Origin of the sequence: Roseburia sp. OM04-10BH (assembly GCF_003462605.1) — a bacterium.
GTDB lineage: Bacteria > Bacillota > Clostridia > Lachnospirales > Lachnospiraceae > Roseburia_C > Roseburia_C amylophila.
In genome coordinates this window covers 1-57671 of sequence record NZ_QTZI01000005.1, presented here as the reverse complement: position 1 = coordinate 57671, position 57671 = coordinate 1, and the positions used below count along the sequence as shown (strand labels likewise).

At 42.1% G+C, this 57671-nt stretch carries 50 protein-coding genes and 5 tRNA genes (1 of these 55 running past the window's edge); 50 read left to right on the top strand and 5 right to left on the bottom strand.

The genetic code is table 11. The annotated features are described in order from the left end of the window. From DXB43_RS06725 to DXB43_RS06680, 10 genes are all read left to right on the top strand, one after another. Nucleotides 1-1128 carry the 3' portion of a SpoIIE family protein phosphatase gene (locus DXB43_RS06725; RefSeq protein WP_243006648.1) on the top strand. The gene continues 708 nt to the left of window position 1, outside the view, so the window shows 1128 of its 1836 coding nt (coding positions 709-1836); the start codon falls outside the window, past its left edge; it ends in the stop codon at nucleotides 1126-1128. Between the two features lies 1 nt (nucleotide 1129). Further along, complete coding sequence (tilS, locus tag DXB43_RS06720; RefSeq protein ID WP_117947137.1) at nucleotides 1130-2590, top strand: tRNA lysidine(34) synthetase TilS; 1461 nt, start codon at nucleotides 1130-1132, stop codon at nucleotides 2588-2590. Continuing rightward, nucleotides 2583-3107 (top strand): hypoxanthine phosphoribosyltransferase, encoded by a 525-nt coding sequence (gene hpt, locus DXB43_RS06715; protein ID WP_022242336.1) that lies wholly within the window; start codon nucleotides 2583-2585, stop codon nucleotides 3105-3107. Before tilS ends, hpt begins: the two co-directional genes overlap by 8 nt. A 12-nt stretch (nucleotides 3108-3119) precedes the next feature. Next, nucleotides 3120-4970 carry an ATP-dependent zinc metalloprotease FtsH gene (gene ftsH, locus DXB43_RS06710; protein WP_022242335.1) on the top strand — a complete coding sequence of 617 codons (1851 nt, stop codon included), beginning with the start codon at nucleotides 3120-3122 and terminating at the stop codon, nucleotides 4968-4970. Nucleotides 4971-5691: 721 nt separating this feature from the next. Next, a complete protein-coding gene (locus tag DXB43_RS06705; RefSeq protein ID WP_117947136.1) occupies nucleotides 5692-6426 on the top strand; it encodes a LytR/AlgR family response regulator transcription factor in 735 nt (244 codons plus the stop codon). Next, on the top strand, nucleotides 6423-7733 hold the full coding sequence (locus DXB43_RS06700; RefSeq protein ID WP_117947135.1) for a sensor histidine kinase: 1311 nt from the start codon (nucleotides 6423-6425) through the stop codon (nucleotides 7731-7733). The genes DXB43_RS06705 and DXB43_RS06700 overlap by 4 nt, the downstream gene beginning before the upstream one ends. A gap of 85 nt (nucleotides 7734-7818) precedes the next feature. Then, complete coding sequence (locus DXB43_RS06695) at nucleotides 7819-8148, top strand: LptM family lipoprotein (RefSeq protein ID WP_117697705.1); 330 nt, start codon at nucleotides 7819-7821, stop codon at nucleotides 8146-8148. Nucleotides 8149-8289: 141 nt separating this feature from the next. After that, complete coding sequence (locus DXB43_RS06690; RefSeq protein ID WP_117947238.1) at nucleotides 8290-10401, top strand: alpha-glycosidase; 2112 nt, start codon at nucleotides 8290-8292, stop codon at nucleotides 10399-10401. A gap of 105 nt (nucleotides 10402-10506) precedes the next feature. After that, nucleotides 10507-10588 (top strand) — tRNA-Tyr (locus tag DXB43_RS06685). A gap of 55 nt (nucleotides 10589-10643) precedes the next feature. Continuing rightward, nucleotides 10644-10727 (top strand) — tRNA-Leu (locus DXB43_RS06680). A gap of 90 nt (nucleotides 10728-10817) precedes the next feature. On the opposite strand, the gene DXB43_RS06675 is transcribed toward DXB43_RS06680, so the two are convergent. After that, nucleotides 10818-11837, bottom strand: a complete 1020-nt coding sequence (locus DXB43_RS06675; protein WP_117947134.1) for a LacI family DNA-binding transcriptional regulator — start codon at nucleotides 11835-11837, stop codon at nucleotides 10818-10820. Between the two features lie 336 nt (nucleotides 11838-12173). On the opposite strand from DXB43_RS06675, the gene malQ reads away from it, so the two are divergent. From malQ to DXB43_RS06630, 9 genes are all read left to right on the top strand, one after another. After that, nucleotides 12174-13625, top strand: a complete 1452-nt coding sequence (gene malQ / locus DXB43_RS06670) for a 4-alpha-glucanotransferase (RefSeq protein ID WP_199535083.1) — start codon at nucleotides 12174-12176, stop codon at nucleotides 13623-13625. A 75-nt stretch (nucleotides 13626-13700) separates the two neighbouring features. Next, complete coding sequence (locus tag DXB43_RS06665) at nucleotides 13701-14984, top strand: extracellular solute-binding protein (RefSeq protein ID WP_117947133.1); 1284 nt, start codon at nucleotides 13701-13703, stop codon at nucleotides 14982-14984. A gap of 130 nt (nucleotides 14985-15114) precedes the next feature. Then, entirely contained in the window at nucleotides 15115-16497 is a 1383-nt protein-coding gene (locus tag DXB43_RS06660; RefSeq protein ID WP_117947132.1) for a carbohydrate ABC transporter permease, read from the top strand. Continuing rightward, entirely contained in the window at nucleotides 16497-17375 is an 879-nt protein-coding gene (locus DXB43_RS06655; protein ID WP_117947131.1) for a sugar ABC transporter permease, read from the top strand. The genes DXB43_RS06660 and DXB43_RS06655 overlap by 1 nt, the downstream gene beginning before the upstream one ends. 606 nt (nucleotides 17376-17981) lie before the next feature. Further along, a complete protein-coding gene (locus DXB43_RS06650; protein WP_117947130.1) occupies nucleotides 17982-19694 on the top strand; it encodes an alpha-amylase family glycosyl hydrolase in 1713 nt (570 codons plus the stop codon). A 132-nt stretch (nucleotides 19695-19826) separates the two neighbouring features. After that, a tRNA-Phe gene (locus DXB43_RS06645) sits at nucleotides 19827-19899 on the top strand. Between the two features lie 20 nt (nucleotides 19900-19919). Then, a tRNA-Gly gene (locus tag DXB43_RS06640) sits at nucleotides 19920-19990 on the top strand. A gap of 21 nt (nucleotides 19991-20011) precedes the next feature. Beyond that, nucleotides 20012-20084, top strand: a tRNA-Gly gene (locus tag DXB43_RS06635). Nucleotides 20085-20313: 229 nt separating this feature from the next. Further along, nucleotides 20314-21546, top strand: coding sequence for a DUF4317 domain-containing protein (locus DXB43_RS06630; protein WP_117947129.1), 1233 nt, complete (start codon nucleotides 20314-20316; stop codon nucleotides 21544-21546). Between the two features lie 95 nt (nucleotides 21547-21641). On the opposite strand, the gene DXB43_RS06625 is transcribed toward DXB43_RS06630, so the two are convergent. Beyond that, on the bottom strand, nucleotides 21642-22061 hold the full coding sequence (locus DXB43_RS06625) for a restriction endonuclease (protein WP_158567200.1): 420 nt from the start codon (nucleotides 22059-22061) through the stop codon (nucleotides 21642-21644). A gap of 194 nt (nucleotides 22062-22255) precedes the next feature. Between DXB43_RS06625 and DXB43_RS06620 the strand changes: the two genes are divergently transcribed. Further along, nucleotides 22256-24043, top strand: a complete 1788-nt coding sequence (locus DXB43_RS06620) for an aminopeptidase P family protein (RefSeq protein WP_334294238.1) — start codon at nucleotides 22256-22258, stop codon at nucleotides 24041-24043. An 83-nt stretch (nucleotides 24044-24126) separates the two neighbouring features. Here DXB43_RS06620 and DXB43_RS06615 read toward each other — a convergent pair whose 3' ends face one another. Further along, nucleotides 24127-26127: an amylo-alpha-1,6-glucosidase gene (locus tag DXB43_RS06615; RefSeq protein ID WP_243006647.1), complete on the bottom strand. Its 2001-nt coding sequence runs from the start codon at nucleotides 26125-26127 to the stop codon at nucleotides 24127-24129. 714 nt (nucleotides 26128-26841) lie between these two features. Between DXB43_RS06615 and DXB43_RS06610 the strand changes: the two genes are divergently transcribed. Continuing rightward, nucleotides 26842-27345: a hypothetical protein gene (locus DXB43_RS06610; RefSeq protein ID WP_117697691.1), complete on the top strand. Its 504-nt coding sequence runs from the start codon at nucleotides 26842-26844 to the stop codon at nucleotides 27343-27345. 13 nt (nucleotides 27346-27358) lie between these two features. Further along, complete coding sequence (locus tag DXB43_RS06605; protein ID WP_117697689.1) at nucleotides 27359-27541, top strand: DUF6472 family protein; 183 nt, start codon at nucleotides 27359-27361, stop codon at nucleotides 27539-27541. A gap of 2 nt (nucleotides 27542-27543) precedes the next feature. On the opposite strand, the gene DXB43_RS06600 is transcribed toward DXB43_RS06605, so the two are convergent. Further along, complete coding sequence (locus DXB43_RS06600) at nucleotides 27544-27828, bottom strand: hypothetical protein (RefSeq protein ID WP_117947127.1); 285 nt, start codon at nucleotides 27826-27828, stop codon at nucleotides 27544-27546. Between the two features lie 195 nt (nucleotides 27829-28023). Between DXB43_RS06600 and DXB43_RS06595 the strand changes: the two genes are divergently transcribed. From DXB43_RS06595 to DXB43_RS06515, 17 genes are all read left to right on the top strand, one after another. After that, nucleotides 28024-28248, top strand: coding sequence for a hypothetical protein (locus DXB43_RS06595; RefSeq protein ID WP_117947126.1), 225 nt, complete (start codon nucleotides 28024-28026; stop codon nucleotides 28246-28248). An 87-nt stretch (nucleotides 28249-28335) separates the two neighbouring features. Beyond that, nucleotides 28336-29112, top strand: a complete 777-nt coding sequence (gene murI, locus DXB43_RS06590; protein ID WP_117841634.1) for a glutamate racemase — start codon at nucleotides 28336-28338, stop codon at nucleotides 29110-29112. Between the two features lie 418 nt (nucleotides 29113-29530). Next, complete coding sequence (locus tag DXB43_RS06585) at nucleotides 29531-30727, top strand: cation:proton antiporter (RefSeq protein WP_117947125.1); 1197 nt, start codon at nucleotides 29531-29533, stop codon at nucleotides 30725-30727. A gap of 425 nt (nucleotides 30728-31152) precedes the next feature. Further along, nucleotides 31153-32478: an MATE family efflux transporter gene (locus tag DXB43_RS06580; protein ID WP_117947124.1), complete on the top strand. Its 1326-nt coding sequence runs from the start codon at nucleotides 31153-31155 to the stop codon at nucleotides 32476-32478. A gap of 39 nt (nucleotides 32479-32517) precedes the next feature. Further along, a complete protein-coding gene (locus DXB43_RS06575) occupies nucleotides 32518-33678 on the top strand; it encodes an ATP-binding protein (protein WP_117947123.1) in 1161 nt (386 codons plus the stop codon). An 86-nt stretch (nucleotides 33679-33764) separates the two neighbouring features. Continuing rightward, nucleotides 33765-34244, top strand: coding sequence for a Cys-tRNA(Pro) deacylase (ybaK, locus tag DXB43_RS06570; protein WP_117841638.1), 480 nt, complete (start codon nucleotides 33765-33767; stop codon nucleotides 34242-34244). A 46-nt stretch (nucleotides 34245-34290) separates the two neighbouring features. Next, nucleotides 34291-34887, top strand: a complete 597-nt coding sequence (locus DXB43_RS06565) for an HdeD family acid-resistance protein (RefSeq protein ID WP_117841639.1) — start codon at nucleotides 34291-34293, stop codon at nucleotides 34885-34887. Nucleotides 34888-34918: 31 nt separating this feature from the next. Next, nucleotides 34919-35149, top strand: coding sequence for a hypothetical protein (locus tag DXB43_RS06560; protein WP_022242978.1), 231 nt, complete (start codon nucleotides 34919-34921; stop codon nucleotides 35147-35149). A 74-nt stretch (nucleotides 35150-35223) separates the two neighbouring features. Continuing rightward, nucleotides 35224-36276, top strand: a complete 1053-nt coding sequence (locus DXB43_RS06555) for an HD-GYP domain-containing protein (RefSeq protein ID WP_117947122.1) — start codon at nucleotides 35224-35226, stop codon at nucleotides 36274-36276. A gap of 32 nt (nucleotides 36277-36308) precedes the next feature. Further along, nucleotides 36309-36875 (top strand): TetR/AcrR family transcriptional regulator C-terminal domain-containing protein, encoded by a 567-nt coding sequence (locus DXB43_RS06550; protein ID WP_022242980.1) that lies wholly within the window; start codon nucleotides 36309-36311, stop codon nucleotides 36873-36875. Between the two features lie 155 nt (nucleotides 36876-37030). Further along, the gene (locus DXB43_RS06545; protein WP_117947235.1) at nucleotides 37031-39115 is read left to right on the top strand and encodes an efflux RND transporter permease subunit; all 2085 of its coding nucleotides are present in this window, start codon (nucleotides 37031-37033) and stop codon (nucleotides 39113-39115) included. A gap of 21 nt (nucleotides 39116-39136) precedes the next feature. Beyond that, the gene (locus DXB43_RS06540) at nucleotides 39137-41347 is read left to right on the top strand and encodes a hypothetical protein (RefSeq protein WP_117947121.1); all 2211 of its coding nucleotides are present in this window, start codon (nucleotides 39137-39139) and stop codon (nucleotides 41345-41347) included. A gap of 33 nt (nucleotides 41348-41380) precedes the next feature. Further along, entirely contained in the window at nucleotides 41381-41956 is a 576-nt protein-coding gene (locus tag DXB43_RS06535) for a manganese efflux pump MntP (RefSeq protein WP_117947120.1), read from the top strand. Nucleotides 41957-42416: 460 nt separating this feature from the next. Then, a complete protein-coding gene (locus DXB43_RS06530) occupies nucleotides 42417-43904 on the top strand; it encodes an ASKHA domain-containing protein (protein WP_117841642.1) in 1488 nt (495 codons plus the stop codon). A gap of 20 nt (nucleotides 43905-43924) precedes the next feature. Then, a complete protein-coding gene (locus DXB43_RS06525; protein ID WP_117947118.1) occupies nucleotides 43925-45619 on the top strand; it encodes a B12-binding domain-containing radical SAM protein in 1695 nt (564 codons plus the stop codon). After that, complete coding sequence (gene nth, locus DXB43_RS06520; protein WP_117841644.1) at nucleotides 45616-46248, top strand: endonuclease III; 633 nt, start codon at nucleotides 45616-45618, stop codon at nucleotides 46246-46248. Before DXB43_RS06525 ends, nth begins: the two co-directional genes overlap by 4 nt. After that, complete coding sequence (locus DXB43_RS06515; RefSeq protein WP_117947117.1) at nucleotides 46245-46964, top strand: 3'-5' exonuclease; 720 nt, start codon at nucleotides 46245-46247, stop codon at nucleotides 46962-46964. Before nth ends, DXB43_RS06515 begins: the two co-directional genes overlap by 4 nt. Here DXB43_RS06515 and DXB43_RS06510 read toward each other — a convergent pair. Next, entirely contained in the window at nucleotides 46961-47554 is a 594-nt protein-coding gene (locus DXB43_RS06510) for a hypothetical protein (RefSeq protein WP_117947116.1), read from the bottom strand. The two genes, DXB43_RS06515 and DXB43_RS06510, sit on opposite strands and share 4 nt — an antisense overlap. Before the next feature lie 352 nt (nucleotides 47555-47906). Here DXB43_RS06510 and DXB43_RS06505 point away from each other — a divergent pair, with 352 nt between their 5' ends. The 11 genes from DXB43_RS06505 to rpsI all read left to right on the top strand — a co-directional run bounded on the left by DXB43_RS06505 (nucleotide 47907) and on the right by rpsI (nucleotide 57276). After that, complete coding sequence (locus DXB43_RS06505; RefSeq protein ID WP_117947115.1) at nucleotides 47907-49541, top strand: VanW family protein; 1635 nt, start codon at nucleotides 47907-47909, stop codon at nucleotides 49539-49541. 117 nt (nucleotides 49542-49658) lie between these two features. Next, a complete protein-coding gene (locus DXB43_RS06500; protein ID WP_117947114.1) occupies nucleotides 49659-50645 on the top strand; it encodes an AIR synthase family protein in 987 nt (328 codons plus the stop codon). A 31-nt stretch (nucleotides 50646-50676) separates the two neighbouring features. Then, nucleotides 50677-51159, top strand: a complete 483-nt coding sequence (locus DXB43_RS06495; RefSeq protein ID WP_117841648.1) for an Lrp/AsnC family transcriptional regulator — start codon at nucleotides 50677-50679, stop codon at nucleotides 51157-51159. Beyond that, nucleotides 51156-52337 (top strand): aminotransferase class I/II-fold pyridoxal phosphate-dependent enzyme, encoded by a 1182-nt coding sequence (locus DXB43_RS06490; RefSeq protein WP_117947113.1) that lies wholly within the window; start codon nucleotides 51156-51158, stop codon nucleotides 52335-52337. Before DXB43_RS06495 ends, DXB43_RS06490 begins: the two co-directional genes overlap by 4 nt. Further along, nucleotides 52324-52821, top strand: coding sequence for a tRNA (cytidine(34)-2'-O)-methyltransferase (locus tag DXB43_RS06485; protein ID WP_117947112.1), 498 nt, complete (start codon nucleotides 52324-52326; stop codon nucleotides 52819-52821). Before DXB43_RS06490 ends, DXB43_RS06485 begins: the two co-directional genes overlap by 14 nt. 11 nt (nucleotides 52822-52832) lie before the next feature. Further along, nucleotides 52833-53690 carry an energy-coupling factor transporter ATPase gene (locus DXB43_RS06480; protein WP_117947111.1) on the top strand — a complete coding sequence of 286 codons (858 nt, stop codon included), beginning with the start codon at nucleotides 52833-52835 and terminating at the stop codon, nucleotides 53688-53690. Further along, nucleotides 53678-54547 carry an energy-coupling factor transporter ATPase gene (locus tag DXB43_RS06475; protein WP_117947110.1) on the top strand — a complete coding sequence of 290 codons (870 nt, stop codon included), beginning with the start codon at nucleotides 53678-53680 and terminating at the stop codon, nucleotides 54545-54547. Before DXB43_RS06480 ends, DXB43_RS06475 begins: the two co-directional genes overlap by 13 nt. Beyond that, nucleotides 54541-55395 (top strand): energy-coupling factor transporter transmembrane component T family protein, encoded by an 855-nt coding sequence (locus DXB43_RS06470; protein ID WP_117947109.1) that lies wholly within the window; start codon nucleotides 54541-54543, stop codon nucleotides 55393-55395. The genes DXB43_RS06475 and DXB43_RS06470 overlap by 7 nt, the downstream gene beginning before the upstream one ends. A gap of 71 nt (nucleotides 55396-55466) precedes the next feature. After that, nucleotides 55467-56204: a tRNA pseudouridine(38-40) synthase TruA gene (gene truA / locus DXB43_RS06465; RefSeq protein WP_117947234.1), complete on the top strand. Its 738-nt coding sequence runs from the start codon at nucleotides 55467-55469 to the stop codon at nucleotides 56202-56204. Between the two features lie 234 nt (nucleotides 56205-56438). Continuing rightward, entirely contained in the window at nucleotides 56439-56867 is a 429-nt protein-coding gene (gene rplM, locus DXB43_RS06460; protein WP_117947108.1) for a 50S ribosomal protein L13, read from the top strand. A gap of 16 nt (nucleotides 56868-56883) precedes the next feature. Further along, entirely contained in the window at nucleotides 56884-57276 is a 393-nt protein-coding gene (rpsI, locus tag DXB43_RS06455) for a 30S ribosomal protein S9 (RefSeq protein WP_022242745.1), read from the top strand. The last annotated feature ends 395 nt before the right edge of the window (nucleotides 57277-57671 follow it).

The window sequence follows — 57671 nt, the reverse complement described above, 5'->3', positions numbered from 1 at the left end:
GGAAAGACAAACCGCGATATTGAAAAGAAAATGGAAGAATATTGCCCCTATATGCAGGAAATGACGGCGGAGGCTCTTCGGATATTTGAAAAAGCTTCTTTAAATATGGCGTGGTACAACCGGCTGGTAGAAAACCGTGAGGTCATAGCCGAGCAGCTGGATGCCATGGCATATATCATGGAGGATTGTGCAAAGAAGCAGAAAAATATTACAGAAGAGTGCCGGTCAAATCTGCAGGACATAGCTTACCGGGCAAGGGAGCGGGGCATAAAAGTGATTGATGAACAGCTCTGGGAAAAGGAAAACGGCCGCTGGCAGCTTGTGATGAAAGTCATGGTAAAAGATGGCTGTGTCACTACGAGAGAACTGACAAAGGCAGTAGCCGGAGCACTGAACCGGCGCATGATTCCGGAGAAGGATACCAAGACGCTGATTGGAAAAGGCGTCAACCTCTATACCTATGAAGAAGAGCCGCGGTTTCAGGCAATTTATGGCGTAGCCCGGATGGTAAAGGATGGAGCAGCAGTTTCCGGGGATAACTTTTCCTTTTTGGAGCCGGAAAGTGGAAAAATGGTCATGTGCTTATCGGATGGCATGGGTTCTGGAAGTCTTGCCTGCAAGGAAAGTGAAATGGTTATTGAACTGGTGGAAAAATTCCTAGAGGCGGGATTTGATGTGGAAACGGCAGTCCGCATGATGAATTCTGCCATGGTGATGAAAGGGCAGGAGGATTTATTTTCCACGGTGGATATCAGTGAACTGGATTTATATGACGGAACCTGCCGTTTTTATAAAATCGGAGCGGCGGCAACCTTTATCCGGAGAAATGGCATAGTGGAATGTCTTATTTCCACCAGTCTTCCGGTGGGCGTGTCTTATAAACTGGATATGGAAAAAAGCGAAAAGGACTTATATAACGGAGATTTCCTTGTCATGGTATCAGATGGTGTGCTAGAATATTTACATGTGCCGAATCCGGAAGAAACCATGCAGGAAATCATAGAAAGCATTGAGACCAATAATGCAACAATTCTTGCAAAACGCATTTTGGAGCGGGTGTTACTTTTTACCGGAGGAAAGGCAGCAGACGATATGACGGTGCTTGCTACCGCAATTTGGGAGAAATAATATGATTCCTGGTGTAGAATCTTTTCTGGAACAATATCATATGATTGAGCAGTCGGATGTAGTGGTTGCCGGAGTGTCCGGTGGTGCAGATTCCGTATGCCTGCTGCTGCATCTGCTTGAATTGAAAGAAAAACTTTCCTTTACGCTGGCAGCAGTCCATGTGCAGCATGGCATCCGGGGCGAAGAAAGCCTTCAGGATGCAGCGTTTGTAGAGGAACTTTGCAGGCGGTATCAGGTGCAGCTATTCCGCTATGATTATGATGTGCCGGAATATGCAAAGCAGCATGGATATTCGGAAGAAGAGGCGGGAAGAAATTTACGATACGAAAGTTTTCATAAAGCGTTAGAAGAATTGGGTGCGCCGGAGGGGAAAATTGCAGTTGCCCATAACCGTAATGATCTGGCAGAGACCATGCTCTGGAATATGATCCGGGGCAGCGGCATGCGTGGCATGGCTGGAATTCCGCCGGTGAGAGATGGCATCATCCGTCCGCTTCTTCATACGGCAAGGGTGGAAATCGAAAATTATTTAAAAGAAAAAGGTGAAAGCTACTGTACGGATGCTACCAATGCATCTTTGGATTATACCAGAAACCGGATCCGTAATCAGGTGCTTCCGGTGTTGGAGAAACTGAATGCCGGAGTTTATGCCCATATGGAACAGCTTGGGGATGACATCCGGAAGACGCAGGAATATCTGTCTGCTGTAATAGAAGAAAAAAAGGCACAATATGTAGAAAGAGATTTCCGAAAGACGCAGGCTTTCCTGATATCGGAGGAGCTTTTAAAAGAACCGGAAATCCTGTATACAAGCATTATAAAGGAGTGTATCTGTGAGACGGCCGCAAGCAGTAAAGATATTACAAGAACCCATGTAGAACTGGTACAGAAACTTTTTGCCATGCAGACGGGAAGAAGCGTGAACCTGCCTTATCAGGTGGTGGCAGAGCGGACTTATGGCGGTGTGCGTCTGCAAAAGTGTGAAAAACAACCGGAGCATAAAATTATAGAACCGGTAGGAATGCTATCCAGTCAGTCTTCCAGTCAGCCGGTCGGACGACAAAGCGGTCAGCCATCCGGTTGTTGTGGGATGTTAATAGAAGAACATCCGGATTTTACCTGCCGGATTTATAAACGGGAAGAGTTACTGGAAGGAATTTCTAAAAAAAAGTATACGAAATGGCTGGATTATGATAAAATAAAAAATAGTCTTTTGATTCGGAACAGACAGCCGGGCGATTATTTTGTGCTGGATGAGACGGGCAGAACACAGAAGCTGAAACAGTATTTTGTAAATGAGAAAATTTTAAAAGAGCAGCGGGACACGATTCCGTTGGTGGCAGACGGTGCTCATATCCTGTGGATTGTGGGATACCGGATCAGTGCATATTACAAAGTAAGCAGTACAACGAAGACGATTTTGGAAATACAATATTATGGAGGAAGAGAAGACAATGAGTGAGCAGATTCGTGTATTACTCTCAGAGGAAGAACTTGATCGTAAAATTGCTGAATTAGGAGAAAGAATTAGCAAGGATTATGAAGGTGAAAGCGTTCATTTAATCTGCATACTGAAGGGAAGTATATTCTTTACCTGTGAACTGGCAAAGCGTATTACCGTGCCGGTAACAATTGATTTTATGTGCGTTTCCAGTTATGGTGCGTCAACCGTGTCCAGTGGAAAAATCACCATAAAGAAAGATTTGGAAGAATCTATTGAAGGTAGAAATGTAATTGTCATTGAAGACATTATTGATACAGGAAGAACACTGCGTTATCTGCTGGATGATTTATCCGCCAGAGGACCGAAGAGCTTAAAATTGTGTGCAATGTTAGATAAACCGGATCGCAGGATAACAGACGTTGCGGTAGATTATACCGGTTTTGAAATTCCGGATGAATTTGTAGTAGGATATGGTCTTGATTATGACCAGCGCTATCGCAATCTGCCATACATTGGCATTCTTGATTTGGGATAGGAAGGAGTTTGCGTGAAGAAATCATATAGAGGATGGGGCTTTTATATCAGTCTGATTGTAGTTGTGGTTTTGGTCTGGTTCTTACTGGACGGACAGCATCTGAATCAGGATGACTATAATTATGCCCAGTTTAAACAGGAACTGGCTGATGATGAGATTAAATCTGTAGAAGTGCAGCCAAACAGAGTTTATCCAACCGGAAGACTGGATATTGTCAAAACGGATAAGTCAGAAGAGACCTTATATGTGCTGGATGTCAGTGAGGCTCAATCGCTGATGGATAAGGAAAAATTTACTTCTTATGTGGTGAATGATATTCCGGCAGAAAACTGGCTGATGAATTTATTGCCGCTCTTACTTGTGTTTGGAGCAATGTTTATTCTGTTTATGATTGTTATGAACAATCAGGCAGCAGGTGGTGGCGGTGGCAGCAAGATGATGAATTTTGGAAAAAGCCGGGCAAAGATGACCACCGATGAGAACCGCAATGTAACCTTTGAAAATGTGGCAGGACTGCGGGAAGAAAAAGAAGAATTAGAAGAAATCGTAGATTTTTTAAAAGAGCCGAGAAAGTATACCAGACTGGGAGCGAGAATCCCGAAGGGAGTTCTTCTGGTGGGACCTCCCGGAACCGGTAAGACTCTGCTTGCCAAGGCAGTTGCCGGAGAAGCAGGCGTTCCGTTCTTTAGTATTTCCGGTTCTGATTTCGTGGAAATGTTTGTTGGTGTCGGCGCATCCCGTGTACGTGATCTTTTTGAAGATGCCAAGAAAAATGCACCATGTATCGTATTTATCGACGAGATTGATGCAGTGGCAAGAAGAAGAGGAACCGGTATGGGCGGAGGACATGATGAACGGGAGCAGACCTTGAACCAGCTTCTGGTAGAGATGGACGGATTTGGTGTCAACGAAGGAATTATCGTAATGGCAGCAACCAACCGTGTCGATATCTTAGACCCTGCGATTATGCGTCCGGGCAGATTTGACCGTAAGGTACATGTGGGGCGTCCGGATATTGGTGGAAGAGAAGAAATCTTAAAGGTACATGCAAAGAATAAACCCCTGGCAGAGGATGTGGATTTGAAACAGATCGCACAGACTACAGCAGGTTTTACCGGAGCAGACCTGGAGAATCTTTTAAATGAGGCGGCAATTGTTGCAGCCAAAGAAAACAGAAGTTATATTATCCAGAAAGATATTAAGGAATCCTTCTTGAAAGTAGGTGTCGGTCCGGAGAAGAAGAGCCGGATTATTACCGAGAAAGAAAAGAAGATTACCGCATATCACGAATCGGGTCATGCGATTTTATTCCATGTACTTCCAGATGTGGGACCGGTATATACCGTATCCATTATCCCAACCGGAGGTGGAGCAGCAGGCTATACGATGCCATTGCCGGAGCGTGATGAAATGTTTGATACCAAGGGAAGAATGCTGCAGCAGATAATTGTTTCCTTAGGTGGACGTGTGGCAGAAGAGTTGATTTTTGATGATATCACAACCGGAGCTTCACAGGATATCAAGCAGGCAACTGAGCTTGCCAAAGCAATGGTAACGAAGTACGGATTTTCCGAAAATGTCGGACTGATTAATTATAACAATGATGATGACGAAGTGTTTATCGGAAGAGATCTTGCACATACCAGAGGCTATGGCGAGGGTGTGGCATCCAAAATTGATGAAGAAGTAAAACGTATCATTGACGAATGCTATGCCAAAGCAAGGGCAATCATTCAGGAGAATAGTGATGTACTCCATAAATCAGCAGACCTTCTTTTGGAAAAAGAAAAGATTGGAAGAGATGAATTTGAAGCATTATTCCAGAGCGGAGCTGATGTTGTAACTGAGACAACGGAGGAATAGAACACAAATAGAAAGTTTTTTCGAAAATGGGAAAAAGGTACTATATAAAGTATACAAAAAGTAGGCACAACTTTTGTGAAGTTTGTGCACACTTTAAACGGGAGAGGTGATACTATAATTAACGTAAAAACCCCCCAATACATTATATATATAGTTTTTACTACACCCCATAGTAAAAATACCTTCTCCTTAAAAGGGCAGCCGATCGGTGGCTGTCTTTTTTTTACGCGAGTAATGAGGAAAAGTGACGGGTGAGGAAAAGAAACCAAGCTTGCTTGAGATTTTTTTTCTCGTCTATCCTGACTAAGCAGGGGCAAAATGGTCAGACCAAAATAGAAGCCTTGAAAAGCCATTCTTTTGTGCAAAAAATAAGTGGTATTTTCGCCATGAAATTTATGAACTATACAGATTGAATAAAAGGAATGTGAATTTTTTTGGAAGTTTGTGCACACTTTTGAATGGGAAAATGGTACTATAATTAACGTAAAAACCCCCCAATACATTATATAATTTTTGCTACACCCCATAGTAAAAATACCTTCTCCTAAAAGGACGACCGTGCGAAAGGTCGTCTTTTTTTTGCAGGAAGACTTTTCCCTCACTTATCTCGCATAGAAATCTCCAATCCCTCAAACAGTGGACATCGGCTCCCAAACTGCCTATAATAAATCTTAAGAAAAGAATATTTCGATAAAGCTGATACATAGATGGGAGATACAACATGATAAAGGCAGCATTTTGCGATGATGACGATACGGTTTTAAAAGAACTGCAGAGCTTACTGGAGGGGTATCGCAGGGAGCGTGATTACAGAATAGATGCCAAGGTCTATCACAGTCCGCTGGATTTACTGAATGAAATGGAAAAAGGAACCCGCTTTGACATTTTGTTTTTGGATATTTTAATGCCGGGGGTAGATGGAATCCAAACGGCATCCGAGATTCGGAAGTTTGATAATAATATAAAAATTATTTTTCTTACTTCTTCTGTGGAGTTTGCGGTGCAGTCTTATGAGGTGAAAGCATATTATTACCAGTTGAAGCCGATTGAAAAGGGCGGATTCTATCATCTGCTGGATTCTGTGTTAGAACAGATGGATAAAGAGCATGGCAGCAGTATTGTACTGCGTTGTAAGACGGGAATTGCCCGGATTGAGTTAAAACAGCTGGAATACTGTGAAGTAATTCACAGGACTTTATTGATACATCTTGTCGATGGGACGGTATATGAATGCAGCGGCAGCCTGGATGAACTGTGCCGGCAGCTTATGCCTTATGGAACCTTTATACGTCCACATCGTTCATATCTTGTGAATCTGGAATATATAAAGAATCTTTCTTATCGTACCATTACGATGTCAAACTTTGTGGAAATTCCTATTCCAAGAGGGAAATACAATGAAATAAAGAGTGCATTTCTGAAAAATGCATTTGAAGATGGGCAGGTGACGTTATGAGCCTTTGGATGTCCCTTTTTAACAATGTGGCAGTCAGTGTTTTTGGAAGTGTGCTGGCGGCGTCCTTCTGTGATGCACTGGACCGGCGGAAAAACCGGATCATATTCTGGATATGCATCGCACTGATTCCGATTGCACAGGGGATTATTTACTATGTATGGGATGATGGCTTTTTGAGGCAGATTTATCCGCTGCTGGTACATGTTCCGTTGATTTTACTGTTATGTGGACTGACCGGTAAATTGTTATGGCCATTTTTCTCTGTGATGGCAGCCTACCTGTGCTGCCAGTTACGACGCTGGCTGGCACTTCTTGCAGTGGAAATTTTGGGCGGAGGAGCATTGATGCTGGATGCGGTGGAATTATTGATTACCCTGCCACTACTGTTTGGACTGCTGCACTTTATGACGCCGGCAGTCCGTTATATTTCCTGCTATTCCAGAAAAATGCAGTGTCAGTTTGGTGTGATACCGGTGCTGTATTATGTATTTGATTATCTGACAAGAGTGTATACAGATCTTTTGTCCAGTGGGGCTCCGGTTGTCGTGGAATTTATGCCGTTTATCTGTTGTGGAGCGTATCTTGTGTTTCTGTTGTATAACTTTACAAAAGGACAGGAAGAAAACCGGATGAGGGAGATTCAAAAAAGCCTTGATATGCAGGTGGCACAGTCCATGCGTGAAATAACGGCGTTACGGGAGTCACAGAATCTGGCCAGCCGCTACCGCCATGACCTGCGTCATCATTTACAATATCTATATGCCTGTTTGGAGAACCATCAGATACAGAAGGCAGAGGATTATATATCTGATATCTGTAATGAGCTGGAACAGCAGAAGGTGATACAGTATTGTGAAAACGAAGCTGCGAATCTGATTTTGTCATCCTTTGCAGGAAGGGCAGAAGCGGAAGGAATTGTAATGAAAGTGGAAGGTGGCATGAAAGCGAAGGCGGTGATAAGTGATACTGACTTGTGTGTGCTATTGTCTAATGCCCTGGAAAATGCCATCCATGCCTGCAGGGAAGTACAAAAAGAGGGAAAAGAAGCCAGAATAGAAGTACAGATTTATGAAAAACAGCAGCAGGTATTTTTACAGATAAAAAACTCCTGTGCCGGAGCACCAATCTTTGAAAACGGAGTCCCGGTTTCAAAGGAAAAAGGACATGGCATTGGGACGCGGAGCATCTGTGCCATTGTGGAACGCTATGGAGGAGTATATACATTTTCGGTGGAAAAAGAGTATTTTATACTCCGCCTGAATCTGTCGGAAAAGAATGTCGATTCAGTACATTTTACTGCCGTTTGAGACGTGAATCTCCTGTTGGATAAGAAAGAATGGTAAAATATGTCTAAGTCAAGGATGACAAACAAAAGACAGGAGGAAGATGAAAATGAAGAAAATAATTTCATGTTTAGTGGTATTGACTATGTGCATTTCACTGGCTGCCTGCGGGGGAACGGATAAACAGGCTGCAATTGATGCATTCAATAAAGCAAGCACATCATTCAATGAAGTAGCGAATGCCATCAATGCGGATCCGGATGCATACGACCAGGATGTGATTGATACCATGGTTGAAATGGCAGATGTCTTACAGCAGCACAAAGAGCTGTTAGAGGGAGACACTGAAATTGAAGAAGACAAATTAAATGAAATGATTGAATGGTATGGTACCGTAGAAGAATGGGTATCAGACGTAAAGGCGGAGTTAGGTATATAATAGATTTCATAGAGTTACTTCTTTAAAGAGGGGACGGATACGGAAAATGTATCCGTCCTTTTCTGGTTGTAATCTTTGGAACTTTCGTATATTATAGTAATAAAAATAATTATTTAGAAACGAGAGGCTTGTTGTAAGATGATGAAGAAACAGCAATCGATTTATGAATTGAACAGAATTCAGCAGTATATTATGCAGATGCGCCCGATTCTTAGAAAACGCGCACTCTTTTCTGATGGAACAGAAGATTATCGTAGTCCGGCAGAACCCAAAGCCGGAGAGCTGGTGACCATTCGTTTTCGTACAGCAAGAGATAATGTAGATGCAGTCTGGCTTTGTACAGAACAGAAAAAATATTTTATGGAAAAGACCGAGTCAGAGGGGCTCTTTGATTATTATTCCGTAGAAATCCGTATGACAGAGGAGCATTTCTACTATTACTTTGAAATTGAGACGGGAATGCTTCACTGTATCTTTGACCGCTATGGCGTGAATCAGACACCAAGACCGCAGTATAATTTTGAAATTGTACCGGGTTTTTCCACGCCGGACTGGGCAAAAGGGGCGGTTATGTATCAGATTTTAACAGACCGTTTTTACAATGGAGACACTTCCAACGACCCGTTGACGGATGAATATTTCTATATCCGTGCTACCAGTCAGAAGGTAGATAACTGGGAGAAATGCCCGGAGAATTTTTCGGTAGCAGAATTTTATGGCGGAGATTTAGAGGGCGTGAGAAAGAAAATGGATTATCTCACAGAACTTGGAATAGAGGTGATATACTTCAATCCACTGTTCGTTTCTCCGTCCAATCATAAGTATGATATTCAGGATTACGATTATATTGACCCGCATTACGGCAAAATAGTGGTGGATGAGGGAGAACTTTTACAACCGGGTGACCGCAATAACCAGCATGCCAGCCGCTATATCACCCGCGTGACGGATAAACGGAATTTGGAGGCAAGCAATGAACTTTTTGCAACGCTGGTAAAGGAAGCGCACCAGAGGGGCATCCGCGTTATCCTGGATGGAGTGTTTAATCATTGCGGTTCCTTTAATAAATGGCTGGATCGTGAAAAAATCTACCGTAGTGAAGCAGGCTATGAACCGGGAGCCTATATCAGCAAGGACAGTCCGTACAATGACTTTTTCCAGTTCCATGATCAGAATGCATGGCCGGATAACGGAAGTTATGATGGCTGGTGGGGACATGATACATTGCCGAAGCTTAATTATGAAGATTCAGATACATTGCATGATTATATTCTTCATGTGGCTGCAAAATGGGTTTCTCCACCTTATAATGCCGATGGCTGGAGACTGGATGTCGCGGCAGATCTGGGACACAGTCCGGAATATAACCATCAGTTCTGGAGAGAATTCCGTGATGCCGTAAAGAAAGCCAACCCACAGGCAGTGATTTTGGCAGAACATTACGGCGACCCGAGAGACTGGCTGGGTGGAGACCAGTGGGATACAGTTATGAACTATGATGCTTTTATGGAGCCGGTGACATGGTTCCTTACCGGAATGGAGAAACACAGTGATGATTTTAAACCGGAAAATATCGGAAAGTTTGAGAACTTTAAAGGTGCTATGAAGCATTATATGGCAAGCTTTTTGACACCATCGCTGCAGTGCTCCATGAATGAACTTTCCAACCATGACCATTCCAGATTCTTAACCAGAACCAATCATAAAGTAGGTAGAGCGGAACACCTTGGAACAAAAGCGGCAGAAGAGGGCGTAAATACAGCGGTTCTACGGGAGGCGGTTGTCATTCAGATGACCTGGCCGGGAGCACCTACCGTTTATTACGGTGATGAAGCCGGACTATGTGGATTTACAGATCCGGATAACCGCAGAACTTATCCGTGGGGCCGGGAAGATAAAGAACTGATTCGTTTCCATCGTGATATCATCAGAATTCATAAAGAAAACCCGGCACTTCGTACCGGAAGTGTGAAATTTTTAAATGGTGAGGATAATCTTCTCTGCTATGGAAGATTTAACCGGGAACAGCAGTTTGTCATTATTGTAAATAATGATGAAAATATCCGGCACATTGATTTGTCAGTATGGGCAGTGGGGCTTCCGAAGTACGGAACTTTAGAACAGATACTTTTTACTAGTGAAAATGGATACTCCATTTCTTCTGTCAGCTATGACATCGTCAATGGAAGACTGGATATTACATTGCCAAAGCATGCAGCTGTCATTCTGAAAGGAAAGAATCCGGAAGAATAAAAAATGGCAAAATAAAAAATGCAAAAAATGCATAAAAACGCCTTGCGCACAGCAGGGCGTTATGCTATAATCTATATTCGTCAGGACAATTAAGGACTGATAAATGGGCAGATTCCCGAGTGGCCAAAGGGGACAGACTGTAAATCTGCTGCAAATTGCTTCGGTGGTTCGAATCCACCTCTGCCCATTCTCGTTGTGGTTATGCAATGAGAATTTTTTTATGTAACTATAAAAAGATACTTGCCCGCGTGGCGGAACTGGCAGACGCGCAGGACTTAAAATCCTGTTGTGGTGACACAGTACCGGTTCGATTCCGGTCGCGGGCATTAAAAAAGGAAACGGTCGTTTCCTTTTTTTTATGCCGGAAATCCGCAAAGCACATTTCCGTTGTTGTGATGTTCCCTTTGTGAATAGCCCTATTCTTTTTCTGCCTCTTCTTCACGCTCTGCACATGGAGCAGTAGATGCTCTTGTAATAAGCTGCGGACGCAGTAAAGTCATGCTGACGGAGACATGATTAATAAGGTTGCTCAGAGCAGCATATCCACATTTGCCGAGCTCGGTTCTTTCCTGACGGACTGTAGTCAGTGGCGGCTCTAAGAAAGAAGAAATCGGCAGGTCGTCAAAACCAACCACACTGATATCATCCGGAACAGAAAAACCTCGAAGCCGGCATTCTGTAATGACTCCGGAAGCAATCAGGTCATTACCACAGAGAATTGCTGTTGCTCCGGCAGCAAGAAAATTCGGTACATGATATTTTGCACTGTCTGCAACATAGTAGCCATGTGCAACCATATCTTCTTCTACTGGAAGATTGTGGGATTTCATGGCATCTAAATATGCCTGATAGCGTTTCTCACTGACCATGGAATAGAGAGAACCGTTGAGAAAAGCAATCTTTTTGTGACCAAGCTGATAGAGATGGTCGACTGCAGATTCAATTCCTTCAGAGTTATCTGTTCCCACATAGCACACATGTGGATTCTTCTTAATATAATTATCGAAAAGGACAGTTGGAATGGAAGTGAAGGCAAGCTGCCGCATCCAGTCATCATGAAGAGCAAAGCCTACCAGGAACCCGCCGGAATAACCGTTCTTTAACATATAAGTATCATATTTTTCGGTCATCTGGAAAGCCGGAGTAACCGGAATTACACTGACGGACCAGCCATCCCGGAAAGCAGCCTGGCGGAAACCCAGGATGATTTCGTATCCGAACTGGTTGGCTGTTTCATAGTCCATATTTTCTATAAAAAGGCAAAGCTTCTTGTTTTCGTCCTTTTTCATCTTCTTGGACTGATATCCCATTTCTACAGCGGTATCAAGAACCATCTGCCGTAAATCTTCGCTGATATCACTGGCGCCGTTTAATCCTTTGGAAACAGTGCTGACGGAAATACCGAGCCGGTTGGCAATATCTTTAATTGTGACCATAACAAGCCTCCATAAATCTGGTATATTTTAAGTAAAATTATATCAAAAACCTCTTATATTCTGTATTATATAGAATTTGCATGACAGGTGCAAGTACTGCAAAATATTATTTTTCGAAAAAAACAGGGTTTTAAATAGCAATATAACCAAAAAAACAATGCGAATTCCGTTAAAAACGGCAAAAATGATGTTAAAAGGACTGTTTTGTTTGACAAAATTGTTAAAAAGACGTAAAATAACCTCAGATACGAAAATTAACGAAAAGCAAAAAACAAAAACCGATGTGGGGGAAAAACATTGGAGGCAAAGAGACTAACCAGAGGAGCAGGAATCCTGATGGCAATAACAAGTCTTCCATCTGATTATGGAATCGGAACTCTGGGTGATGCAGCTTTCAATTTCGTAGACTTACTTGTAGACCTGAAACAAAGATACTGGCAGATACTTCCGATTGGACCAACCAGTTTTGGAGACAGCCCGTATCAGTCAATATCAGCATTTGCAGGAAATCCGTATTTGATAGATTTAGATGACCTGGTTCGCGACGGTCTGCTTATGGAAAGCGAGATTCGAAGCTATAACTGGGGTGCAGATGAGAAAGATATTGATTATGCCAATCTTTTTGAAAACCGTTTTCAGATATTAAAGAAAGCATTTGAACGGTTTGATACCGCAAAGCCTTCTTTCCGGAAGTTTGAAGAAGACAATGATTGCTGGCTGGCTGATTATGCATTGTTCATGGCAGTCAAAGGAAAAGAAAATAACCGGGAATGGATGGCATGGGAACCGGGAATCAGAAATCGTACACCGGAGGCATTACAGGAATACACAGAATTACTAAAAGAAGAGATCCTGTTTTGGAAATTCTGCCAGTATAAATTTTATGAACAGTGGAAATTCTTAAAACAGTACGCAAATACAAGAGGAATACAGATTATTGGGGACATACCGCTGTATATGGCAATGGACAGTGCCGATGTGTGGGCAGACCGGAAACTCTTCTTATTAGAAGAAGACGGAAGCCAGCAGTATGTAGCAGGCAGCCCGCCGGATAATTTTTCAGAAGAAGGTCAGAAATGGGGCAATCCCGTATATGACTACTCTTATATGGAAGAGTACCGGTTTGACTGGTGGAGACACCGGATTGAGAAAAACGCAGCGTTATATGATGTAATCCGGATTGACCACTTCCTTGGAGTTGTAAGGTACTATACGATTCCGTTTCGGGAAAAGGATTGCTGCAATGGGAAATGGAACAAGGGTCCTGGAAAGAAATTGACAGATGTGATGGAAGAAAGTGCCGGTGACTGCAGAATCATAGCAGACAATGCCGGAAGTGCCATCGCCGGAAGCAGAAAGCTTCTTGCAAGAATTGGATGGCCTGGAAGTAAAATCCTGATGTTTGCATTTGATGGAAATACAGGAAATGAAAATCTTCCACATAACTTTGAAGAAAATAACATAGTGGTATATACCGGAACACATGATAATGATACTGTTGTTGGTTATTTCCGGGATAAGACAGAATATGAACTGGCTTACCTCTATGAATATTTGAATATCGGCTCGAAGGAAGAAATTCCGGACGCCTTAATCCGTCTGGCTTATTCAAGCATAGCGGATGTGGTAATTATTCCAATGCAGGATATTTTACAGCTTGGCAATGAAGCCAGAATGAATCAGCCATCCACAGTCGGACAGAACTGGAAATGGCGGGTGGGAAAAGATACTCTGAGTGAAGAACGAAGAGCGTGGATCCGCACCATTGCGGCAGTATACCGCAGATAATTTCTATATGATATAGAACGGATTACCGTTTTATATAAATGCTTAATCGAAATCACATTTTTAAGGAGGAAGAAAATGAAAAAGAAAGCATTATCATTATTTCTTGTAACAGCTATGGCAGTATCCATGGTAGGATGCGGTAGCAAAGACGCAGACAAGAACACAGAAAAGAAAGATACTGAAGCAGCAGTAGAAACAGAAAAACCAGCTGCAGCAGAAGATGAAGCTTGGGAGGGTGACTTAACAGTATGGAGCCCACAGGAAGATCAGGATACAAACTGGCTTCAGGATCAGTGTGAAGCATTTGCAGCTGAGCATCCAAACTGGAAAATCAACTTCAATTATGGTGTATGTGCAGAGGGTGAAGCAAAAGACAACGTAACAAAAGACGTTGAAGCAGCAGCAGACGTTTACATGCTTGCTAACGATAACATCCCGGATCTGGTATCTGCAGGCGCATTATCAGAGCTTGGTGGAGATTATCTTGGATATGTAACATCTACAAACTCTGATTCTATTCTTGCATCTGTTACATACAACGATTCAGTAGTAGCATTCCCATTTACCTCTAATACATGGTTCATGTACTATGATAAGAGCGTATTCTCAGAGGATGACGTAAAGAACTTTGATACAATGTTAGAGAAAGCTGGAGAAGCTGGAAAGAAAGTTTCTTTCAAATTAACTGATTCCTGGTATATTCAGGCATTCTATGTAGCTAACGGATGTACATTATTCGGTGATGGAACTGATACAGATGCTGGTATCGACTTCGGTGGAGACAAAGCAGCAGCAGTTACAGAGTACTTAGTAGACTTAGCAGCAAATCCTAACTTCTTAGTAGATGCTGACGGATCTGGTCTTGCTGGATTAGGCGACAGTGTAGCAGCAGTATTCTCCGGAACATGGGATGCTGATGCAGTTAAAGAAAAACTTGGTGACAACATGGGTGTTGCAGCTCTTCCTACCGTTACAATCGACGGAAAAGAAGGCCAGATGAAATCCTTCATCGGATCTAAAGCAATCGGTGTTAACCCTAATGCTGAGAACCAGCAGGTAGCTATGTCTCTTGCAGCTTACTTAGCAGGTGAGAAGGCTCAGACAGCTCATTATGAAATGAGAAACATCCTTCCTTCAAACATCAACATCTCTTTAGCTGACGATCCAATCGCAACAGCAGTTACAAATGTTATGACAGATACATCTATCATGCAGCCATTATGTAAAGAAATGGGTAACTACTGGTCACCAGCAGAGAATATGGGTAAAAATATCCAGTCTGGCGAAGTAACAAAAGACAACGCTGCTGAGAAGACAGAAGAAATGAACACAACTATGAATACAGACGTTGCTGAATAAGCAGAAGATGTAATTGGAAGTTCATTATAAGAATTCCTAAAAAAGCGGTTTGAAAAAGAACCGGGGACTCCAGGATACCGGAAACGGTACCCTGGATGTCTTACTATAGAGAGTATAGGAGGCCCATAGCGTGAAGAAGGCTGCTACGAAAAAGAAAAAAGTAAAAGAGTTTCAGACACCATATACCGTTACTGGTGCGTTAGTTAAGGGAAATGTAATTACTAAGCTCTCCATGTTAATCATGGGCTTGGGCAATATTGCACATAAACAGATTGTAAAAGGTCTTATGTTTTTGGCAATTGAGGTTGTGTATCTTTATTACATGATTTCTTATGGATTCTATGCAGTTTCCATGCTGCCATCACTTGGATGGAGAGAGCAGGAAAAGGTATGGAATGATGCAAAGAGTATTTATGAATATCAGGCTGGTGATAATTCACAGCTTATCTTACTTTATGGAGTTGCAACATTATATCTTACCTTCATGTTTATCATTGTATGGAGGGAAGCAGTAAAAAGTTCATATAAATCAGAACTGCTGGCAAAAGCAGGTAAGCATTTAAACACATTTAAAGAAGACTTCAAGAGTTTGTTTGATCAAAATTTACATAAATTGCTGTTGGCACTCCCACTGACGGGAATTTTGCTCTTTACTGTTCTTCCATTGATTTACAATATTACAATGGCATTTACCAACTACAGTACGTCTGGAGAACACTTAGTGTTATTCGACTGGGTTGGATTTGCTACCTTTAAGAAAATATTGAATGTTGGAGACAGTATTGGAAAACAGTTCTATTCCGTATTAGGATGGACCCTGATCTGGGCTGTGTTTGCAACAGCATTAAACTATATTTTTGGTATGATTCTTGCAATCATTATCAACCGGAAAGAAACAAGGGCAAAGGGATTCTGGAGATTCTGCTTTGTATTATCTATCGCAGTACCACAGTTCGTTTCCCTTCTGATTATGAGAAGTATGTTACAGCCAACCGGTATTGTTAACACGCTGCTTATGAAATATGGTATTATCGACACTGCATTGCCATTCTTTACCAAGGCAATCTGGGCGAGAGTTACCGTTATTGTAATCAACCTGTGGGTAGGTATTCCATATACGATTCTTCAGGTAACCGGTATTTTACAGAACATTCCGGCTGAGTTATACGAAGCAGCAAAGATTGACGGTGCTAACGCTGTCCAGACTTTCTTCAAAATTACTCTGCCATATATGTTATTCGTAATGACACCGTACTTAATTACGCAGTTTACAGGAAACATCAACAACTTCAATGTTATTTACCTTCTGTCCGGAGGAAATCCTACGCCGGTGGATGCAACCGCAGGAAAGACAGACCTTCTGGTTACCTGGTTGTATAAGTTGACTGTTGATAAGAAATATTATAACCTGGGTGCCGTTATTGGTATTATGACATTCGTGGTATTGGCTATTGTTGCCCTGGTTACTTATCGAAATACCACATCCTACAAAGATGAGGAGGGATTCATGTAATGAGTAAGCAGAAAACAGCCACATCTGGCGCAAAAGTACGTAAAACACTTGTAAATGTTTTGGTTCATATATTTCTTGCAGTATTAGCATTTATCTGGGTACTTCCGGTATTCTGGGTAGTACTTACAAGCTTCCGTGCGGAGAAAGGTTCTTATGTTGAGACCTTCTTCCCGAAGAGTTATACTTTTGACAATTATATTAAAATATTTACAGATACAAGTATCCTGAACTTCCCTAAGATGTTCATGAATACACTGATTATTGCAATCTTTACCTGTATCATTTCAACCATCTTTGTACTTTCAGTTTCATACTGTATGTCAAGAATGCGTTTTAAAATGAGAAAACCGTTTATGAATATTGCAATGATTTTAGGTCTGTTCCCATCCTTCATGTCCATGATTGCGGTATACTTTATCTTAAAGGCACTGGGATTATCCGAAGGATCCATGATTCGTATTGCGTTGATTATTGTATTCTCCGCAGGTAGTGGTGTTGGATTCTATGTAGCAAAGGGATTCTTTGATACCATTCCAAAGTCCTTAGATGAGGCAGCAATCATCGATGGAGCAAGCAGATGGCAGGTATTTACTAAGATTACCATTCCGCTTAGTAAACCAATTATTGTATATACCATCCTGACTTCCTTCATGGGACCATGGATTGACTTCGTATTTGCAAAGGTTATCTGTGGTGCAAATGCAGACCAGTTTACCGTATCAATCGGTTTATGGAAGATGTTAGAGAAAGAGTATATCAACAGCTGGTATACATGTTTTGCAGCAGGTGCTGTAGTAGTATCAATTCCGATTGCTATCCTCTTTATGTTTACACAGAAATTCTATGTAGAAGGAATGAGTGGAGCAGTAAAAGGCTAAATTTTACAGCTATTTAAAATGTTTAAAAGAGAGGCAGTTTTTTGCCTCTCTTTGTTATATCAGTTGATAATGAAGGGTGTGGAAGATTGCGAAGGATATTTGTTCTGTGTTTGAAATAACAGGTGTTTTCATTCAGACAGAATGCGTCTCAATTCTTGGCAGTACATTTTTCTGATTTTCAGATGTCTTGCCACTGCTTTGACTGGATGCAGTGGGTGTCCGGCTGATACGGATACCTCATGCAACCGGTAAGGGGCGCTAAGAATTTCAATCTACATTATATCTATTCCGGCAACCGGCGCAAAGTCACATCCGTGTTCCAGTTGCGCCTCGTTGGCACGTCCTGTGCCAACGTTGCCGGTTGCCAGATGAAATTCCAAGCGCCCCTAACCAGTCACAAAATGGTATCCGCATTCAGCCGGACAACCACTTGCATTTTGTCAAACATTGGAAAGACAGATGATAATAAGAAAAGAAAAATGTGCTGGTTAGAATTGGAGCATTCTGTCTGGAAAATAACGTTATTTCAAATGCAGAACAAAAGCATCGCATTTACATCACCCCTTCATTTCAATGAAATAAGAAAGAGAAGAAAAGGAGAATCATATGAAAAAAAGACTACAGGCGTTACTTCTTGCACTGTGCCTTACCCTTGGAACTATAGGTTCTGGCTGTGGCGGCAGACAGGATAACAATGCTGCGGGAACAGAGACTGCTGCGGCGACAGAAACTGAAAAGACCGCAAGTGTGGAAGACTCTGCTATGGCAAAGGCAAATGCAGGAGAACTGAATATCATTGATGATAAATACCGCACCTATTATGAAGTGTTTTTATATAGCTTTTATGACAGTGATGGAGATGGAATCGGAGATATCCAGGGATTAATTGATAAACTGGATTATATCAATGATGGAGATGACAGTACAGATACAGACCTTGGCTGTAATGGAATCTGGCTGATGCCGATCATGCCATCACCGACCTACCATAAATATGACATTTCTGATTATGAAAATATTGATGAGCAGTATGGAACTATAGATGATTTTAAACAGTTAATCGAAGCATGTCACAAGCGCGGAATCCGTGTGATTATTGATTTCCCGATTAACCATACATCATCGAAACACCCATGGTTTACACAGGCAGTGGAATATCTGGAGGGACTAAGTGACGGACAGCAGCCGGATAGCAGCGTTTGTCCGTATGTAGATTATTATAACTTTACAACAGATCAGTTAAGCAGTGTGTATTATAAAGCTGGCAGCAGCAATTGGTATTATGAAGGAAAATTCTGGAGTGAAATGCCGGATTTGAACCTTGACTGTGAAGCGGTGAGAGCTGAATTTGATGAGATTACATCCTTCTGGATGGATCTTGGGGTAGATGGTTTCCGTATGGATGGTGCCAAAGAATATTTTTCAGATAATACCACAGAAAATGTGGAAGTCTTAAAATGGTTTAATGATATGGTAAAGGCAAAAGATGAGAATTCCTATATCGTGGCAGAGGTCTGGACGGATCGTGAGACATATGCAAAATATCTGGAAAGTGGAATTGACAGTGTATTTAATTTTGATTTTGGAGATGGCGATGGGATTATTGCCAATGCAGTAAAAGGAAGCTCAGAGTCCGGAGCAAAAGGATATGCCAATGTCTGCGGCAAAATGGATGAGCTTTTAAGCCAGTATAATGAAAATTATATTGATGCACCGTTTTATACAAATCATGATATGGCAAGAGGTGCCGGATACTATAGCGGCGAGTATAAGGCTGCACAGATTAAGACTGCCGGAGCCATGAATCTTATGATGAGCGGCAATGTATTTCTTTATTATGGGGAAGAAATTGGTATGAAAGGCTCTGGAAAAGATGAAAACAAGCGTGCACCAATGCAGTGGTCCTCAGATACATCTGCAGAGGGTATGTGTAAAGGGCCGGATGGAATGGAAAGCATTAAGATGACAAATGGAAGCTTGGAAGACCAGCAGGATGACCCGGATTCCATTTATAATTATTTCAAACAGGCAATCCGCCTGAGAAACCGTTATCCGGAAATCGCCCGTGGTATCGCTGCAAATGTAGAGAATCTTTCTGATAAGAATATAGCAGCAATTACCAAGACATATGATGGTAAAACCACATTACTGGTATTTAACCTTTCCCAGGAAACTCAGAAGGTTGACATTTCAGGTGTAGATTTAGGCGGAGAAGGTACTATCGGTGGAATGCTTCTGACCGGAGAAGATACAATTACGCTGGATAATAATGAACTGACACTGCCATCTTATTCCATGGCACTTATTACCGTAGAATAAAGCCGAAATGCATAAAACCGGAACAGAGTTATCGTGCCACCGGAATAAAAATGAAAAAAGCAGGAAAATTGTCTTGACAACCCCTGCTTTTTCCGATAAAATAATCAGTGCTGTGAGTGCTTTACAGCACAAGCCCAGTTAGCTCAGTTGGTAGAGCAGAGGACTGAAAATCCTCGTGTCTCTGGTTCGATTCCGGAACTGGGCATTGCCGAAAGGCAATGAACTGCGGGTGTAGTTCAATGGTAGAACACCAGCCTTCCAAGCTGGATACGTGGGTTCGATTCCCATCACCCGCTTTGCAGACTATAATTGCATATGCGATAGTGGCGTAGTTGGTAACGCGCGACCTTGCCAAGGTCGAGACCGCGGGTTCGAGCCCCGTCTATCGCTCTTTCAAAAAGCAAGAAATTTATCTTGCTTTTTTTTGACTTTACAGGAAATTGCTTTCCTGTAAAGTCAAAAACGCTCCGCGAGGATGCGCACTGCGGCGTATAAGGTAGATGTCGCAAGCGACCGCCGCAGGCGCGGGAATGTGCCAAGGCACATTCGATGTTCTATAAAAGTCTGATTTGGGAACATAAGAAATAAAAGAAAGGTAGTAAAGGAGTAGATTCATAGTATGGATAAAAAAGGTGTGGCAGAGTTAAAGAGACGTTTTACAAAAGAAAATTGTACCTTTACCAGATTGTGTGGCTGTTATGTAGATGCCGGTAAGAATAAGGTAGTTGATTTAAGTGAGACATTTTTAAATCTGGAAGATGAAGAGTTTTATAAATATTTGGAGATTGCCAGGAAAACCTTATCAGGAACTATTGGAAATAATCTTTTGGAATTGAATTTTCCACTGGATGAAGAAGCAGCAGGAGGAAGACAACAGTTTCTTTTAGGTTTAAGGGAAAGTAAATTAAAAAATCCTGAGTTACTGGAACGTTTTTATGATATGGTCATTGAAAGCTATGACTATGCAGGCAACTATCTGATTTTGCTGTTCCATGATGCTTATGATGTCATGACCAAGACCACGGATAATAATGCGCTGGATGAATCAGAAGAAGTGTTTGAATACCTTCTATGTGCAATCTGTCCGGTACAGTTATCCAAACCGGGATTGGGTTACAGAGAAGATGAAAACCGTATCGGACCAAGAATCCGTGACTGGGTGGTAAGCGTACCGGACAGCGGTTTCTTATTCCCGGCATTTACCGACCGCAGTACAGATATTCATTCCCTGATGTTCTATACTAAGGATACCAAGGCACCGCATGCGGAATTTATGGAGTTGGGATTAGGCTGTGGCGCAAGACGCACCGCAACGGAGCAGAAGATGACCTTCCATTCTATCGTCAAACAGGCATATGGCGATGATGTGGAAAAGAGCGGTGAAGTGCTGATGGAGATTCAGCAGAACTTAAATGATCTGGTAGAAGAGAAAGCAGAACTGGAAGAAGACCCGGTAATTCTGACACCGGAGCTTTTGACCAATGTTATGGAAGAAAGCGGCGTTGCACCGGAAAAGGCAGAAAAGATTGGAAAGACCTGCGCAGAGGAATTTGCAGAAGAAGCACCACTGGCAGAAAATGTAGTAGACAGCAAAGCACTGGCTGCCAATGAGCAGATTCAGAAGGAAAAGGAGCTGGTAGCCCAGGTTGAAGTGCTGCAGCAGCAGTTAAAAGAGAAACAGATAGAGGAAGAAGCTGACGAAGTAGTTAAGACCTATGATGTTGTGCTTCGTGTAAAACCGGAAAAAGTTTCACAGATTAAGTCCGAGGTTATCAACGGACAGAAATGTCTGGTAATTCCAATGGCAGAAGACGAACATGCCAATGTAAACGGAGTAAATACAACTGTATAATAAATAAGAATACCATCTTTACCGGCTGGTAGATTGAGCCGGTAAGGATGGTATTTGTATATAAAATCATTATGATGAAATCCTTCTTTTGAATGTCAGATTAGTGCAGATTCCGGAGATAGGATGCAAAAAATCAGCAATCCACACAGCAGAAGAAATAGGAGAAGCTGGAAGAATCTGCCCCAGCGGAAGCTGCGATGGTTTAACTGGGTGCCGTCAATGAGAATGACATCATTGGCTTCGGCAAGGGCAATGGCACCGGGATAGAAAACGCTGTTGGTAATGACGATCGCTTCATCACAATCATAATAGGATTTGCCAGCAACGGCTTCCTGTACGGCACTGTTTCCTACTTTGCCCTGATATAATTTACACTGGACTGCATAGGTAGTCCGGTGTTTTTTTGCAATTAAATCCACACCAAAATCTCTGGAAGCTTTGGTGACAGTAACCTTTGAATATCCGTTGCGTTTTAAATATTCGGCAGCATATTCTTCAAATTCGTAGCCATTCATTTTGTCAAAATTGACACCAAAAAAGAACCGCCGCAGTCTATGGAATACGGCGAACGGAAGATGTATAATAAATCTTATGAAAAAGAAAAGTATTTTTCCAATCAGGCGAAACATAAAAGAATTCCTTTCCGTTCATAATAACGGATGCTATACTGTAATTGACCCGCTTGCATTCATTATAGCATAACATAGAGGTGATAGATTTGAAAGAAGAATTGATGGAATTAAGACAGAAGATGAAAGAATACGGCATGGCGGCATATCTCATTGTTTCCGATGATTTCCATGCATCAGAATATGTAGGAGAATATTTTAAATGCCGTGAATATATTTCCGGATTTAACGGTTCGGCAGGAACGCTGGTAATTACTGAAGATATGGCAGGACTCTGGACAGACGGAAGATATTTTATCCAGGCAGAAGAACAGCTTGCCGGCACCGGCATTACATTATTCCGGAGTGGACAGCCGGGGGTAGTGGATATTGGCACTTTTTTGGAAGAAAAAATGGAAGATGGCACCGTATTGGGGTTTGATGGAAGAACCGTAAGTACCGGCATGGCAAAGAGTTTAAAAGAAAAATTGCGGGAGAAAAAGATTACATTTGCTCCAGACCGTGATGTCGTAGGCGAAATCTGGGCGAATCGTCCGGCATTATCCTGTGATCCAATCTGGGAGCTTGGCGTGGAATATGCAGGTGAGAGCCGGAAAGATAAGGTGGCAGGGGTACGAAAAGCAATGGTGGATTGCAAGGCGGATTACTTTTTAATTCCGTCTTTGGATGAAATCGCATGGCTTTTTAATATCCGTGGAAATGATATTGCATACAATCCGGTGGCATTATCTTATGTGCTGATTGCACCGTATGAAATCCGCTGGTATGTAAATGAAATGAGTGTGCCGGCTGACTTAAAGGAAAGACTTTCCGCTGAAAAAATCTTTATTTACAGATATGAACAGATTTATGCGGATATAAAGGAAATTCCGGCAGACAAAAGCATTCTTATAGACGAGAGTATGACAAATTATGCACTGTATGATGCCATTCCAAAAGAGGCACATAAGGTAAAGAAGAACAGCCCGATTGAGCTTATGAAGGCAGTGAAAAATGCCACCGAAATGGAGCATGAGCGGCTGGCGCATAAGAAGGATGGCATTGCTTTAACAAAACTTATCTACTGGTTGAAGCATGTGGAAGATAAGCGGCAGATAACGGAGCTTACGGTATGTGATAAATTAGAAGAATTCCGGAGACAGGGAGAAGGCTATCTGGGACAGAGCTTTGCACCGATTGCTGCATATGGTGCTCATGGAGCTATTGTGCATTATGAGCCGGATGAGAAGAGCAATATTCCACTGGATAACAAAAGCTTTCTGCTGCTGGATACCGGCGGACAGTATCTGGATGGCACAACGGATGTGACAAGAACCATTGCCCTTGGAGCATTAAGCTCAGAGGAGAAGAAGCATTATACTGCCGTATTACGAGGAAATCTGAAACTTTCGGATGCAAAATTTAAATATGGCTGTACGGGAGTCAACCTTGACTATCTGGCAAGAGAAGCGTTGTGGCATATGGGACTTGACTATAACCACGGAACAGGCCATGGCGTTGGCTATTTGTTAAATGTACATGAAGGACCGAATGCATTTCGTTACCGGGAACGGTGCGGTACCGGAACCATCATGGAAGAAGGTATGATTACTTCAGATGAACCGGGACTGTATCTGGAAGGAAAATACGGCATCCGCCTTGAGAATCTGTTGCTTTGTAAGAAAGCGGAGAAAACGGAATATGGACAGTTCATGGAATTTGAAACATTGACAGTTGCACCATTTGATTTGGAAGCCATCGACTGGGAAGAATTAGACAGCCGGGAAAAGGCACTGCTTCGGAAGTATCAGCAGTATGTCTACGATACGATTGCAGACTTCCTTTCTGAAGAAGAAAAGAAATGGCTGAAGGAGCAGATTCCGGCATAGAGATATCGGTATTGCACGGGGATGAAAAGAGAGGCTTGATAAATCAAGCCCCTCTGTGTTTCCCGTAGTTTATTTCCCATAGTTTATTTATATGGAAGAATATCCTCGGTATAAGCCCGGAGAATTTCTCCGACACTCCATGCCTGGGCATAGCAGCCGCGGGAGGTGTGCGGTTCATCTCCGTCAAAGATTTCTGCAATAGAACCAATACAGCCGTGATAGAACTGCTCTCTGGTGGCATCTAACATGGCATCGGCCTGTTTGATGACTTCTTTGGAAGTTCCATAGACATGCACATAAGCAGTCAGAAAACCGCCTAAGAGGAAACCCCAGGAAGTACCCTGATGGTAAGCGTGGTCACGTTTATCAAGACAGCCTTCATAGGTCGGATGGTATTCCTTATCATCCGGGCTTAAGGAACGAAGACCGGTTTTGGCATATAGTTTCTCATAAACCTTATCTACAATCTCTTTTTCTTTGTCAGCATCTAACATGCGGTGTGGCAGGGAAACGGCATAAATCTGATTTGGACGAAGGGTGGCATCACCTTCCAGTCCGTCTACCACATCATAGAGACATCCATCTTTTTCATTCCAGAATTCTTTTGTGAAAGATTCCTTTGCATGCGCAGCAAGAGCTGCATAGTGGGAGCCGTCTTCTCCAAAACGCGTTGCCCATTCCTCCATCAGGCAGAGTGCATGATACCAGAGCGCATTGATTTCTACCGGCTTGCCGTGCCGTGGTGTAGCAACCCAGTCGCCCACACGGACATCCATCCAGGTTACCTGGTCGAGACCGCTTCCGGCATGGATAAGTCCATCTTCTTCCATATAGATGGAGAAATCTGTTCCGTGCTCATAAGCTGCAATAATTTCTTTTAATTTCGGATAAATGGTTTCCTGCACAAAAGCATAATCTTCCGGAGTGCCGGTGTAATCGAGATATTTTCCAACTGCATAGAAATACCACATGGAAGCATCTGCGGTGTTATACAATGGGGCGGTTCCTTCATCCGGAAACATGTTTGGCACCATGCCATGGTGGACATAGCGGGCAAATGTGGTAAGAATATCTCTGGCATCCTGATAGCGCCCGGTAGCCAGAGTTAAGCCGGTGAGGGCAATCATGGTATCCCGGCCCCAGTCAGTAAACCAAGGAAGTCCGGCAAGAACAGTCATCAGTCCGGTAGACTGCCGGTATGCAAGAAAATGGTCGGCGGCAATGGTCAGGGTCTCTGCCAGTTCATCATGGTAGCCTGCCTTTTTCTCTAATGCATCAAAACGTGCCATTTCTGCGGCTGCAGTGGCAAAGGCATCCTTTTCATAGGTATCTTCAATGGTGCAGACGATAGATATTTTCTTGCGGCATCCGGCATCCAGTGGAAATTCAATCTGGTATGGCGTGTAGTTATCATCTAATGCATCAGATTCTACATCCAGCTCTTTCTGTAACTGCATTCCGGTGGTATATTTTCCCTCACATGGAACAACGGTTCCGTCATCGGTAAAAAGACGGATGGTAACATCTTTATTCTGCTGCGGCACCAGTCGGATTTCCGGCTGTTCGTAAGCAGTATCGAATTTTAAAGTGTCTATGGTAGAAGCTTCATGGTGTACCCGGTAATTAAAGAGCGGAGTCAGCACCAGCGTAGCAGATTCTCCATCATTCTGGATATCATAGGAAATGGCAATAGTGTTTTTACCGTGCTCAAAGGCGAGTGTCTTTGTCATGGTAAATTCCGGAGCTTTGGTGGTAAAATGTACCAGTCCGTCATAAGTAAAGGAATTAAGGTATTCAATGCCTTTGCGGTAAGCGGTACTGCCATCGTCAGCAAGATACTGTTCTACGGTAAAATCTATTTTCTCGGAAGAACGAATCAGACACTCGTTGATTTTGGAGAGAATGACGAAACGTTCTACCGGCGGGTGCAGGCTGGCAATCAGATAGCCGTGGTGTTTTCTTGCATGGGCGCCGGTTACAGAACTGCCGGCATAGCCGCCGATTCCGTTGGTCAGAACCCATTCCTTCTGTACACCCACCGACATTGGGGTGAGGGCATCTTTATTTAAATGATATGCTTTCATAGAAATCTCCTTTATCGTGTAATCTGTCCGGGTGGAGGAAAGAAAAAAACAGGAAAACAATTGTAAATGTCATTTCAGGCTTCTGCTATTTTTGATACAGAATGCTGCAGAACTAAGCTGCTTTGTTTTCTTTTGCTATTCAGCCGGTCTTTCCAATGTTTCACAGCATAGCGGCACGGTTCGCTGCAATGCGGATGCATGAGAAAGGCTGATAGGGGCACTTGGAATTTCATCTAGCAACCGGCAATGCTGGCACAGGACGTGCCAGCAAGGTGCAATCTGAACATGGATGTGAATTTGCACCGGTTGCCAGATGAACGATTAGCCTTTTTGAAATTCTTGGTGCCCCTTGCAGGCTTTCTGTCGCATCCGCATGCAACGGACAGTACCGCTATCCGGTGAAAGCAACGGAAAGACAGCCTGCAATCAGAAAACAAAGGCAGCTAAGAACTGCTGCGCATTCTGTCTCCATAAAAAGGAGCAGAAGCTTGAAATAACATTGAAATATGTTTTCGGCTTATAGTTCTTTCCTCCACCCGGACTGTTTGCCTCTATTGTAACGAAATAATTCGAAAAAATCTACTGAAAAACACGGAAAAAACATAATTATTAAATAAATATAATCTACTGGATTAATCGTGGAAAAAGAGCTATAATGAAAAAGAATCTGCATAAGAAGCAGTTGCAAAAAGAAAAAGTTGAGAGGTTTAAAGTATGAGTATTTTTGAAAACACAGTTTTAGTAGATAAGAAGGTATCGGTGGTAAATGTAATATTAAGATATCTTTGTATCGCATTGACGATTTTCTGTGTACTGGTTTCCATTATTGTATATCCGGGAATTTTACTGGTTCCTGCAATTATCTTTGCAGTTTTCTGGTATCTTCTTAAAATTGCATCACAGATTGAATGGGAATATACCTATATTGAAGGAAGACTTAGCTTTGCACGCATCAAGGCAAAGAGAAAGAGAAAAAATGTTGCAAAGATTGAGATGGAAGAGGTTGTGCTGATTGCACCGTCAACTGCACATGAATTGTATAATTATCATAATAACAATCAGGTGAGCGTAAAGGATTGTTCTTCCAAGCAGTCGGGAGCGAAGACCTATGAAGTGATTTATAAGAACGGTAGCGGACTTGGAGATATTATCTTTGAGCCGGATGAAAATATGCTGGATATGATCTGCAACCGGAATGCAAAGAAAGTCATCAGATAGGAGAGGTGATTTTATGGCAGAGCAGGGAAATTGTGATACCTGTGTGAATTTTGTTTATGATGAAGATTACGAATATTATGTCTGCGATATGGATCTGGATGAAGACGATATGGTAAGATTTCTTACCGGCAATACCAATTCCTGCCCATATTATCAGCTTTATGATGAGTACAAGATAGTACGTCACCAGATGTAACATTAAATATGAACGGTTTTGAAAAGGTCTGTATTTTCTTCATAGACCTGATTGAGCCAGTCACAGGCCTGACCAATGCCTTCGTCAGAATATTCGAAGGTGTTGGTCTTTTTTTGCTCTTCCGGCGTGGCGGTAAAGCAGTAAGGACCCGGCCACCAGGTGGCAAGCAGAGTGGTGGAGTCATCTTCTACATGCTTCTCTATGCGGTAGCGCATGCCCAGGTGGCTTCCGGTATACTGTGTTTTATTATAAAAAGGAATGGAAAATAAATCTTTACGTTCTATCATAACAGCACCTGCTTTCAAAATACTATATCAAAGGTAGCATAAGAAGGGACTCTTTGCAAGAAATGAAAGAGATATTTAAAAGTCATATTTAAAACACAGGTCTGTTATGGCTTGCACATTCCATCCCAAGATGATAGAATAAACATGACATTAGAAACATAATGTTGGGGTGATAAGGAGTAGATAGGGGAAAGAATGGAAAACAAATTCTGTTACCTGAAAGGGCTTGTGGACTGCAGTTCGGGACAGATTCAGGACTGCAATGTAAAGCATGTGTCCAGGTGTCCGCGGGAAGAAGACACGGATAAGAAGGAGAGCCGGCAGGCGTTCTGCTACTTAAAAGGACTGGTAGACTGTGCTCCGTGTGATGTGCAGGACTGCAATATTAAGAGAGTGCGTAGATGCCCGAGGGAAAACTAAGAATCGCTGCTGAAAACGGAAAATCTGTTTTCAGCAGTTTTTTACGAAAGAAGAGAACCTATTTGTATGCGAAAACAGGGGGCTATCATGAAACAGACCGAAAGACCAATTGCAGTATTTGATTCAGGTGTAGGTGGAATAAGCGTATTACGTGAACTGGTACGCCTGATGCCAGATGAAAATTATATATTTTTTGGAGATTCTAAAAATGCACCTTATGGTGGAAAAAGCTTAGAAGAGGTGCGGGAACTTACGGAATGCCATGTAAGACATCTTCTGTCGGAAGGAGCAAAAGCAGTAGTGATTGCCTGTAATACAGCAACCAGTGCAGATGTCTCGATTTTGAGAAAAGAATATCCTGATGTACCGGTGGTTGGAATTGAACCTGCATTAAAGCCTGCAGTACAGTTTATGGAGCATCCGCGGGTACTTGTTATGGCAACGCCAATGACAATCCGGGAAGAAAAATTTCAAAGGCTTATGGCACGGTATGAAAAGGAAGCAGAGATTTATCCGCTGGCATGTCCCGGAATTGTGGAATTTGTTGAGCGTGGAGAATTAAATAGTGCAGACTTGAAGGCATTTTTATACAGACTGTTGAAACCATATTGTGAGGGAACAGTGGATGCAATCGTTTTGGGATGTACCCATTATCCTTTTGTAAAGGATGCAATAGCAGAAGTGATGGGGAATACAGTGGAATTTTTTGATGGAGGAGCTGGCGTGGCACGGGAGACCAGACGGCGGCTTATGGAAAAGGAATTATTGTATACCGGAGACAGAGAAGGCAGGGTAATATTTGAAAACAGCGCGGCAACACTGGAAAAGCTGCGATTGTGCGAAACATTACTTAATTCTAAATAAAATATAAATTAAATGGGAATAATTTTTTAGATTTTTTTAGAATCCTTTTCGAAAGCTGACACACTTTAGACACATTTCATGGATATAATAGATTTATCAAATGAAGGAACGAAAAATTAAAAAACAGATTTCCTTTCGTTTGAGAAAAAAGTGGCAATAATTTCCTTTTAATAGATGAAACATTTTCATAACTAAACTCCTCGAAAAAACAGTCCGGAAGGGCTGTTTTTTCATGCTAAAAAGAAGGACTGATTTTTAATTGTGAAAAAGTAACAAAAAATTCTGGAAAATATATAAATATTAAGTAACAAAAAAAGAAAAAATGTATTGCTATTACCCACAAAAAGAGTTAACATAGTTCCGGGTTTAGGAGAATGTAAAAAGAAAAAACAAGAGAAGAAAGGAAAGAGGTCATATTATGGAATCTTATGAATTTCTGCTTTTTTTAGCAATTATTTTAATTTCAACAAAAGTATTAGGACTTTTCTCACGAAAAGTGCATATGCCGGCAGTAGTAGGAGCACTGGCAGCCGGTATTATTTTAGGACCATCTGTATTAAAACTTATCACACTGGATGGAACCAACGGAGTATACCTTGAAATTACAGCTGAAATCGGAGTTATTTTCCTGATGTTCTCCGCAGGACTGGAGACTGATTTGAAAGAAATCAAGGCAAATGCATTGGCATCCTTTATCGTTGCTTTAATCGGAGTTATTGTTCCTCTGATTGGTGGATTTTTAGGGTATGCATTGTATTTCCATACAGATTTTGCAGATTATCAGGAGGTATTGAAATCTGTCTTTATCGGAGTTGTGCTGACAGCAACATCTGTGAGTATTACAGTAGAAACATTGCGTGAACTGGGACGTTTAAAGGGAAGAGTCGGAACAACCATTCTTGGCGCAGCTGTTATTGACGATATTCTTGGAATTATTGTACTTACCATTGTAACGAGCTTAAAGGATACCAGCGTAAATCCGGTTACTGTTATGGTTAAGATCGTTCTTTACTTTATTGTAATCGGAATCTTATTCTTCCTGGTATCAAAATGCAAACCATTAATTGAAAGCGAAGGTCAGAAAAGACGTGTTACTGTATTTGCACTGGCATTCTGCTTCTTATTATCCTATATATCAGAAAAATTCTTCGGCATTGCAGATATTACAGGTGCATATTTCGCAGGACTGATGCTTTGCAGCATGAAGAACGGTGAATATGTAAAAGACAGAATCAACTTCCCGTCTTACTTATTCTTCTCACCGGTATTCTTCGCAAGTATCGGTATTAAGACATCCTTAGACGGAATGACAGGTTCTATGATAGGATTTACCATTATCCTTTTAGTTATTGCTTTACTGACCAAGGTGGTTGGATGCGGACTGGGCGCAAAGTTCTGCCGCTATACAAATAAAGAAGCATTACAGATTGGTGTCGGAATGATTTCCCGTGGTGAGGTTGCGTTAATTGTTGCCCAGAAGGGATATCAGTGCGGCATGTTAGATGATAGATTCTTCGCACCAATCGTACTGGTAGTAATCGTGACAACATTGATTACCCCGATTCTGCTGAAGCTGGTAATGAATGATAAACAGTCTGAACAGCCGGTAGCATAAAAGTCAGATAGCGCAGTAAAATAAAATCCTGCAGACCAAAAATAAATGTAAGTTTGTTACATTTGCGTCCGCAGGATTTTCTTGTAATTGCGCATAGCTATTGATTTTATTATTATTTGCAGCTTGCTATTTAGATAAACGTTTGTGTAGTCTGCCAAAGCAGGGATGCTTATCGGGGCTGTTAGTAGTATCTGGAATTTGTTCTTTATCTGGCAACGCTGGTACAGGGATGTACCAGCGAGGTGCATAGGAACAGGGATGTGACTTTGCACCGGTTGCCGGAACAGAGACAACGAAAAAACAAATTCCAGATACTACTTACACCCTGATACCGCATCCCGTCTTGGCAGACTACACAGACGCCATTCAAAAAGATAAATTATAAAATGTAAAGAACTATCGAAAGAAAAGAAAGAGGACAAAACGTGGAACAAAAGAAAACTCTTGGACAATTGTTTGTACCAATCTGCCTGGAAACATTATGTTATATGCTTTCCGGCATGGTGGATACACTGATGCTTTCATCTGTGGGAGATGCAGCAGTCGGTGCTGTTGGAACAGCCAATACCTATATAGGTATTTTTATCATTATGTTTTCTGTTATTTCAGCCGGAATGATTGCGGTTATGACGCAGTATATCGGTGCCGGAAGAGAGGGGATTGCATATCAGGCAAGACAGCTTGGCATGTTATTTAACGCCATTGTAGGAGCAATTCTTGCGGTATTTTTGTTCTTCCAGTCAGGAATGATATTATCAGCGGTTGGTGTGGCAGATTCTCTGATGGAGTATGCAAAAACATATCTTAGGATTGTGGGAGGCGGATGCATTTTAAACGCACTGATTCCGATTTTCTCCAGCTACTTAAGAGCGTTTGGATATACCAGACAGCCTCTTGTGGCAACGGTATCTGCCAACATTTTAAATCTTATCTTAAATGCAGTATTCCTTTTTGGGTTCCACTATGGAGTAGCAGGAGTTGCTGCAGCAACAGTAATTTCAAGGGTATTGAATCTTGGCCTGGTAATCTGCTTCGGACATTATTATATTCATGCGAAGGAGAAGAAGGAGAGGCTTAAGAACCGTGTGGTATTCGGACAGATTGTCAAGGTCGGACTGCCTTCTGCCTTGGAAACAGCACTATATAATGTGGCAATGACTTTGATTATCCGTTTCTTAAATCAGATGGATGCCAATGGAATGAACGTAACAGCCCGTTCCTATGCCATGCAGATTACAAATTTTTCTTACTGCGTAGGTGCAGCGTTAGCCCAGGCAAATGCAATTATGGTCGGCTGGCGGATAGGTGCACAGGATTATGAAGCCTGTGATAAAGGAACCAGAAAAGCAGCAGTTGTAGGCGTAATTGTTGCGACGATACTGGAGAGCATCTTTGCATTATCGTCCCACTGGCTGATACGGATGTTTACGGATGACCCACAGATGGTATCTCTGGTTGGAAAGCTGCTGGCAATCGATATTGTCCTTGAAATTGGACGGGTGACTAATCTGGTATACGGAAATGCTTTAAAGACCAGCGGTGATGCGGTATTTACTACAGTGATTGCTGCGATATTCATGTACCTGTGTGCGGTGGGGGGAACTTATTTCTTCGGAATTCATCTAGGATTGCTGGTTTGTGGAGCATATATCGGTATGGCAATGGATGAATGTGTCCGGGCAGTGGGAATGATTTTACGGTGGCGGAGCGGAAAATGGAAACAGAAGGTATTGATAAAAGAAAACGCCTAGTATAAAATAAGAGAAAAATTGAAAGTAAGGAGCGGAAGCATGGCAGATACTGAGATTAATCTGGCACAATTAAAAGAATATAAGACTGGGGAATACCAGTTAATCGATATCAGAAATGAGGATGCCTTCCGCTATGGAAGTATCAGGGGAGCAGTCAATCTGCCGGAGCAGGAGATTCTTTTGAGAAAAGAGGAACTATCGGCAGACAAGCGTCTGATACTATTTTGTGCCAAAGGAATCAACAGTATCGGAGTAGCGGAAAGACTAAGGGAAGAAGGTTTTGATGCAGTCAGCTTAGAGGGCGGCTATGGCGCATATCTGCTGGACAGTTTCCAGAAGAAAACATCAGAGAAAGAGGAACGCTGTCAGGAAATTGAGAAGAGCATCCGCAAGAAATTTCATAAAGCAATCTTTAGTAAATTCGCAAAAGCAATCAATGAATACGAACTGTTGCAGCCGGGAGACAAAGTGGCAGTATGTATTTCCGGTGGTAAAGACTCCATGCTGATGGCAAAGCTCTTTCAGGAATTGCAGCGGCATAATAAATTCCAATTTGAACTGGTATTCTTAGTGATGGATCCGGGATACAGTGAGATGAACCGTAAAGTGATTGAACGGAATGCAGAGCTGATGCAGATTCCGATTACGGTATTTGAAACACAGATTTTTGATGCGGTATATGAGATTGAAAATTCTCCGTGCTATCTGTGTGCGAGAATGCGCCGCGGTTATTTATATAGTAAGGCAAAGGAATTAGGCTGTAATAAGATTGCACTGGGACATCATTATGATGATGTCATTGAGACTATTTTAATGGGAATGCTCTATGGTGCACAGGTACAGACCATGATGCCGAAGCTTCACAGCACGAATTTTGAAGGAATGGAATTGATTCGTCCAATGTATTTAATCCGGGAGGATGATATCAAGCACTGGAGAGATTATAATGATTTGCATTTTATCCAGTGTGCCTGCCATTTTACCGATACCTGTACCACCTGTGACCCGGATGGACGTACCGTATCAAAACGGATGGAAATCAAACAGCTGATTGCCAGATTAAAAGAAGTGAATCCATATGTGGAAAATAATATCTTCCGCAGTGTGGAAAATGTAAATTTAAGTACCATTATCGCTTATAAGAAAGATGGGGTAAAACATTCTTTTTTAGAAAACTATGTGAATGGAGCGGATGAGTAACATGCAAAAAGTTTCCGATACGGAAGCTGTAGTTGTTAAAACAGAGACCTTCAAAAAAGTAAAGAACCCAAAAGGAGCATAAAACCATGGGAAAAGAAGTAAAGACTAATGCCATGCGGATTTTAGACCGGCATAAAGTGGCATATGAAATCTTAAATTATGAATGTGATGAATTTATTGACGGACTGCATACGGCAGAGCTTACCGGAGCACCGGTGGAGCAGACGTATAAGACACTGGTCATGCAGGGAAAAAGCAAGGCATATTATGTCTTTGTGGTACAGATTGCAGAAGAGGTGGATTTAAAGGCGGCAGCAAGAGCGGCCGGCGAGAAATCCGTAGAAATGATTCATGTAAAAGATATTACAAAGATTACCGGTTATGTAAGAGGCGGCTGCAGCCCCCTTGGAATGAAGAAACAGTTCCCGACCATTTTGGATAAAAGCATGGAACAGTTTGATAAAATCTATATCAGTGGCGGAAGAATCGGCACGTCCATGGCATTATCTCCGGCAGACTTAGTGGCAGTAACCGGAGCAGCCTATGCAGATATTACTGCAAAATAAAGGAAAGAAATGAAATAAAAAAACAAGTGGAAGGAGCGTATTTATTATGAGGGAAACATTAAAGAGAATCAAAGCAGATGTTATATTATCCGCCATTCTTTGTGTGGCACTGGGAGTTATTCTTATGATATGGCCTGCGCAGGTAACAAAGGTACTTTGCTATATTTTGGCAGCTATTTTATGCGTGATGGGAATCGGACATATTATTTCTTATATGAGAAATAAACTCGAAAGCAGGCTGGGACTGGCAACCGGAATTGCACTGGTTATTTTGGGGGTATGGATTCTGGTACAGCCATTGAACTTTGCAAAGATATTCCCGGTAGTAATCGGAGTCGTATTGCTGATGCATGGTCTGGAAGACTTACGGATGACCATCGAAGCAAAGCAGAATGGTGACACAGCATGGGGAATCCTGCTTTTGATTACAATTCTTAATTTTGCATTCGGAATATTATTAATCTGGAAAGCCATCGAGATGGTACAGATTGCTATGGTAATCGTAGGAATTGCACTGATTTATGACGGACTGAGTGATTTGTTTGTAGTATATCGTGTGGCAGGTGCTGTCAAAGCGGCAAAACAGGCGGCAGAAGCCATTGATGTAGAAGCAGTAGAAGAAGATTCAGAAGAAAATGAATAATTTAGAAGCATAATCAGGAGGCGTATTATCAATGCGGCAGATGGAGTTTAAAATGGAGAGAACCGGGTTACTGGAAGTAGGAGATGTGTTACCGGTGACAGAGAGTAAGCTGCCGACTTCCTATTACTATACACTTGGAAATGCATTTGCAATGTCAGCAAATTATACCTTCCGGGAACGCCTGAAGTCTACCGAAGGGACGGTGGTGGATGTAAAGGAAACACCGAAGGGCTTTTTCGTGACGGTAGAATTTGATGAGTAAAAAAGTTGTAATCGCAGATAAAATGTTATAGAATAGGCGTGTGGGGTAACAAAAGACAAAGAGGAGCAATTTAGATGCGTTATCTACCAATAAAAAGGGTGGAAGCCGGAATGGCACTGGCTCAGGACATATTAGACGGTCAGGGAGTCATGCTTTTAGGCAGACATCAGATTTTGAATCAGGAACAGATAGAGAATCTGGATAAGATGGGTTATCCGGGTCTTTATATTGATGATAAGTTTTCCGAAGAAATAGAGATTGCCGAAGTAATTAAGCCGTCTATTCACTCAAAGAGCCTGGAAATAGTACATCATCTGTTTGTTGACCGCATGGAAGAGGAAGATGTCAGTGAACAGGAATGGCAGATCCGGGAAGCTGTCATGCAGGTGGTGGACAGTCTTCTGGAAAATGAAGAAGTAATGTATAACATGATGAGCCTTAAGAATTATGATGATTATACTTATTTTCATTCTGTAAATGTGGGAATTTTATCCGCAGTAATCGGAGCACATTATGGAATGGATGAGTATGAGCTCCGCATTCTTACTACCGCTGCATTACTTCATGATATCGGAAAGAAATTCTTAGAGATAGATATATTAAATGCACGTCGTGCACTGACCGAGGATGAAAGAAGAATCGTATTACAGCATCCGAAGTTAGGATATGAGTTCCTGAGGGATAATTTTGATTTCGCACCGGAAGTATATCTTGGTGTATTAGAACATCATGAATGCTATAATGGCGAAGGTTATCCGATGCGAAAATCCGGTGATGAAATTAGTATTTATGGAAGAATTATCAAACTGGCAGATGTGTATGATGCCATGATTTCAAAACGGCCATACCGTGATCCGATGCCGCCGGCAGATGTCATTGAATATATAATGGCAATGAACGGTTCGGAGTTTGATCCGAAGCTGGTGGAAGTATTTTTACGCTGGGTGGCTGTCTATCCGGCAGGCTGTGAAGTGGAACTTTCTGATGGCAGAATGGCAGTAGTAAAGCATAATTATCAGGGATTTGTGCTTCGCCCCATTGTAAAAGTCTGTGATACAGGAGAAATCATAGACCTTAAGAATGATAAGGAAGCAAGAAGTATCACCATAGTGCGACTGGTCGTTTAGACGGCTGTTTGATAGGAAGATGAGAGGAAGTTATGACGAATCAGGGAAGGAACGCAATCGATACACTGCTTGCGGAGAGCCTAAAAGAGCTGACAATCAAGCAACCTATAGAAAAGATTACAATCAAGGAGATAACTGATAAAGCGGGAGTTATCCGTCCGACTTTTTATAATCATTTTCAGGATAAGTATGAACTGTTAGAGTGGATTATCCGGACTGAATTATTAGAGCCGGTAAAGCCGTTGATTCAGAATGGAATGATTGATCAGGCGTTAATTATTATATTTGCTGGTATTGAAAAAGAAAAAGATTTCTATACCAAAGCAAGCCGCTTAGAGGGACAGAATTCTTTTGAAGATATTGTAAAGGAATGTATTACGGGAACATTGATAGAAGTATTGGAAGAGAAGAATCTGGATAAGAAGATTCCGTCGCCATGGCTTACAAAAGAGCGGATTGCCCGGTATCATGCCCAGTCCTTATGTTTTCTGGTAATTACCTGGATAAAAAGTGGAATGTCTATGCCTGCAAAAGAGATGTCGGATATTTATAATTATATGATTCGCAATTCTATCGCAGATATTATAGGCGATAATTAATATACAAATTGGCAGATATGTATAGCAACTGTTACAGATTCTACAATTTGTATATTGGATTGATACAGCCAAAAAAGATTGCATATGTTCGAATGCAGTCTTTTTTTTTATACTCTTACCTAGAAAAACATGAAAAAGAAAGAGATGGTAAAGAGATGATTAAATTTGGAAAGGGCGTCGTAAAGCACAGAGTCCTGATACTCATTATCAGTTTTGCTTTACTGATTCCAGCAGCATTTGGTTACTTTAACACAAGGGTTAACTATGATATCCTTTCCTATCTGCCAGGTGAATTAGAGTCCATGAAAGGACAGGATATTCTGGTAGATGAGTTCGGTACAGGAGCATTTTCCCTATGTGTCATTGAAGGTATGGAAGATAAAGATATCTCCACCCTTCGGGAACAGATTGCAGATGTAGACCATGTTAAATCTGTTATATGGTATGATTCACTGGCAGACTTATCCGTACCAATGGACGTATTGCCGGATGAAATTTATGACATATTCAACAATGATGAATCGGACAGCACGCTGATGGCGGTTTTGTTTGATACTTCCATGTCAGCAGATGAGACAATGGATGCCATTGAAGAGATTCGTGGAATCACAACAAAACAGTGTTACTTAAGTGGTATGTCAGCAGTTGTAACAGACATTAAGGATCTGACCAACAAAGAGGTTCCGTTTTATGTATTGATTGCAGTACTGTTATCTGTTCTGGTACTTTCCCTGACCATGGATTCCGCAATTATTCCACTGTTCTTCTTATTAAGTATCGGAATGGCAATTGTATATAATCTGGGAAGTAACGTAATAAAAGGGGAAATTTCCTATGTAACGCAGGCGTTGGCGGCAGTCTTACAGCTTGGTGTTACCATGGACTACTCCATTTTTCTGTGGCACAGTTATCAGGAGAATCAGGAACGGTTTCCGGGAGATAAGAATCGTGCCATGGCACATGCAATTTCAAATACCATTACTTCTGTAGTCGGAAGTTCCATTACTACAGTAGCCGGATTTATTGCATTATGCTTCATGAGTTTTACCTTGGGACTTGACCTTGGTGTGGTAATGGCTAAGGGCGTTATCTTCGGTGTAATCGCCTGCGTAACCATCCTTCCATCCCTGATTCTGGTATTTGATAAGGCGATTGAGAAAACGAAGCATCGTGTTATCTTACCGGACCTTGGAAATATCGCAAACTGGATTACCAGCCATTATTACATATTCATTATTTTATTCCTGGTAATCTTAGGACCTGCAATCTGGGGTTATAACAATACGAACGTATATTATGATCTGGCTGGTACATTGCCGGATTCACTGGAAAGTATTGCAGCAAATAACAAGCTGGAAGAAAATTTTGATATGGGTGCTACCCACATTGTTTTAGTAGACAGCAGCTTAGAGCCAAAGACCATATCGAAGATGATTGATGAAATCGATGATGTGGATGGTGTAAAGGCAACACTTGGTCTGGATGCAATCGTCGGACCGGCAATTCCAAGAGATGTCATCCCGGATTCTATCCGTGGCGAGCTGGAAAATGAAAATTATGAACTGCTGCTGATTACTTCCGAGTATAAAGTAGCATCAGATGAAGTAAATGCACAGTGTGATGCCATCAGCGGCATTATTAAGAATTATGATGAAAATGGCATGTTAATTGGTGAAGCACCATGTACGCAGGATCTGATTACCACGACAGACCATGACTTCAAAGTCGTAAGTGCAGTATCTATCGGAGCAATTTTCGTAATCATCGCAGTTGTATTTAAATCTATATCACTGCCGATTATCCTGGTAGCTGCAATTTACTTTGCAATCTTTATCAACATGGGTATTCCGGCATACACCGGTACACAGCTTCCGTTTATCGCATCCATCGTAATCGGAACCATTCAGCTGGGTGCAACGGTTGACTATGCAATCCTGATGACCAATAAATATAAAAAAGCAAGATATAAGGGAGCCGAGAAGAAGGAAGCAATTACAAGTGCCTTGCAGAGCTCCATCCAGTCCATTATCGTATCCGCATTAAGTTTCTTCGCAGCAACCTTTGGTGTAGGACTTTATTCTGATATCGATATGATTAGTTCCTTATGTACATTGATGGCAAGAGGTGCACTGATTAGTATGTTGGTTGTAATCTTTGTACTACCTTCATTGTTTATGATATTTGATAAAGTAATCTGCGTAACCAGTGCTGGTTTCCGCAACAAGAACAAAACGGTATAGATTAAGAAGGAGGACATAACAATGAAATTTTCAGAATTAAAGAATAAATTCAAAAATAAATATGCGATTCGTGTAATCGCAGGTGTGCTGATGGTGGCAATGCTTGGAACCAGTTATGGCGTATGGCAGGTAAATGCAGCAAAGCCATCTACCGAAAGCGTATCAGAGGAGACTACTGAGAAAGAAGCTTCTACGGAGGATACAGATGCAGAAAATGCAGACGCAGAAGAAACCAAATCGGAATTAAAAGACCAGCTGGGAAATCTTCTGAATTCCGATAAGGAAACAGAAGAAACCGGAAAAGATGAAACAGTATATATGATTGCAGATGCAGATGGTACCGTAAATAAAACCATCGTAAGCGACTGGTTAAAGAATAAAGAGAATGCAGATACTTTGGAGGACGCATCTGATTTAAAGGATATCAAGAATGTAAAAGGCGATGAGACCTTCAAACAGGATGGAGATAAAGTAACCTGGGATGCACAGGGAAATGATATCTTCTATCAGGGTACTACGGATAAAGAAGCCCCGATTACCCAGAAAATTACTTACTATCTGGATGGAAAAGAAATTGCTCCAAAGGATTTAGCCGGAAAGAGCGGAAAAGTTACCATGCGTTTTGAATTTACCAATAATGCGAAGACAACAAAGACTATCGATGGCAAATCCACAGATGTCTATGTTCCGTTCTCTGTTGTAACCGGAATGGTATTAAATGATAACTTCACGAATGTAGAAGTTACCAATGGAAAAGTAATTTCTGATGGAAAAAACAATATTGTGGTAGGAATCACAATGCCAGGTTTAAAAGAAAGCCTTGGTATTGATGATGCTGACCTTGGTGATGATGTCCAGTTCCCGGATTATGTAGAAGTAACTGCAGATGTAGAAGATTTCTCACTGGACATGACAGTATCCATGGCATCCAGCAACCTTCTTTCTGAAATGAATGTAAATGGAGATATTGACTTATCTGTATTATCCGATACAATAGATGAGATGACTGATGCATCTGACCAGTTGGTAGATGGCAGCAGCGAGTTATCCGACGGACTGAAAACATTACAGAGCAGTCTTGGAGAATTTAAAGCTGGTGTTGGAACAGCACAGTCTGGTGTGAAAGATTATACTTCTGGTGCATCTGCAGTAGCAGATGGTGCAAATACCTTAAACTCCGGCATTGCAAAGCTTGCAGAAAGTGCTCCGGCACTGACAAGTGGTGTATCTGCATTAAAGACTGGTGTGCAGCAGGCAGGAGCCGGTGCAACACAGATTAATGGTGGAGTTGCCCAGCTGGTAGATGGAATCGGAACCTTGAAATCTACTGTAAATGGCAGTCTTGCAGGAATGGATGCTTATGCATCTTCAGCAGATGCACAGGCAGCATTTACTTCCGCATTGACTGATTATACCAGTGCAGCAGTAAATTATCTTGCAGTATTACAGCAGTTACAGACCCCGGGAAGTACATTAAACGGTGCCTATTCACAGGTAGTAGCAGCAACCGGTGGCGGATTACAGGCGGTTAATGCAGATGCTAATATTTATATGCTGGATGATACAACCAATGCAGCACTTTTAGCAGTAACTACCCAGGCAGGCAGTGCGGTTGATTTCAATAGCTTAAGCACAGCTTATGCAGCCCAGTTACAGAATATTTCAGCAGTTGCAACCAAGCTTGGAACTACAGGTGGTGCACAGGCACTGGCTCAGGTACAGGCAGGACTTGCACAGTTTGATGATACACAGCTTGCAACCTTAAAGACTGGAGCAGCATCCTTAGATGCAGGCCTGAATGGTGACGATGGAATTGTAGCAGGTGTTAATACATTAGACAGCTCTGTAAATGGCGCACTTTCACAGGGAATTACAGATTTGACCAATGGTGCAAAACAGCTGGCAGACGGAGCAAATACCTTAGTTGCAAATAATGACAAACTGAATGCAGGAATGACTTCTTTGAAGAGTGCAACAGACCTTCTGATAAATGGTGTAGACCAGTTAGAGGATGGCTCTGAGACACTGGCAGATGGAATGGCACAGTTTGATGAGCAGGCAATTGAGAAACTTGCGGATGCTTACAACGGAGATTTGAAAGAGCTCTTGGATAAAGTAGATGCAGTGCTGGATGCCGGAAATGAATATAACACATTTACCAGAACAGCAGATGGTGTCAAAGGAAATGTAAAATTTATTTGGGAAACTGCTTCCATTAAGGCAGAGGATTAAGTATAATAATTTTAAGAGAAAGGAGGACGGAAGATGAACTGGATAGAAACATTAATAATTGTATGCGGACTTTCCATGGATGTATTTGCTTCAGTAGAATGTCAGGGAGCAATGTTAGCTAAGATTCGTACCAAACAGCTTGTGCTGGTGACATTACTGGTATCCGTATGGCAGGTAATTGTTTTATATCTTGGAAATCTTGGAGCCGACCTCCTGTGTAAATATGATATTAAAGAATCACAGGTTATATTAGGTGAAGTGATTTCAGTGGCAGTATTCCTGTGTCTGGGAATCCGGCTTTTGATTAAAGCCTGGAAGAATGACCGGATTGATGAACGCCGGGAAGAGAACCTTGGCGTACATAAATTCGTACGGATTTGTGCTGTAACATCATTTTATACATTCCTGACCGGTGCAGCATTTGGCTTTCTGGGAACAAGCCTTCTGTCATTAATACTGGTTGGAATCATACTTACTGTTGTCTGTGTAGTCGGTGGTGCTTATGTTGGATATCATTTCGGCTATGAACAGAAGACAAAGGTATATCTGATTGGAGGAATTCTTCTTCTGGTTGGCGGAGTAGATGTAATAATAAGGTTTATATTATAAATATAAGGGCGTGAAAATACCGCCGGCAGCTGCGTTGGGAGCACAGCTGCCGGCGGTATTTGTATTTTCCCCTTGTTAAGTAGCAATGCCGGGGGGTATAATAGCCACAGTAGTGCAAATAAACAGACTTTCCGGTATTTGATATCGTAGCTGCATTGTCCATCGACTTCGAATGCATGATAAGGGCTGTTAGGGGCACTTAGAATTTTGCCTGCTTCCAGGCAACGCCGGCACAGGGAAGTGCCGGCGAGGCGCAATTGAACATGGATGTGAATTGGCGCCGGTTGCCGGAGTATACGATAGCTATGTCGAAATTCTTAGTGCCCCTTGCAGGCATTATGTTGCATTTGTAGTCGATGGATAATGCAGCGAGGCTATCAAAACAATGGAAAGGCGTTTTCGAGGAATGCTGGACAAGACAGCTTATAGGCAACCACAAGGAAAGGAGGCAGTGACCACAATGCTGAAACTTCGAATTGGACAACTACATCAGGACATTATTATGCAGCCGGGAGAAAGCATCGCACAGGCACTGCTTCGGAAAGATTATAAGGTTCCTATGGCATGTGGTGGAAACGGCACCTGTGGGAAATGCAAAGTAGAGATAGACGGTGCATGGGTGAATTCCTGTAAACTCTATCCGAAACCGGAAGAAGATATTATAATTTCCGCCTTTGGCTGGGGAGAGGGAAGAGAAGAATTAACCCAGATTGCAGGAGTAGAAAAAATAAATATAACAGAAGGCAGAGCACGGGAGGCAAAAGGACAAACGAGAAAAACTTTCCTTGCAGTAGATATCGGGACTACCACCATAGCTGCAGCGCTGGTAGAGAAGGAAACAGGAGCAGTGCTTGCTACAGCAGGCTGCGGCAACAGCCAGCGTATATTTGGACAGGATGTATTAAGCAGAATTAAGGCATCTGTAGCGGGAACGGGTGAAAAATTAAAGACATTAATCCGGCAGGATATTTTAAACCTGTCAGAAGAGATACAGAAGAAACAGAAAGACATTGTAATTGAGCATATTTATATTGCAGGAAATACCACCATGGAACATCTTTATATGGGAGATTCCTGTGAGGGACTTGGTAAGGCACCATTTACTCCGGTCAGTCTTGCAGAACGAAAGGACAGCCTTTCGAACATACCGGTGACGTTACTGCCTGGAATTTCAGCATTTGTGGGCGCAGATATTGCAGCTGGCATGCTGGCGTGCGGGATGGATGAAGAAGAAAGACCTTCCCTGCTTTTGGATTTGGGAACCAATGGAGAAATGGTGCTGGCATTAGAGGATAAGATGATTGCCACCTCTGCACCGGCAGGACCGGCATTAGAAGGTGGAAATATTTCATGCGGTGTTGCCAGTGTGACTGGAGCAATCAGCAAGGTGCGTGTCATTGGAGAGCGGACAATTATTGGAACGATTGGAAACACACCGGCAACGGGAATCTGTGGAACCGGCGTGTTAGAGCTGGTAGCTGGACTTTATGAAAATCATATCATAGATGCATCCGGTCAGATGAAGGAAAAATACAGGGAAGAAGGCTTTCCTCTGGCACGGATGAAGGATGGAAAACAGATTACTTTTACCCAGCAGGATATCAGAGAGGTGCAGCTTGCTAAAGCGGCAATTCACAGCGGAATCGAATTACTGTTAGAGCATGCCGGCATTTCCATGGGAGAGATAAAAAAAGTATATTTGGCAGGAGGTTTTGGGGTATATCTGGATGTGCATATAGCAGCAGGCATTGGACTGCTTCCGGCGGAATTAGAGAAGTGTACAAAAGCAGTCGGAAATACATCTCTGCAGGGCTGTATCGCCTATGGAAGTTCGGAAGAAAACAGGAGCCGCACGGAAGAAATGATAAAAAAATGTGAATCAATCAATCTTGCAGAACAGGCGGACTTTGAGGAACGATATGTTGCCAATATGAATTTCCCAGAATAGAAATAAAAGAGGAAGAAATCATGAAGAAAATATTACTCACGGCAGTAAATGCAAAGTATATTCATTCGAATCTTGCGGTTTACAGCCTGCGGGCATATGCCAGAGAATTAAAAGAAAATATAGTACTGGCAGAATACACCATTAATAACCGGACAGAATATATTTTAAGGGAGATTTATCTGAAAAAGCCAGATGTAATCTGCTTTTCCTGCTATATCTGGAACATTTCCATTATTTTAGAAGTGGCAGAGGAATTTCATAAACTTTGTCCCAAGGTTCCAATCTGGGTAGGAGGCCCGGAGGTTTCCTATGAAGTGGAGGCGTTCTTAAAAGAGCATCCGTTTATTACCGGTGTCATAATCGGCGAAGGGGAGAAAACTTTCTCGGAGCTTTGCAGGTATTATGTGAAGGGAAAAGGCAGTTTGGAGGAGATGAAGGGCATAGCCCTTTTTGATGGAGCTGGAAATGTGCAGATTCATGAGTCACAGGAAATTCTTGATATGAATACGATTCCCTTCTGCTATGATTTGTCGGAGGATTTTTCCCACCGGATTATCTATTATGAATCCAGCAGGGGCTGTCCGTTCCGTTGCAGCTATTGCCTGTCCTCGGTAGAGAAGATACTTCGGTTCCGGGATGTGGAAATCGTAAAAAGAGAGTTACAGTTTTTCTTAGACCAGAAGGTAAAACAGGTTAAATTTGTTGACCGTACTTTTAATTGTGACAAAAAGCATGCCATGGCAATCTGGCAGTATATTTTAGGACATGATAATGGAATCACGAATTTTCATTTTGAAATTGCAGCGGATTTGCTGACGGATGAGGAAGCAGACTTAATTGCAAAGATGCGTCCGGGCCTGATACAGTTGGAAATCGGGGTACAGTCCACCCATGATGAAACAATCCGGGAAATCCACCGCCATATGGATTTAAAAGATGTGCACCGGATGATGAAAAAAGTCCAGAAGGCAGGAAACATTCATCAGCATCTGGATTTAATCGCAGGGCTGCCTTTTGAAGATTATGAAACATTTACCCATTCCTTTGATGATATTTATGAATGGAAACCGGAGCAGCTGCAGCTTGGTTTCTTAAAGGTTTTAAAAGGCTCTTATATGTATGAACATGCAAAAGAGTATAAGGCAGTATACCAGGCAAAACCACCTTATGAGGTGCTTCGGACGAAGTGGCTTTCCTATGAAGATATCTGTAACATAAAGCTGGCAGAAGAAATGCTTGAGGTATATTATAACAGCACACAGTTTCCGGTGAGCATCCGGCTGCTAGAGACGATACACGAAAGTGCGTATCATATGTTTGAAAATCTGGGACATTTCTATGAGGAACATGGCTACCTTGCCATGAGCCATACCAGAATGCGGCGAAGCGAGATTCTCTTAGAATATGTAGAAAGCCTTGGGGTGGCTGACATGGAAGTGTTCTATCAGGCGGCAACTTATGATATTTACAGCAGGGAAAATGCCAAGAGCCGTCCGAAATGGGCAAAGGATTATGCGCAGTGGAAAGATGTGACAAGAGCATATTGCCCGAAGGGAAGCCTTGCACATATCGAGTGCTTTGACTATAGCTTCGAAGAAGATGCATTTGGCAGAAAATGCGAACCATACTATCTGAAATTTGATTATGAAAACAGAAATCCTCTGACGAATCAGGCGGAAGTTACGATAATTCAGTGGGAGGGAGAGACAAAGTGACAAAAAGGACGGCAGAAATATTAAAAAGATTAGATGAAACCTATGGTACCGAATACATCTGTTATCTGAATCACGAGACACCTTGGCAGCTTCTGATAGCAGTAATCTTAAGTGCGCAGTGTACCGATGCCAGGGTAAATATTGTGACAGAAACATTGTTTAAAAAATATGACACCTTAGAGAAATTTGCCAATGCAGATCTGGCGGAATTAGAGGAGGACATCCGTTCCACCGGATTTTATCACAATAAGGCGAAGAATATCATATCCTGTGCGAGGACGCTGGTTCGGGAATATCATGGAGAAGTTCCGTCTACATTGGAAGAACTTACTTCCCTTGCAGGAGTTGGAAGAAAGACTGCAAATGTCATCCGGGGAAATATTTACCATGACCCAAGTATCGTAGTAGATACCCATGTAAAACGTATTTCCAAACGCCTTGGATTTACAAAAGAGGATGATCCGGTAAAAGTAGAATATGATCTGATGAAAGTATTACCGAAGGATCACTGGATTTTATATAACATCCAGATTATAACATTCGGAAGAAATATCTGTTTTGCAAGAGGACCAAAGTGCAGCGAATGTTTCTTACAGGATTTGTGTAAAGCAGAGGATAAGCGGAAATGATACCACAGGATTATACAGTAATTGACCTTGAAATGACGGGGCTTCATCCGAAAAATGATGCCATCCTTGAGGTGGGAGCAGCAAAAATAAGAAATGGCGAAGTGACGGATACCATGGACATTTTTGTGAATCCCGGCAGGAAAATTACGCAGGAGATAACAGAACTTACCGGAATTACCGATGCGATGGTAAAGGAAGGCTTAAGTCCGGCAGCAGCATTTCATAAGACAGCAGAATTTATCGGAGATGATATTCTGGTGGGACACAATATCATATTTGACTATAGCTTCTTAAAGCAGCAGGCAGTCAATGAGAAAGTGCCGTTTGAAAAAAAAGCAGTAGATACGTTGAAAGCAGCACGCAAATGTATGCTGCGTCCGGAAAAAAAGTCTTTGGAATGTCTCTGCGATTACCTTGATATTGAGCGGGAGCGGGAGCACCGGGCAATCTATGATGCACTGGCAACCCATGAACTTTATCAGTATTTACAAAAGACATATGGAGAAACAAATTCGGAAGTATTTGAACCGAAAGATTTGATTTATAAAACAAAACGCCAGACTCCTGCAACGAAAATTCAAAAAATTCACTTGAAGGAACTGGCGGATTATCATAAAATAGAACTTGACATTGTCTGGGAACAACTGACCAGAAGCGAAGCATCGCGTCTTATGGATAAGTTGATTTCACAGTATGGAAGATGCCCGAAAGATTAGGAAAGTTTTTCTTTGATACGTTTTCTGGAGCCTTCCGGCAGTGTGGCAAGCTTCTGATATACTTCGGTCAGTGAACTGCAGGCGTTTGTTTCTTTTAAAAGAGGAACTAACAACGTATAATTATCTGTAATATCGCTTCCGCAACGGATGCCAAAGAGCAGAATATCGATGGCGGCTTTTGCTTCAGACTGGTCGCAGAGCAGTTTGCCAAGTTTTGCAATGGTACAGATTAAAGTATTATAATTTTCATCAAACTCGGTCAGAGCTGCAAGGCTGGCAGCACCGTAAGCTAATTTTAAATCGGTATTGGTTTTGCCATTCAGATTAACGATTTTTTTAGCAGACAGCTGACGAAGTGTTTCATAAAGGGTGAGGACATCTTCAGATGCCTGTGCCGGGGGAGTCAGCAGTTCTTCCGGAATAGTAATATAAGGAAGGTTGTCAAGACTGCGGCGGCGGGTGGCGTTGGCTTTATTTTCACGGGCCCAGAATTGCTCGGTAATTTCCTGTTCCTGTTTGGTAATCTGACGCTTTCTGGAGTTTAGAAAAACAACAAAAATGATAAAGCATATGAGTATGATAGGAAACATAGTTTGCTCCTTTCGAAAGTATAGTAGTATAAAAATAAATATGAGGTGAATGAAATGATTAATTTTAAAAATTCAAAAGGGAAAAAATATTTCGCAGGATTTATCGCAATTATTCTCGTTGCAGCAATGGTATTATCCCTTTGCATCACTATTTTTTCATAGAATTTTTTATGCATTCATCATGTCATAATATACAGAAATCGCGTATTTCTGTCAAATATATTAGTAGTTATGACGCTTGAAAATGCAAAGTTATATGATAAAATGAGTGTTAGCAAAACTTTCACAGTGTAATCTGGTGAATAAAAAGCTTTAAAATGTCTTGAGGGTTTAAGAGATTGAGAGGAAGAATATGAAAAAAATAAAATTAGTGCTTCCGATTCTGGGACTGGTACTCGCAGTAACAGCGGGTGTATCAGCAACCGCAATTGTGAAAGCGGATGAAAATGCAGAAGTGATTCCACAGAACGTATATATCGGGGATGTGTCTGTAGGCGGAATGAGTGAATCAGATGCAGAGGCAGCTGTAGAAGCAGCAGTATCTGCTTATGAGGATGCAACCTTTGAATTGTCCGCTGCAGAAAACAGTGTAAAGGCAAGCCCTTCTGATCTGGGATTGAGCTGGAGCAATAAGGATATCGTAAAAGAAGCAATGAATTATACCCGTACGGGAAATCTTCTGGAGCGTTACAAAGCGAAGAAAGATCTGGAAAAGGAAAATAAAGTATTTGATATTATATATACCGTAGATACAGACACCACAAAAAGTTTTCTGGAAAATCACGCCAAAGAGCTGAACCAGGAAGCGGTCAACAATGGCCTTACACGTGAGGATGGTGAATTTAAAATCATCGATGGCCAGGAAGGTATCGAAGTAGATGAGGATGCTTCTGTAGAAAGTTTACAGAAATATTTTACCGAAGAATGGAAGGGCGGAGATGCAACCATCAGTCTGGTAGCAAATGTGGTAGAGCCGGAAGGAACTGCAGAAGAACTTTCCAAGGTAAAGGATTTACTGGGCTCTTTCTCTACCGACTTCAGTGATTCTTCTGCCGGTCGTGTGGCAAATGTAAAAAATGCGGTAAGTAAAATCGATGGAACCGTACTTTACCCGGGAGAGGAATTTTCTGTGTATGAAGCTATTGCACCACTGGACGCTTCCGGTGGATATGAACTGGCAGGTGCATATGAGAATGGTACAACCGTAGAATCTTATGGTGGTGGGGTATGTCAGGTTTCCACAACGCTTTATAATGCGGTTATCCGTGCAGAACTGGATATTACCGAGCGTTATGCACATTCCATGCTGGTAACATATGTACAGCCATCTATGGATGCAGCGATTGCCAGCAATTTAAAGGATTTGAAATTTAAGAATAATCAGGAGGCTCCGATTTATATTGAAGGATACTGCAGCGGCGGTATTGTATATTTCAACGTATTTGGTCAGGAGACAAGACCGGCTGACCGTCAGGTAAACTTTGTCAGTGAAACGGTCAGTGAAGAAGAGCCGACTATTCAGGTGCAGACTACCGAAGACCCGATTGGAACTGTAACCGTTCAGAAAGCACACATCGGTAAATCGGCAAAACTCTGGAAGATTGTTACTGTAGATGGCGTAGAAGAAAGCAGAGAGGTATTTAATACCAGTAAATATAAAGCAACACCTAGAATTATTTCTGTTGGTATGGGCTCTGATAATGAAGAGGCAATTGGAGCAATGAATGCAGCGATTGCAACGCAGGATGAAGCAGTTATCCGTTCTGCAGCAGCAACCTGGTGCTCAGATGCGGTAGCAGCAAGAGCGGCAGAAGCTGCAGCGCAGCAGCAGCAACAGGCGGCTTCCGGTGGAGTAGAGCCACCGGCTGATGCACCTGCCGCACCAACAACACCGACGACACCGACGACACCGACTACACCAACAACACCAACAACACCGACGACACCGGATACAGGAACCGGAGATGGAGCTGCAACCACCCAGTAAAACGGTGAAAGATGATGCAGGCATGCGATTTTTATCGCCACCCGCGTAAATAAGAAGCAAGAAAGGCTGCCTCGGCTATGAGACAGCCTTATGCTGTAAAAATGGGAAGAAGAATCTATGAAGATAGGAAAAGTGCCGGAAAGCGTATTAAAACGCTCCGTAATCAGACAATTGCATATGAAGAGAAAGGAAGTTGTGTTAGGTGCAGGCGTGGGAGAAGACTGTGCTGCCCTTACCCTTGCCCCGGATGAGATGTTTGTAATGTCTACGGATCCGATTACAGGAACAATCCATGAAATCGGAAAGCTGGCAATTCTCATTACTACTAATGACCTGGCAAGTGCCGGAGCAGAACCAATTGGAGTTATGTTAACCATATTGCTGCCGGAGCACACGGAAGAAAGTCTTTTGAAACAACTGATGCAGGAGCTGGAAGAGGCTGCCGCGGCGGTGTCCGTTCAGATTATGGGCGGACATACCGAGATTACCAGGGTGGTAAATCAGCCACTGGTTACTGTATGCGGTGTAGGAAAAGTAAAGAAGAACGGACTCATTTCTACCGGAGGAGCAAAACCGGGCATGGACATCATTGCCACTAAGTGGATTGGCTTAGAGGGAACTGCTATTATTGCCCATGAAAAGGAAGAAGAACTCTGTACTCATTTTTCCAGGCATTTTGTAGAACAGGCACAGGCACTTGACCGGTATTTATCTGTAATGCCGGAGGCCGCCACCGCCGTGAAGTCTGGCGTGGGAGCAATGCATGATGTAACAGAGGGCGGTATATTCGGAGCACTCTGGGAGATGGCAGAAGCATCCGGCGTCGGACTGGAAATCGACTTAAAGAAGATTCCGCTTCGGCAGGAGACAGTAGAAGTCTGTGAGTTTTTCCATATCAATCCCTATGAACTGATATCCAGCGGCTGTATGCTGATGGCAGCAGCTGATGGAAATGAGCTGATCAGAAGATTAAAGGAAAATGGTATTGAAGCAACGGTAATCGGAAAAGCAACTGCGGGAAATGACCGCGTGCTTATGAATGATGACGAACGCAGATTTTTAGAACCACCGAAGACGGATGAATTATATAAAGTAATTCAGTAGTAAATCAGAAATCAATTGGAGGAATTGAAGCATGAGAGAGAAGATTTTAACCTTTATAGAGAAGAACAGCAGAATCGATTTAAAAGAGCTGGCTGTTATATTAGGCGTAGAAGAAGCAGCCGTTATGAATGAATTAGAAGCAATGGAGAAAGAAAATATCATCTGTGGCTATCATACCTTGATTAACTGGGATAAAGCCGGCGTAGAAAAAGTATCCGCATTAATTGAAGTACGGGTTACTCCGCAGCGTGGTATGGGATTTGATAAAGTAGCAGAGCGTATTTATAATTATCCGGAAGTAAATTCTGTATATCTGATTTCAGGAAGCTTTGACCTTTTGGTGACCATCGAGGGAAAGAGCCTGCGTGAAGTATCCCAGTTCGTATCTGAGAAGCTTTCTGCATTAGACTCCGTATTAAGCACACAGACCAACTTTATCTTAAAGAAATACAAAGACCACGGAACCATTATGGCAGCAAAATCAAAAGATGAAAGGATACAGATGATACCATGAGAAATCCATTATCAAAAACAATCGTAACGATACAGCCATCTGGAATCCGGAAATTTTTTGATATTGTAAATGAGATGGAAGATGCTATTTCCTTAGGAGTAGGCGAGCCGGATTTTGATACTCCATGGCATATCCGGGATGAGGGAATTTATTCCTTAGAGAAGGGACGTACCTTCTATACTTCCAATGCCGGATTAAAAGAATTAAAAATAGAAATTGCAAAATACTTATTCCGTAATTATGACTTGCAGTATGATTATCAGCATGAAATCGTAGTAACCGTAGGCGGAAGCGAGGCAATTGATATTGCCATGCGTGCCATGCTTGACCCGGGTGATGGAGTATTAATCCCGATGCCAAGTTATGTATCTTATCTGCCATGTGCCGTACTTGCCAATGGTGTGCCGGTACCGATTAATCTTAAGGCAGAAAACGATTTCCGTCTGACAGCAGAAGAATTAGAAGCGGCAATTACGCCAAAGACCAAGCTTCTTGTTATGCCTTTCCCGAATAATCCGACCGGAGCAATCATGGAGAAAAAAGATTTAGAAGCAGTGGCAGAGGTAGTAAAGAAGCATGATCTCTTTGTCATCAGTGACGAGATTTATTCTGCACTGACTTATACCGAGAAGCATATTTCTATCGCATCCCTTCCAGGCATGAAAGAGAGAACCATTGTCATTAATGGATTTTCCAAATCCCATGCAATGACCGGATGGCGTCTGGGTTATGCCTGCGGACCGAGAATCATCTTAGACCAGATGTTAAAGATTCATCAGTATGCAATTATGTGTGCACCGACTACTTCACAGTATGCAGCAGTGGATGCACTCCGGGCAGGAGATGAAGATGTCCAGAGAATGCGGGAAGAATATAATGGCAGAAGAAGATATCTGATGCACCGTTTTGAAGAAATGGGCTTGGAGTGTTTTGAACCATATGGAGCCTTTTATTGTTTTCCATGTATTAAAGAATTTGGCATGACATCCGAAGAATTTGCAACAAATCTTTTGAAAACAGAGAAAGTTGCAGTCGTTCCGGGAACGGCTTTTGGTGACTGCGGAGAAGGATTTATCCGTATTTCCTATGCCTATTCCCTGGATAATCTGAAAGAGGCATTAGACCGTATGGAGCGTTACATAACAGGATTGCGAGGCGGGAACAATGGCGAAGCTTAACATCGTACTTTATGAGCCGGAGATTCCTTACAATACCGGAAATATTGGAAGAACCTGTGTAGCAACCGGAACCAGACTGCATCTGATTGAGCCGCTGGGGTTTCATCTGACGGAGAAAGCAATCAAGCGGGCAGGAATGGATTACTGGGATCAGCTGGATGTGACCAGATATGTCAATTATGAGGATTTTCTGGAGAAAAATCCGGGTGCAAAGGTTTACATGGCAACCACGAAGGGACGTCATGTTTATACAGAAGTAAATTACGAACCGGATTGTTATATTATGTTTGGAAAAGAAAGTGCGGGTATACCGGAAGAGATTCTGGTGCAGCATCCGGATGAGTGTATCCGGATTCCGATGATCGGAGATACCCGTTCCTTAAATTTATCCAATTCAGCAGCAATCGTATTATATGAAGCACTGCGCCAGAACAATTTTGACCATATGCGGCTGGCGGGTGAACTGCACAGATTACATTGGTAGAAAGGTAAATTATGGGCATCATCAAAGCAAAAGATTTGGTACATGAATATATAAGACGTGATGAAGAAGGCAATGTGGAGTCTATCCAGACTGCCCTTGATAAAGTAAGCCTTGATGTAAAAAAAGGTGACTTTATCGCAGTATTAGGACACAACGGTTCCGGAAAATCTACCCTTGCCAAGCATATCAATGCAATTTTAGAGCCCACAGAGGGAAGTCTCTGGGTAGATGGATTTGACACCACAGATGAGAAAAATATCTGGGATATCAGACAGCGTGCCGGAATGGTATTCCAGAATCCGGACAACCAGATTATTGCAAGCGTGGTAGAAGAGGATGTCGGATTTGGACCGGAAAATATAGGCGTGCCGACAGATGAAATCTGGCAGCGTGTGGAAGAAAGCTTAAAAGCGGTCGGCATGTTAAAATACAGAGAGCATTCCCCGAATAAATTATCCGGCGGACAGAAGCAGCGTGTGGCCATTGCCGGGGTAATGGCGATGCAGCCGGAATGTATTGTTTTAGACGAGCCGACAGCCATGCTGGATCCGGTAGGAAGAAAAGAAGTATTAGAAGCTGTTCATGCACTGAACCGGGAAAAGGGTGTGACCATTATTCTGATTACACATTATATGGAAGAAGTGGTAGAGGCAGACCATGTCTATGTTATGGATGCCGGAAAAGTAGTTATGCAGGGAACGCCGCGCAGCATCTTTTCCCAGGTGGAACGATTGAAGGAATATCGTCTGGATGTGCCGCAGATTACATTATTAGCATATGAACTTAAGAAGGCGGGATTGGATATACCGGATGGAATCCTGACCAGAGAAGAACTGACGGAGGCGTTGAAAAAGCTATGTCAATCCTAATAAATGAATTAAATTATGTTTACAGCTCAGGCACTGCCTATGAGATACATGCCTTAAAGGATGTTAATCTGAAAATAGAAGATGGAGAATTTATCGGTATCATCGGACATACCGGTTCTGGTAAATCCACCCTGATTCAGCACTTGAACGGACTGGTAAAAGCTACCAGCGGCGGCATTTATTATAATGGACAGGATATTTACGAAGAGGACTTTGATATGAAAGCCCTGCGTAGTAAAGTGGGACTTGTCTTTCAGTATCCGGAGCATCAGCTTTTTGAAACTACCATTTTTGATGATGTATCCTTTGGACCAAAGAACCAGGGACTGACCAAGGAAGAGGCAGGACTTCGGGCATTTGAAGCATTACGGAGCGTAGGACTTCCGGAAGAATTATATTATCAGTCCCCCTTTGATTTGTCCGGTGGACAAAAAAGACGTGTTGCAATCGCAGGTGTGCTTGCCATGCGGCCGGAGGTGCTGATTTTAGATGAGCCGACAGCGGGACTTGACCCGAAGGGCCGTGATGAAATCTTAGATTTGCTTGCAGCAATGCATAAAGAACGTGGAATTACCATCATTCTTGTTTCACACAGCATGGAAGATGTGGCAAAATATGTAAGCAGGATTATCGTAATGAATCAGGGACAGGTTATGTTCGATGATGTCCCGAAGGAAGTATTCCGTCATTATAAAGAATTAGAAGCAATCGGACTTGCTGCACCTCAGGTAACTTATCTGATGCATGAGTTAAAAGAGGAAGGCTTTCCGGTGAGTACAGATGCAACTACAGTAGATGAGGCACGGGATGAAATCCTGCGTGTGATAACAAAGAGACAGGATGGAACAGTATGTTAAGAGATATTACATTAGGACAATATTATCCGGCAGATTCCGTTATTCATAAGCTGGATCCGAGAGTGAAATTATTTGGAACACTGATTTATATTATTTCCCTGTTTGTATTTAAGGGACTTCCGGCATTTATACTGGCAGCAATCTTTCTGGTAGTATTAATTAAGCTGTCAAAGGTGCCATTTTCCTATATGGTTAAAGGATTGAAAACCATTGTACTGATTATGTTATTTGCAGCGGTATTTAATTTGTTTTTGACACCGGGAACAAAGCTGGTTTCCTTCTGGATTTTTACCATTACTTATGAGGGATTGAAAAATGCTGTTGTCATGATGGTTCGTCTGATTTTCTTAATTATCGGAACCTCGCTGATGACACTTACCACAACACCAAACGAGTTGACAGATGGTCTGGAAAAAGCGTTATCTCCATTAAAATATATAAAAGTACCGGTGCATGAAATTGCAATGATGATGTCAATTGCACTTCGATTTATCCCGATTCTGATTGAAGAAACGGATAAAATCATGAAAGCACAGATGGCAAGAGGAGCAGATTTTGAACATGGAAATCTGATTCAGAAAGCCAAAAACATGGTTCCACTTCTGGTGCCGCTATTTGTATCTGCATTCCGCCGTGCCAATGATCTGGCAATGGCAATGGAAGCCCGCTGTTATCGTGGTGGGGAAGGCAGAACCAAGATGAAACCGCTTCATTACCAGAAACGTGACCGCATGGCTTATCTGACTTTACTGGTCTATCTTGCGGCAGTCATCGGACTTCGCATCCTCTGGATTAACGTATTGTCTGGTATGGCAGCCGGTATACTTCCGGGAGCATTTCCATTATGAGTACAGAGATAAATCCAGCTGTGAACATAGAGAAAACAGAAGAACAGAAAGCACCATCTGCCCCAAACCGATTGAAACGGGTGAAGCTAATTGTAGCCTATGACGGTACGAATTATCACGGCTGGCAGGTGCAGCCCAACGGAGAGACGATAGAGGGCGTATTAAACCGCACTTTAAGCAGTCTCTTAGGGGAAAAGATTGTTGTGACCGGAGCATCCCGGACGGATGCAGGCGTACATTCTATGGGGAATGTTGCAGTATTTGATACAAAAAGCCGCATTCCGGCAGAAAAGATTTCTTATGCCCTGAATCAGCGGCTGCCAGAAGACATCGTAGTACAGAAATCAGAGGAAGTACCAGTTGATTTTCATCCGAGACACTGTGACAGCCGGAAAACCTATGAATACCGGATTTTAAACCGGGAGTTTCCACTTCCAATGTATCGGAATAACACATATTTCTGTTACCGCAAGCTGGATTTAGAGAAGATGCAGCAGGCGGCAGAATATTTAAGGGGAGAACATGATTTTAAAAGCTTCTGTGCTACAGCGGCAGTGGTTGAAACAACGGTTCGTACCATTTATGAGCTGACGGTAAGTAGACAGGAGGATATCATTACAATCCGTGTTACTGGAAATGGATTCCTTTATAATATGGTCCGGATTATTGCAGGAACCCTGCTTCAGGCAGGCATGGGAATGATAGAGCCGGAAGAGATAAAAACAATTCTTGCGGCAAAGGAAAGAAGTGCTGCAGGACCAACGGCACCGGCACAGGGATTAACGATGATTGGAATCGAATATTTATGATAATAAGATAGATGGTATATGGCGAATGTTGTGGAAAATATTTGTAGAGAATTTACTTGACACACGAGGGGTCGTGTACTATAATATCTAAGTCTGACATAGTACAAGAATGTCAATCCAAAGCCCCGGAGCGACATTTCAACTATAGAAACAATAGTGTGGAACGCAAAGCGGACTGCGTCCGGACATTACGCAGAATGTATATGTTCCTTATAATTTCAAGGAGGTAAACCAATGAAAACTTTTATGGCTAGTCCAGCAACCATTGAGAGAAAATGGTATGTAGTAGACGCTGATGGAAAGACATTAGGACGTTTAGCATCAGAAGTTGCTAAAGTATTAAGAGGAAAGAATAAACCAACATTTACACCACATATCGATACAGGTGATTATGTAATCGTTGTAAATGCAGAGAAGATTAAAGTAACAGGTAAGAAATTAGACCAGAAGATTTATTACCATCATTCCGATTATGTAGGCGGTATGAAAGAGACTACATTAAAGGAAATGTTAGCAAAGCATCCAGAAAGAGTTATTGAGTTCGCTGTTAAGGGAATGCTTCCAAAGGGACCTTTAGGAAGAGAAATGTATACTAAATTATTTGTATACGCAGGACCAGACCACAAGCATGAAGCTCAGAAACCAGAAGAGTTAACATTTTAATAGGAGGTAAAAAACATTGGCTAATACAAAGTATTACGGAACAGGAAGAAGAAAATCCTCTGTTGCCAGAGTATATTTAGTACCAGGAACAGGTAAGATTACAGTAAATAAAAGAGATATCGATGAATATTTCGGATTAGAGACTTTGAAAGTTATCGTTCGTCAGCCATTAACAGTTACTGAGACAGCCGACAAGTTCGACGTATTGGTAAACGTAAAAGGTGGCGGATATACAGGACAGGCTGGAGCAATCCGTCATGGTATTGCAAGAGCATTACTTACCGTTGATGCAGATTACAGACCAGTTCTGAAATCTAACGGATTCTTAACAAGAGACCCACGTATGAAAGAAAGAAAGAAATACGGTCTCAAAGCTGCACGTCGTGCACCACAGTTCAGCAAACGTTAACAAAGAGATAATCTTTCAAGAACGAAGATATCAAGAAAAGCCCATTTTTCAAGGATTACAGAAGTTGTGGAATGCCGTCAGATGTGCTGGAATTTACATCGAATGCAACACATATGCAGCAGGTATGCAACAAAGATATTGATATGTATAGGACATTTTTCGGTAGTGATACTGGGAAATGTCCTTTTCTTTGTTTAAATCTTATTAATCGCATCTACAAGCTCCTTTATATCAAAGTGGGTATACACTTTCTCTGTGAGTGTCATAGCACCTGAGTGCCCCGCAATCTTTTTGATAATCGTCTGATTAATACCGGCTTCTGCCAACATAGATATATAGAGTTATAGGACAAAATGTGTTGATGAAAACCGCTTTCAAGCCTTGAAAATAAAGGG

Bases quoted from the DNA above. Each gene is read 5' to 3' on its own strand.
- DXB43_RS06540 (WP_117947121.1), top strand. From the start codon at position 39,137: ATGAAATTTTCAGAATTAAAGAATAAATTCAAAAATAAATATGCGATT.
- DXB43_RS06550 (WP_022242980.1), top strand. From the start codon at position 36,309: ATGACGAATCAGGGAAGGAACGCAATCGATACACTGCTTGCGGAGAGC.
- DXB43_RS06560 (WP_022242978.1), top strand. From the start codon at position 34,919: ATGCGGCAGATGGAGTTTAAAATGGAGAGAACCGGGTTACTGGAAGTA.
- DXB43_RS06530 (WP_117841642.1), top strand. From the start codon at position 42,417: ATGCTGAAACTTCGAATTGGACAACTACATCAGGACATTATTATGCAG.
- DXB43_RS06665 (WP_117947133.1), top strand. From the start codon at position 13,701: ATGAAAAAGAAAGCATTATCATTATTTCTTGTAACAGCTATGGCAGTA.
- malQ (WP_199535083.1), top strand. From the start codon at position 12,174: ATGGCAATAACAAGTCTTCCATCTGATTATGGAATCGGAACTCTGGGT.
- DXB43_RS06500 (WP_117947114.1), top strand. From the start codon at position 49,659: ATGAAGATAGGAAAAGTGCCGGAAAGCGTATTAAAACGCTCCGTAATC.
- DXB43_RS06695 (WP_117697705.1), top strand. From the start codon at position 7,819: ATGAAGAAAATAATTTCATGTTTAGTGGTATTGACTATGTGCATTTCA.
- DXB43_RS06515 (WP_117947117.1), top strand. From the start codon at position 46,245: ATGATACCACAGGATTATACAGTAATTGACCTTGAAATGACGGGGCTT.
- tilS (WP_117947137.1), top strand. From the start codon at position 1,130: ATGATTCCTGGTGTAGAATCTTTTCTGGAACAATATCATATGATTGAG.
- DXB43_RS06545 (WP_117947235.1), top strand. From the start codon at position 37,031: ATGATTAAATTTGGAAAGGGCGTCGTAAAGCACAGAGTCCTGATACTC.
- ybaK (WP_117841638.1), top strand. From the start codon at position 33,765: ATGGGAAAAGAAGTAAAGACTAATGCCATGCGGATTTTAGACCGGCAT.
- DXB43_RS06650 (WP_117947130.1), top strand. From the start codon at position 17,982: ATGAAAAAAAGACTACAGGCGTTACTTCTTGCACTGTGCCTTACCCTT.
- DXB43_RS06615 (WP_243006647.1), bottom strand. From the start codon at position 26,127: ATGAAAGCATATCATTTAAATAAAGATGCCCTCACCCCAATGTCGGTG.
- murI (WP_117841634.1), top strand. From the start codon at position 28,336: ATGAAACAGACCGAAAGACCAATTGCAGTATTTGATTCAGGTGTAGGT.
- DXB43_RS06565 (WP_117841639.1), top strand. From the start codon at position 34,291: ATGAGGGAAACATTAAAGAGAATCAAAGCAGATGTTATATTATCCGCC.
- DXB43_RS06490 (WP_117947113.1), top strand. From the start codon at position 51,156: ATGAGAAATCCATTATCAAAAACAATCGTAACGATACAGCCATCTGGA.
- DXB43_RS06595 (WP_117947126.1), top strand. From the start codon at position 28,024: ATGGAAAACAAATTCTGTTACCTGAAAGGGCTTGTGGACTGCAGTTCG.
- DXB43_RS06525 (WP_117947118.1), top strand. From the start codon at position 43,925: ATGAAGAAAATATTACTCACGGCAGTAAATGCAAAGTATATTCATTCG.
- DXB43_RS06480 (WP_117947111.1), top strand. From the start codon at position 52,833: ATGGGCATCATCAAAGCAAAAGATTTGGTACATGAATATATAAGACGT.
- DXB43_RS06675 (WP_117947134.1), bottom strand. From the start codon at position 11,837: ATGGTCACAATTAAAGATATTGCCAACCGGCTCGGTATTTCCGTCAGC.
- DXB43_RS06510 (WP_117947116.1), bottom strand. From the start codon at position 47,554: ATGTTTCCTATCATACTCATATGCTTTATCATTTTTGTTGTTTTTCTA.
- DXB43_RS06470 (WP_117947109.1), top strand. From the start codon at position 54,541: ATGTTAAGAGATATTACATTAGGACAATATTATCCGGCAGATTCCGTT.
- DXB43_RS06625 (WP_158567200.1), bottom strand. From the start codon at position 22,061: ATGAATGGCTACGAATTTGAAGAATATGCTGCCGAATATTTAAAACGC.
- DXB43_RS06555 (WP_117947122.1), top strand. From the start codon at position 35,224: ATGCGTTATCTACCAATAAAAAGGGTGGAAGCCGGAATGGCACTGGCT.
- rplM (WP_117947108.1), top strand. From the start codon at position 56,439: ATGAAAACTTTTATGGCTAGTCCAGCAACCATTGAGAGAAAATGGTAT.
- DXB43_RS06495 (WP_117841648.1), top strand. From the start codon at position 50,677: ATGAGAGAGAAGATTTTAACCTTTATAGAGAAGAACAGCAGAATCGAT.
- DXB43_RS06585 (WP_117947125.1), top strand. From the start codon at position 29,531: ATGGAATCTTATGAATTTCTGCTTTTTTTAGCAATTATTTTAATTTCA.
- DXB43_RS06475 (WP_117947110.1), top strand. From the start codon at position 53,678: ATGTCAATCCTAATAAATGAATTAAATTATGTTTACAGCTCAGGCACT.
- DXB43_RS06575 (WP_117947123.1), top strand. From the start codon at position 32,518: ATGGCAGATACTGAGATTAATCTGGCACAATTAAAAGAATATAAGACT.
- DXB43_RS06700 (WP_117947135.1), top strand. From the start codon at position 6,423: ATGAGCCTTTGGATGTCCCTTTTTAACAATGTGGCAGTCAGTGTTTTT.
- DXB43_RS06600 (WP_117947127.1), bottom strand. From the start codon at position 27,828: ATGATAGAACGTAAAGATTTATTTTCCATTCCTTTTTATAATAAAACA.
- DXB43_RS06535 (WP_117947120.1), top strand. From the start codon at position 41,381: ATGAACTGGATAGAAACATTAATAATTGTATGCGGACTTTCCATGGAT.
- DXB43_RS06630 (WP_117947129.1), top strand. From the start codon at position 20,314: ATGGATAAAAAAGGTGTGGCAGAGTTAAAGAGACGTTTTACAAAAGAA.
- DXB43_RS06485 (WP_117947112.1), top strand. From the start codon at position 52,324: ATGGCGAAGCTTAACATCGTACTTTATGAGCCGGAGATTCCTTACAAT.
- DXB43_RS06705 (WP_117947136.1), top strand. From the start codon at position 5,692: ATGATAAAGGCAGCATTTTGCGATGATGACGATACGGTTTTAAAAGAA.
- hpt (WP_022242336.1), top strand. From the start codon at position 2,583: ATGAGTGAGCAGATTCGTGTATTACTCTCAGAGGAAGAACTTGATCGT.
- DXB43_RS06505 (WP_117947115.1), top strand. From the start codon at position 47,907: ATGAAAAAAATAAAATTAGTGCTTCCGATTCTGGGACTGGTACTCGCA.
- DXB43_RS06605 (WP_117697689.1), top strand. From the start codon at position 27,359: ATGGCAGAGCAGGGAAATTGTGATACCTGTGTGAATTTTGTTTATGAT.
- DXB43_RS06655 (WP_117947131.1), top strand. From the start codon at position 16,497: ATGAGTAAGCAGAAAACAGCCACATCTGGCGCAAAAGTACGTAAAACA.
- DXB43_RS06610 (WP_117697691.1), top strand. From the start codon at position 26,842: ATGAGTATTTTTGAAAACACAGTTTTAGTAGATAAGAAGGTATCGGTG.
- DXB43_RS06690 (WP_117947238.1), top strand. From the start codon at position 8,290: ATGAAGAAACAGCAATCGATTTATGAATTGAACAGAATTCAGCAGTAT.